The organism is Petrocella sp. (assembly GCF_059865615.1).
This window is the reverse complement of record NZ_JCBCDA010000028.1, coordinates 57,672-102,322: the sequence shown is the minus strand read 5'-3', so window position 1 is coordinate 102,322 and position 44,651 is coordinate 57,672. Positions and strand designations below refer to the sequence as shown.

Genomic DNA, 44,651 nt, shown 5'->3' with positions numbered 1-44,651 from the left:
ATATCAAAATAATGCCCTCTGTCGGTTAAATAGGTTTGATGAGTTAAACACAAAAAAAGAATCTACTCAGTAGATTCTTTTTTTGTAATGCGGATGAAGGGAGTCGAACCCCCACGCCGTAAAGCGCTAGATCCTAAGTCTAGTGCGTCTGCCAATTCCGCCACATCCGCTTGTGTTATTGCAAGCAGCAACAAGTTACTGCAAGCATTAACGATGAGTCACCCGGGGTTCGAACCCGAGACAACTGGATTAAAAGTCCAGTGCTCTACCAGCTGAGCTAGTGACCCATATTACTATGTTCCTTATTTCTGCCATATGACCGCTGTTACATTGACCTTATGGAAACTGGGTAGGAAGGATTCGAACCTTCGCATACAGGAGTCAAAGTCCAGTGCCTTACCGCTTGGCGACTACCCAATATTTTTAAGGGTGGATAATGGGACTCGAACCCACAACAACCAGAACCACAATCTGGCGCTCTACCATTGAACTATACCCACCATATGATCATCTTAAGATATCTTAAGAATCATTAACGTGCCAGCAGGGATTCGAACCCCGGACACCCGCCTTAGAAGGGCGATGCTCTATCCAGCTGAGCTACTGGCACAAGTTATATCTTTGGTGTGCTCATTTAATGATGAAGCGGGTAGGGGGAATCGAACCCCCGTAACCAGCTTGGAAGGCTGGAGTTTTACCATTAAACTACACCCGCAAAATGATGGCTATCATATCACACTATGGTGTCGCATAAAAATCGGGGTGACAGGATTCGAACCTGCGGCCTCTTGAACCCAAATCAAGCGCTCTAGCCAAGCTGAGCCACACCCCGTTTTTCAAAGGCTTTTATTTCAAACGTGCAAGATGTATTATACAGAGTAAACAAAACTTTGTCAACACTTTTGAAGGGTTTTTTTTATAATTCCTTTTCTTTTTCTAAACCCCTCTAAAATCAAGGTTTTTAAGACATTTTTCAAGAAATTCTAGGGATATTAGTATGGACCTTCCCATCACCATCAATGGTTAAAACGCCAAAACTGGCCACACCGTCTCTGGGCGAACTGATGCTGCCCGGATTAAAAATTAAACATTTACCTTCGTATTCTTCATGTGCCATATGGGTATGTCCATATAAAATTATATCATACTTTTCTTTTTTTGCTAACGCTTTTAACATATTCGTACCATGTTTGACATAATGATGATGCCCATGGGTGAGTAAGATTTTTTTCCCTTGAATAAGCACAACTTTCTCAGTAGGCACATTGTTTTCTCCCCAATCACAGTTACCGGCCACATAGTCAATGGGTATGTTGAAAAGACGCTCTATGTCCCGAGCATCTCTTACTAAATCTCCCAAATGGAAGATTCTGTCAAAACGATGATCACCTTCCATGAGGTCTAATACATGCTTAATTCTTTTATGGGTGTCACTGATGACTAAAATCTTCATCTCTATACCTCGAAATAAGCCTTAAGCGTATCTTTTATACGTCTTAAAGCTTGCCCCCTATGGCTGATAGCATTTTTTTTATCTACTGTCATTTCGGCTGTTGTGCATCCTTCTTCAGGTACATAGAAAATAGGGTCATATCCAAATCCGCCTGCACCCTTAGCTTCATTGGCAATATAACCTTCAATGGTAGCTCTTACATGTCTTACCTCACCGTTTGGAAAAGCAGCTGCTATTACACATACAAAGCGTGCTGAACGCTCTTTTTCTTTAGCATTTTTTAATCTATCCAAGACCATTTGATTCTTAACATCATAGGTGGTTGTTTCACCACCAAACCGTGCGGAGTAAATGCCCGGTTCACCATGCATATAATCCACTTCAAGCCCTGAATCATCCGCCAAAACAATATCACCGGTTTTTGCCGCTATTTCTTTCGCTTTTTTTATGGCATTTTCTTCAAAGGTATGCCCATCCTCTATCACATCAATATCAATACCGACATCTTCCATAGAAACTATCTTGTATGGTAAATCTGACAATATTTCTTTAATCTCTATCATCTTATGCTGGTTCTTTGTCGCAAAAATAATCTGTTTTTCCATGATGCTCTCCTTAAATTCAATCCATTTAATATGGAAATTAAAAACCCCTCACCTTATGTATAACTACAATTGGGTGACGGGGTTATATCTGTTGTTTACTCAACTGTGGTAAGATAGTTTTCCAATTTTTCAATGGATTCTTCCTCGTCAGGTCCTTCAGCTGTTAGAAGAATGCTTTCACCCTCAAGAATGCCAAGCGACATCATACCCATAATACTTTTGGCATTCACTTTTTTATTTTGCATGGAAACGTAAATGCTGCTTTGAAATTGGCTAGCCACTTGAACAAATAAAGCAACTGGTCTTGCCTCAAGTCCTGATGCTATTTTAACCATTACTTTTTTCTCAGTCATGAAATTCCTCCCTTGTGCTCTTTAATTTTTCAGCAATTTGACTTATTTTTCTTAATCGGTGATTCACACCTGATTTGCCTACTACTGGATCTAGCAGTTGACCAAGTTCTATAAGACTGGCATCTGAATGCTCAATCCTTAAGCTTGCGATGGATTTTAAGTTTTCCGGCAATGTTCCAAGGCCAATTGTTTGATCAATATAATCTATATCCTGCAACTGTTTAACAGCGGCAGATACAGTCTTATTAATATTTGCTGTTTCACAATTAACAATGCGGTTTACATTGTTGCGCATTTCTTTTAGAATTCTAAGGTTTTCTAACTCCATCAATGCAACATGCGCTTCCATGATATTCAGTAAATCCACAATCTGATTGCCTTCTTTTAAGTATAACACATAATACTTCTTTCTTAAGACAATCTTTGCGTCCATTTCAAAAGTGTTTACCAAACGCATGAGTTCTATCGTATGCTTTTCTTCTTGATTTACAAACTCAAGGTGATAGGTCTTTTCCGGATCACTAATGGAACCACTCGCCAAAAAAGCACCTCTAATATAAGCACGTTTGCAACATGTCGTTTGCACGATTAATGGACTGATGTGTCGATCCACCTTACCCTCAATAAGCATCTTTGTAACTTTCAAAATAGTTAAAGCCTCTTCACTGTCCATAACATAAATATGATAGATTCTATGCTTCTTCAGATAAATATTTTTCTTGATGGATATCTCAACTTTTATATTAAATGTTTTCTTTAATAAAGTAAAGCATTTTCTTGCTACTGCCGCATTTTCCGTCTGTATTTTTAGGCTTATGACTTCACCTTTTTCATTCTCTTTTATTTTTCCGCATACATTGATGATGGCTGCAACTTCTGCAATCCTACAATGTCTGGCCTCACCGATATGTCTAGCCAGTTCGTCCTTCACCTTTGATGAAAATGACATACCTTCACCTCATTTTTTCTAATACGCTAATCAATAGACATGATGATTTCTGCCAATAGTTCTGAGTCATGTCGGACATAGCCTGTTTTTTCATTGAGTGCGATCATAGGTACAGCTAAAACCCGATCATCGTTGATTAGAGGTAAGACCAACTCTGCCCCATCTTGATTATAATGTTCGATAACCATAGCTTCTGGCCAACCGTCATTGGCTATGATTTTATCAATCGATCCAACACCAATATACTGCTCGATAACATTAACATGCTCAAGCAAGGTAAAACCTTCCGTCTCACCGGGTTGGGTCATAATATTACCTACGTAGACAATCTTGCCTTTTGCATTCTTCAATGCTTCACAAACCCCTTTCACCAATAGGTTGGGGATAATAGATGTATAAAGACTTCCCGGCCCAAGTATGATACTATCTGCTGCCTCAATCTTTTCCAAAACATTCTTATATACCTTAGGGTTACTTGGCTTAAGCTTCATCTTTTTGATATGCTTCTTATGACTCTTATTAGCTGTTACAATCTCGCATTCGCCGATAATCTCGCTACCATCGTCATAAATAGCTTTAAGCTGGACATCTTCTGTTGTCACAGGCAATACTTGTCCTCTAACTCGAAGTACTTCATGAGCTTTTTCAACGGCCGCTCCAAAGTTACCATACAAGTCCCTAAGACCTACAATCAATAGGTTTCCCAGGTTATACCCCTTAAGAGAACCTTCTGAAAATCGATGGGCAAACAAAGCCTCTAGCATTGGTTCTGCTTCCGCGAGTGCCAATAAACAGTTTCGTATATCCCCTGGTGGCAATATTTTCATTTCTTTTCTTAGATTCCCTGAGTGACCACCATTGTCAGATACTGTGACAATGGCTGTCAACTCTTTTGTATGATTCTTTAAGCCTCTAAGCATGGTGGATAATCCTGTACCACCACCGATGCAGACGATTTTTTTATTTTTCATGGTTTACCTGCTACTTCCCTCTAAGGGCATCCTTCTCAATATCTCTATGGTGACAGTGTACGCTGTAGTTATAGCTCTCTAATTTCCTAGCTAAGGCGTCGGTTAATGTAACAGATCTGTGTTTGCCTCCGGTACATCCAATGCTGATGACCAATTGATTTTTTCCTTCTTTAATATAATTAGGTATGAGAAAGGCCAACATATCATCCAGTTTTCCTATAAAAACGGTCGAAACATCCCATTTCATTACATAATCCTGAACCACTTTATCTTTTCCTGTAAAACCTCTGAGTTCAGATTTATAATAGGGGTTGGGTATGAAACGAACGTCAAAAACCAAATCTGAATCCGATGGAATACCATATTTAAACCCAAATGAAAGAACTGTGATGATTAGATTCTTATAGCTCTTCTCATCATTAAGTGCTTTATGAAGCTCTAGCCTAAGCTCTCTTGTCAGGAGGTTGGTCGTGTCAATTATAATCTTTGCTTGACTTTTTACCGGTTCAAGAAGGGTTCTTTCTTCTAAAATGGCGTCTTCAATTCTTCCGTCTTCCACTAATGGATGCTTTCTTCTGGTTTCTTTAAATCTTTTAATCAAAATGTCGTTGCTAGACTCAAGAAAAATGATATCCACGGTTACCCCTTGGCTCTTTAACTGAGCCAGTTCACCAAAGAGAATCTCAAAGTGCATGCCACTTCGAACATCCACACCCAGCGCAATCTTTTTTAGTCCTGAATCTGGACTAAAACAAACATCTGCAAATTTACCAATTAAGGCAGGTAGCAGATTGTCGACACAAAAATACCCTGCGTCTTCTAAAAATTTTAAAGTGGTACTTTTTCCGGCGCCTGACATACCTGTCACTATTACAAACTCCATCTTATGCCTCCTTTCATTTATGACTAAAATTCACCTATAATTCTTACTTCCGTTTCTAGGTCTACATCAAACTTATATTTGACTTCATGTTGAATATAGTCAATAAGCTCTAGCACTTCCTTACAAGTTGCTTGTCCTTCATTAACAACAAAGCCACAGTGTTTTATCGAAACCCTAGCATCACCTATACGATAACCTGATAAGCCTGCATCCATAATCAACTTCCCTGCATAATGGCCTTCCGGCCGTTTGAATGTACTGCCTGCACTTGGTAATTCAATGGGCTGCTTATCTTTTCTTCTTTGTCCCAGATCCTGCATAAGCGTCTTAATTGTTTTTTTGTCCCCTTGTTCAAGTACTAAAGTTGCAGACAATACAATATCTTCATGAATCTGAAGGCTGCTATGTCGATAACCCAGTTCCAGTGCTTCTTTCGTCAGTCTTCTGGCTTCCCCTTTTCTTGTTAATATTTCTGCCTCTATAATAACATCTTTGATTTCCCCGCCATAGGCCCCTGCATTCATATATACGGCACCACCAAGGGTTCCTGGAATACCGGATGCAAATTCAAAGCCTCTAAGTCCGGCTCCATAAATATGCTTAGAAAGACTTGATAGCAGAATGCCTCCTTGAGCATAGACACGATTGCCATCTATTCTGTATTCACTCATATTCTTGCAAATCTGTATAATCACCCCGCGGTAGCCTCGGTCACTCACTAAGAGATTGCTTCCGTTACCCATTATATAATATGGTATATCTAGTTCTATACATAATCCGATGATATCCTCAATATGTTTTATAGTTTTTGGCACAAAAAACAAATCTGCCGGACCACCAATCTTAAAAGATGTATGAAGACACATAGGCTCATTATAGAAAAACCCTGCACCTTCAAACTTTTTTTTATCCATACGTTCCTGTAACTTAATCATCAAACACCTCACTCGTTTCTATGTTACTGCTTTAGTCAAAATTAATTATATCATGACCCTTCAAGTTAAGAAAGAAGAACAAACCACCTTTCCAATAGCTTCTGCTAAAGAAAAGGCGGTTCAAAAATTCATCTATAAAAGTTTCACACTTTTTGCTTATTTTAAGCCTTCCTCGTTGATTTCTACCGGATAGATTTCTTTTAAGGATTCAATCTCAGATCTGTATATTTCAGTTTGTTTTCTACCAATGAGTTCTTGTCTAACTTGATTTTCAACTTCTTCAAACGCTTTAACAGAGGCTTCAGTTCGCTCTTCAACCAATAGCAAATGGTAACCGAACTGTGTTTTTACCGGATCTCCAACAAGACCAATTTTTTGTGTAAAGGCTGCTTCTTCAAATTCAGGAACCATACGTCCTCTTTCAAAAGTACCAAGATCGCCTCCACGTTCTTTTGAGGGACAAGTCGAGTATTTTTTTGCCGCTTCTTCAAAATCCATACCACTGTCAATTTCGTTCTTGACTTCCATAACGTCAGCTTCGTCTGTCATCAGAATATGCTTGGCTTTGGCTTTAGGCCCTTCTGCAAAATTATTCTTATGTGCTTCATAATATGCTTTAACCTCAGATGGCTCTATTGTGATAGCATCCAAGCTTTTTTGTACTGCGTATCTTTGAAGCATCGCACGTTTGGTCTCTTCCATAATCTCAAGAAACTTATCCTCTTGATCAAAACCCTTTTCAACCGCTCTTTTATAGAATAATTCTCCTGCTACCATTTCATCCAACAATACTTTTCGGCCTTCAAAGCTAGAAAAATTCTGAGCATCCTGTTGTGGCAGATTTCTCATGATTGCAATCATATCGTCTTTAGTCAATTCTTTGTCGCCGACTTTAGCTAATACTATTTTTTCCATTCTATAATCTCCAATTCTATCGTCTTAGTAGTGACATCTAATGGTCAAAGCCTCCATACTTATATTTGACAGCTTAACCACTCATCATTTATCATACAGGATTAAGCTTCTTATTTCAAGGACTAATCTCTATGATTGAGCTATAAGAATCCTTGATGTATAATAGTCTTAGACTCAACTTCAACTAGGAGGAATTACAATGCAATGTCAATCTAGCCCCTTCGGCCTCACAAAAAACGGCCAAAAAATTATCCTATATACCCTATCCAATGAAAAAGGTCATAATGTCAAAATTCTAAACTATGGAGGCATCATCAAGGAAATCAATGTACCGGATGCTAGTGGTCAGATTAACAATGTGGTATTGGGATTTGATTCAATAGACGCTTATGAAGATTATTCACCCCATTTTGGTTGTATCACAGGTAGAGTTGCAGGGCGCATCAGTCAAGCGTCTTTTGATCTCAATGATATCAACTATACACTGGAAAAAAACAACGGTACGCATTGTCTTCATGGTGGTAATCTTGGACTGGACAAACAAATATGGTCTGTCACTGAAATCGTATCAGCTACACAAATCGAATTAGTATTAAGCCATCTTAGTTATGATATGACTCAGGGTTTTCCTGGAAATTTGGATGTGGTGGTGACTTATATTTTCGATGAAGAAAGCAATCTAACTATAAAATATAAAGCAACAACCGATAAAGATACCATCCTAACCTTAACCAATCACAGCTACTTCAATCTATCTGGCAATCCTTCTACCACTATATTAGACCATCTACTTACCCTGCCGTCAAAAGAATATGTAGCTGTTAATTCTGAAATCATACCCATCGGTGTCTTACCCACAGACTCTGGCCCTTTTGACTTCACACAGCCAAAAGCAATTGGTTTAAACATCTCTGAGAATGATATTCAACTAAAAAACGCCGGCGGTTATGACCATGCCTTTATCCTGGATCCGGATGACCATCAACCTATTGTCTTAAAAGATCCAAAGACCGGACGTATACTTGAGATAAGCACCACGGAAGCGTGTGTCGTCTGCTACACCGGCAACTTCCTGACTTCTGACCTACCACTACAAGGTAGCCAATCAACGCTTAAATATGGTGCTGTATGCCTTGAAACCCAATACTACCCTGACGCAATCAACCAAGACTTCTTCCCCACCAAAATCCTAAGAGCCGATGAAGTCTATCGTCAAAAAACCACCTACAGTTTCAAAGCCTAAGTTATATCTGATATTAAAAGCAGCAAGCATCATTTTCCGGTATTTCCTTCTAACAATCCGGTTCATAATAGCTTGCTGCTTTTTTATGATATCATTAATTTTTTAACTCAATTTTACATAACTGTGAAAGTAACTTCACGCCTCATGTCAGTCTTCAAGACATGAGGCTAAAATGAAAACTTTCTTATGAAATTTGCAAGACAGCAGGAAGCTATCCGCCGACTTTTGATGCAGAGACGCACCAACCGTAAACCCTAGTCATACAAACTGTGGAAGGGTTTTCATGGGACCTCTTTAATTTATAATCTAATATCATCAAAACTCAATGGACCCTTCATAATCTTTTTACGTATAGCCAAACGACCTTGATCATCCGGTAAGATACTCCAGTGAATTAAGTAGAATTTTCGTCCAATCAACTCTATACCGGTAATGCCCCTTGGATGAACACAACACCCTGTATTCAAGTATGTAGCTTCTGACCGGTCCGGCAACTTGGGACGATGGGTGTGACCACAAAGAATGCCGATATGATTATGCCTAATCCATTTAGAAAAAGACTTTTCTATTTTATGCCTTTTTACTCTGTTTTTAGAAGGACTTGATGGGTTTCTAAGACCAACCATGTGCATATAACGCCAAAAAATTCTCATCAAGAACAACGAAATAACCCAACCTTGATCGTTCATAAAATCACCTTGATGACCATGAACCACTAAAACTTCCTTATCTGAATGCTGATCTTTAAGCAGCAGGCTTTCTTTGATTTTTATACCTGGAAATAAAGGTGTCTTAACATCTAAATATTCGTCATAAAAATACGTCAGCTCATGCTTAGACCTATATACATTTCTAAAAGCCATATTATGGTTTCCAAAAAGATAAAACAGGCGTTTTTCGTCATAGTACTTTTTCAACAAACAAAAAACGTCACTATGAGCCCTTCTAATATGAGAGAATTTGCTATACTCCCACAACTCATCTCCATCGCCAACCTCAATATAAGTATATTCATTCTTAAAGTAATACTCAAGGGCATGGTAATAGACATTTTGATTATGGGCAAATTCATCTGACATACTGTTATCACCACGGTGTACGTCACTGAAAAATATAATTCTAGTATCATCATCCACTTCAATCGTATCTTGGTTGCGAATGGCCTTAAAATAACATTCTGTTAACCTTTTATGTCCAAACAAGTCATCACCTTCCTCACCTTCCTATTATAGCATATAAGCATTCTCAAGTAATAGAAAAAAGTGAAAAGGTCTTATACCTTATTGATATAAAACCTTCGACTCGTTCATCTTTAATTCTTGTTCTTAATAATAAAAACGCCAATTGTGATAATAGCAATTGCAATAATCATACCAGAATCAAACCAGATGAATAACTTACTCATCAAAATCAGAGCACCAATACCAATCAATAGGATGCCAAGGACTCTTCTTGTATCCTTACTATCTAGATCAATGGCAGTATGGATATCTACCTCTACATCTTCACCATCATCCACCTCAACATAATCCAAGGGTCGCTCCGGTATGATGATCGCACCGATAATATAACCAAAAAAAGTAATCCCAAAACTTGGAAAAGCGAACAAAAGAAAAATCAAACGTACAATGGTCACATCAATCTTAAAATATTCGGCAATGCCTCCACAGACACCTGCCAAAACCTTATTCTTATTCGAACGGTATAATCTCTTATTCATAGCGCACCTCAACTTTCATTTCATCACTTAAACATCTAATGAATTCATTATAGTACGCCAAGTCTAAAATCTCATGGTAAAAACATTAAAAGTCGATTAAAAAGAAACAACTACTCCACCGTAACACTCTTCGCCAAGTTCCTTGGCTTGTCAATATCATGACCCAAATCTCTTGCAATATAATAGGCAAATAATTGCTGAGGTATGTTTTCAAGCAATGGTACTAAAGACCAGTGGGTTCTGGGTATATAGATAACATCTTCTGCCACTTGCTTAATCTCAAGGTTACCTTCCATTGCAATAGCCATGATACTAGCGCCTCTTGCTTTGACTTCCTTGATGTTACTAACCGTCTTGTCAAAGAGACTTTCTTGACCAACCAGCCCCATAAGTAAGGATCCTTTTTCAATCAGGGCTATTGGACCATGCTTAAGCTCGCCTGCAGGATAGGGTTCTGCGTGTAAGTAAGCAATTTCCTTAATCTTAAGAGCACCCTCCATGGCAACCGCATAATCCAATCCTCTACCAATGTAAAATACATTCTTCATATTCAAATGTTTCTTTGCCATATCTTCAATTAAAACGGCATTTTCTAAAATGTGTTCAACTTGAGATGGCAATTGATACAATGCCGTTCTAAGTTCTCTAAAGTCCTCTATGTTTAATTTACCAAGCGCTAAAGATATCTTCATACTAATTAAGTACATGGCACATAACTGCGCTGAATAGGCCTTAGTAGATGCCACTGCAATCTCGGGTCCTGCCCAAGTATATAATACATCGTCGGCTTCTCTTGAAATACTGGAACCTACGGCATTAACAACACCCAAAACATGAGCACCAGCCTTTTTAGCCATTCTAAGTGCAGCTAATGTATCCGCTGTTTCTCCTGATTGGGATACTACAATCATCAAGGTATTCTCGTCTAAAATTGGGTCCTTATATCTAAACTCCGATGCCACTTCCGCTACAACAGGAATACGGGCATACTTTTCAATCAATTCTTTTCCTATTAAGCCAGAATAATATGCAGTTCCACAAGCAATTACATAGATTCTTGTGACTTTCTCCAGAACCTCTTTTTCAAGATTAATGCCATCTAAATAAACATCCTCCTGATCCATAGGGAGTCTTGGTGTTAATGTGTCACGAATCACTTTTGGTTGCTCAAATATTTCTTTCAGCATAAAGTGTTCATAACCTGCTTTTTCAGCTGCTTCAATATCCCAAGTAACATTAAATATATCTCTCTTGATATGTCTTTGGTCCATATCCATGATAACGATATCTTCTTTGGTAACCACTGCTATTTCATAATCCTCAATAAAATATACTTTTCTTGTATGTCGTAAAATGGCCGGTACATCAGAAGCAATGAAGTTCTCACCATCACCAATACCAAGAACCAATGGACTATCTTTTCTCGTTGCAATGATCTTATCCGGCTCTGCTTCTGCCACAACTGCAAGGGCAAAAGAGCCTTCGATTCGATGAAGTGCCGCTATTACTGCTTCTAAAATATTGTTACTTTTTTTGTAGTATGAATCAATGAGTTGTACCGCAATCTCCGTATCTGTTTCAGAAATAAAACGGTAGCCTTTGTCAATAAGTTCCTCTTTAAGAGAAATATAGTTTTCAATAATGCCGTTATGAACCAAAGCAATAGTACCACTTTCATTCATGTGAGGATGGGCATTATGATCTGAAGGCTCACCATGGGTTGCCCATCTAGTATGACCAATTCCAACAACACCTTCTAAATCTTTGATTTTTAATTTGTCTTCTAGATTACTAAGTCTGCCCTTTGACTTGACCATATTCAATTTGTGGTCAAAAATAGCAACCCCCGATGAATCGTAACCTCTATATTCAAGCGTTCTTAACCCCTCTATTAAAATAGGGGATGCTTCCTGATTACCAATATATCCTACTATACCACACATATTATACCTCCTATTTTAAGCGTAACTCAATTAAGTCCGCCAATTGTCGAGCCTCTTTTTCAAGTATCATTTTATCTTTACCTTCAATCATAACTCTAACCAATGGTTCTGTCCCTGATGGGCGTATCAACACACGGCCATCGCCTTTAAACTTATCTTCAACCAATGCTATGGCCGCTTGAATTTCTTCATTTTCTTTGTATGCATATTTATTAACATTTTTGACTTTTGCATTCACGAGGACCTGAGGTAACACCTCCATACATGAAGCCAATTCTGATAAAGTCTTACCCGTTTCCTTGACAACTTCCAACAGATGAAGGGCTGTTAATAAGCCATCTCCTGTCGTATTTTCATCTAGAAATATAATATGTCCTGATTGTTCTCCACCTAGATTGTAATCATTATTAATCATTTCTTCAAGAACGTAACGGTCACCAACGGCCGTTTGTTTAATAGCTAGGCCATGGTTCTTACCCATGATAAAAAAACCCAGATTACTCATGACTGTAGCAACCACTGTCGACTTTCTCAGGGTGCCTTTTTCTTTCATGTATAGGCCACATATGGCCATAATTTGGTCCCCATCAACAACATTACCTTTTTCATCTACAGCCAAGCATCGGTCTGCATCTCCATCAAAGGCTAGCCCAACGTCTGCTTGTACTTGTTTAACATAAGACTGTAAATCATTCATATGTGTAGAACCACACTGTTTATTAATGTTTGTTCCATCTGGTTCGTTATGTATGATGATGACTTCTGCTCCCATCTGTCTTAGGGCTTCCGGGGCCGATACATAAGATGCACCGTTGGCACAATCAATAACTATACGCAATCCCTCAAGACTTGTTTTGATTTGCCTTTTAGTAAATCTTATATAGTCATATATACATTCATTTCGCTGGATATGGCGACCAATGTCTACACCAATGGGTAACTCAATATCTCTATTCCCGTTTCTAACCAAGGCTTCTATTTCCTCTTCTATGCAATCAGAAAGCTTATAACCGTCTCTATTAAAGAATTTGATACCATTATATTCTACCGGGTTATGAGATGCGGATATGACAACACCTGCATCTGCACCATATTCTCTAGTTAAATAGGAAACAGCCGGTGTCGGCATGACCCCCATAGACATAGCATCCGCGCCTACAGAACATATACCTGCAATCATAGCAGAAGAAAGCATCTCTCCTGATAATCTCGTATCCCTTCCAATAAGAATTGTTGGTTTATGTTTATTTTCCTTTGTAAGTACGTAAGCACCGGCTTGACCGAGTAAATACGCAAGTTCGACTGTCAATTCTTTATTTGCAATACCTCTGACACCATCTGTTCCAAATAAATTCCCCATATTATAATCTCCTTCTTTTTAAAATCTTTATCATTATACCATTCACCAATTGGCATCTCAATTAATTCCTAGGATTAAAAGTTAAAATATGGCAGGTGGTATAGACCACTTGCCATATTGGTATACTCATTATATCTAATTATCTGTCGACACTTCTTCTTGATCGATAGAGCTGATTTCTATTCTTACCGTCGGTGTGCCAGAGATCCATTCAAAGTTACTAGGCACTACAAACTCAACCTCTACATTATGAATACCCAGTCCAAGATCTTTTAGAAAAACTTTTGGCTGTAATGTTTTTACCTCAAGAACAGACAATTCCTTTTCTATACCTCTAAGTCTTAAATTCAGTGGTGTTGTATCCAAATACCTATAAGTAAGATCTTCATCTAATTGACGTATTGTCACTTCTTCAAGGTCAATGGTGTAGTCTTGATTCACCAAAGGTTCGACCTCTATGATGAGTTCTGTTAAAGCATCCGAATTATAAACATTAATACCTGCCGGTAAGTACTGGTTTAGATTAATACTGTATGATTCCGTTTGCTGATTAAATGTACTTAAATCGATATTAGGAACCACAAGTTCTGTAAAGTTTTCGAGTACATCCGGTTCACCACGAACGATGATTTCCTTCATTTCCAACTCCATGGTAACCAGCCTATACGCTTCGTTCAGACTACCTACAGTCTGAAATACAACTGGCACTGTCTTAATCTTTTGAATTGGTACTTTGACTTGTATCTGATTATTACTCATTTGCAAACCAAGTATTTCTTTTCCTGTGGAATCCAGTATTTGAGGTGCAACATAAACTGTAACATCATCGTAAGCGTTGTCGATTCGAATCGGTACTCTAACCTCTGATACTCTGGCAAGTTGAGACTGAGGACCGGTTATCTCAATCTGATTTGGAATAATCACCGGATTAAGTCTAATATAATCACTATCAAGTTCGCCTATATACGAAACTTGTATATCTTTTAATGACTTGATAATCGGCTCTAAACTAATCTGCATATTATTTGGTTTTTTTTCCAGAATATCTATCTGATCATTAACCTCAATAATAATATCAACGGTATTAGTAATAGATACCTTACCAAGATCTGCATAGGCTTTTATGTCTGAATAAGTCAAACGATCAATGAGTGATCTCTTTCCTCCTAGGGTTACGCTGATATTTTCGCCTTCCTTATATTCAATGGCCTGATCTTGTGCTGTAATGGCTAACTCGTTTCTCTTCTCCACAACAACATTATTGAAAGTCTTTTTGATATATGGGTCATCATAATTGACAACCACCAACCATAATACGAAGGCTATTAATAAGGCTGCAACTTTCCACAACCAATTATTCTTGATTTTTTCGATCATTTTGACGCCTTCCTTTCCACAGCTTTAGTGGCCAAAACCCAACTTTCTTGGAGTTGTCTCCACCAAGCTTATTCATCAAATATTCCTTATTCACATTACGTATAATGTTACCGCCTGTAGCAAGGGAAATAAAACCTGTTTCCTCTGATACAACAACCACCATGCAATCAGCCACTTCACTGATACCGACAGCTGCTCTATGTCTCGTTCCAAGTTCCTTACTTAAACTCATATTGTCTGACAGGGGCAAATAACACGTAGCTGCTACGATTCGATCATCTCGTACAATCATAGCACCATCATGAAGTGGCGTATTATGCTCAAATATATTAATAATTAATTGTGAACTAACTACTGCATCTATGATAATGCCAGTTGGCTCATAGTCATATAATTTCACTTCTTTTTCAACAACAATTAAGGCACCTGTTTTTGTCTTACTCATCTCTTCAACAGCGACAACAATCTCTTCAACACTCTCATGGTTCATATGTAAACTTCTGTCATGATCTTCTGATAAGATTAAGTCTGTGATGAAATTCCTACGCCCTAAAGATTCTAAAGCACGACGAAGTTCCGGTTGAAATATTATTAGAAATGCAATAATACCAACATTTATAGTATTCGAAAGAATCCAAATAATGGTATTTAACTCAAAAATGATAGCAATGGTCGCAATAACCAGTATTACGAAAACACCTTTGAATAATACCCATGCTCTTGTGCCTCTAACCCATTTGATCAATTGGTAGTTTACAAAAGCAATCATTATGATTTCAATGATATCTTTAATTTGTATGGTCGGTATTTGATTTGTAATGTTGCCAAACCAACTGAAAAAGTTGTTAAATGCGTTCACACGAGCACCTCGTTTGCTATTTATTCTATGGTTTTGATTTCTCTTTTACTTTTTGATAATTTGATTTTGGGAATGGCTTTTACATAATAGAAATAATCTTCATCTTCAAATTGCTGATGTTCTGTTTTTTGATAATCTAAAGTGAATCTGAAAAACTGCATAATACATACTATGAGGACTGCAAAAAATGAACCAATCAATACACCTAAGATTTGAACGCCTGCATTCAAAAGCAGATTACCCATAATAAAACCAAAAATATTAACAAGCCCACCGACGCCAACGGCTATATACTGAGCAAAGTCCAACTCAAGTCGACCCACATAGTAAGTTGTTACAACTACGGCAAGAAATACTACAATCGTTAGTAACATAGCTCTATTACCCATCAATATATTCATTGTGTATTTATACATTTCTATAATTGTAGTGGGCATATCATACAGATCAGCAGATGTCATTTGAAGGATACCGGGCAAGTGCATACCAAGGTAATAAACAACAACACCTATGCCAATGGGTACAATGGCAACAGGACCAAGAAAAAGACCAGCAAACAATGGTAAAACATAAGCTAATTTCATATGAATTAAGAGAGGTAATAATATAACCAAATACGCTTGCTTTGGAAACAAGCGTATAAACATTAAGTAGATAATTACTGTTACGCCAAAAACTATAAATGTTGCTTCAATAGATATGAAAAATATTCTTGCCCATAATGTCACCATAATCAATATAACAAACCATGTTCCGGGAACAAAGGCAACAATTGCCGCCATGGCCACTTTAATGTAAAACTTATCCAGAAGGACGAATTTATTCTCCAAGTCAAATCCGGATAAGTACCTCCCAAGAAGAGATAGAACCACCAAAGCCATAATAAACTTGCTAAGTGGTACGATAATACGTTCAAACTTTCTATAATTCTGCATGATTATTTCTTTAATCTCAAGCAACATAGTCATAACGTTTCCTCCTCCAATGCTTACATCTTTCTCAATTCTTTGAGCATTCTCTGATAATCGTCAATTCTTTCTTTACTCTCACGGTAGCGCTTTTTGTATATAATTGTTGCAATCATTCCATAAATTACCATAAAAACAGCCCAGATGGTTAGATAGCGCATACCGAGTGCAACAAAATCATATTCAATAAATCGTTGCATATCCTCAAAGAATTTCATTCCAATATCTGCTAAAAAAAATAAAAATAAGGAACATGAAACACCTAGTAATATCAAAAAAGTCTTGTAAGCTATATAATCACCTTTGAAGTATTCCATAATATTTAAGTCTTCTTTGCCTTCTTTTTTTTCAAATGTGGCCAATTTCATCATAAGTTTGACTTTTTCTTGATCTACCATATGTCACCTCTTTATTCTATTCATTTTCCTCTATTGGTAGTAATCCTGCCGGATTATATTTGACGCCTGCATGCCATAAAATCCATTCTTCTAAGCTAGCATCATAAGTGGCTTGGATTTGCTCCCTTATAGCTTCTGCATCATAGGTTTTGTAATTACCTCTTCCAAGGTAGCTGGCTGTAAAAGCTTGTAACCATGGTCTAACTATGGCTTTATGTTCCTCTTCCGGTATCGTAGATAGTTTGTCTGCCGAATCCATCATAGATCCATAAATAATACGATATGGATATAAGTCTGAATGCTCACCTTTAGGTGTATTGTAAAAACCAAAACCATAATGGGATGGGTAAATCATTGGACATATTACATCCACAATTTTTGACATTTCAACATAATCTTGACCAATGGTAGCTGCATCTTTTGAACTTGTTATAACCGTTCCAAAAACATCTGCTGAAACTTTAACACCATATGGCTTAAGCTCTTCCATTGCATACTCTAAAAATTCCAATATTACTTCTTCCCTAGTTTGTAGTTCATCTCTCCCTTGAAAATCAGCTTCTGCCAATGTGCTTGTTGCCTCAAATCGTATGTAGTCAAACTGAATTTCTTTGAAACCTATTTTGGCTGCTTCCTTAGATACATCAACGATGTATTTCCATGTATCTTTATTATACGGATCTAACCAAGGTATATCCTTATATTTCCATAAAGATCCGTCTTTTCTTTTTATTGCATATTCAGGTTTTCTTTCTGCCACAAAAGGATCTTTAAAAGCAACAATCCTAGCAATTGGATATATATCATGGCTATATAAACGTTCCATCAAAGCTTCTATATCTCTAATCGCTTTGATATCTGCTCCTACTTCTTTAACTGATTCTAAATCCATGTCATACGTAATGTGTCCTGAATCATTTTTAACATCAATCACAAAGGCATTGATTTCTGTAGTGTCTGCCAAATGAATCAAATCATCCATCCATGTCGAAATACCTGCAGCATGGCCGCTAACATAAACACCCTTGACCGCCCTTGTTTCATGGTTTTTGGTGGTATCTGTTGACATAACTGACTCATAACTGTCAAAATCATAAACAACATCTGATGGAATCGGCAGGGATTCGTATTTTTTAAGATTTTCACTGGATGTTAGCGGTATGTTATTATTTGTAACCTCAACTTCATTAGCAGATTTGCCGCAACCCTGTAACAGAAACATGAACAGCGTAAAAAACAGAATCATTAGGATTCCATTTTTCAGCAGTAATTTATGATTATTATCTTTTTTTCTTAGAGCATCCATAGTATTCTCCCATCTCATGACTTACGTACAACATTATAACATATTAAAAATGGCATTTCGACCATTTTTTATTAACAATAGATTAAATATGGTCTCACTATAATGATCTCAAGCATTCGCTATGTCTACTATGAATTGAGGACTTCCCTTGGTCAGAGAAATCCTCACATATTATAACTATTTGTTTTTCATGGTTGGAAATAATAAGACATCTCTTATTGAATAAGAATCCGTAAGCAACATTATTAAACGGTCAATGCCAATGCCTAGCCCACCTGTTGGTGGCATACCATATTCAAGAGCTGTTAGAAAATCCTCGTCAATTTTGTTGGCTTCCTCATCACCAGCTTCTCTAAGAGATTCCTGGTATTCAAATCGACCTCTTTGATCAATTGGGTCATTCAATTCTGAAAATGCATTAGCAAATTCTCTTTTTGTTATAAAAAGTTCAAATCTTTCTGTATAAGCAGGATTTGACGGTTTACGTTTTGCCAAAGGTGAAATCTCTACAGGATGATCCATAATAAAAGTCGGTTGAATCAAGTTTTCTTCTACGAACGCTTCAAAGAAGGCGTTTAGTATCTCACCCTTTTTAAAATGCTTTTCAATGTGAACATTTTTTTCTTTTGCTAATTTTTTTGCCGCTTCATCGTTTGCAACCTCTTCAAAATCAATACCTGTATATTTTTTGACAGCATCTAACATGGTCAATTTCTCAAATGGTTTTTCAAGGTCAATTTCGATTCCGTCATAGACCACTTTTGCTGTGCCAAGTACTTTTTGAGTTACTGTACGAATCAGATTCTCGGTAAGTTCCATCATACCATAGTAGTCTGTATATGCTTGATAAAGCTCTAGCAATGTAAATTCCGGATTATGTCGAACCGACAAACCTTCATTTCTAAATACACGTCCCATTTCATAAACGCGTTCAAAACCACCTACAATCAAACGCTTTAGATGTAATTCCAATGATATACGGATATGGATGTCCATATCTAAAGCATTATGATGGGTATTGAAGGGTCTAGCCGCTGCACCTCCCGGAATGGTATGAAGCACAGGTGTTTCTACTTCAAGAAAGTTCATATCATCTAAAAAATAGCGAATTTCCTTAATAATACTTGATCGTTTGAAGAAAGTTTCTTTGACTTCCGGGTTGACAATCAAATCAATATATCTTTGACGATATCTGGTATCTGTATCCTTTAGGCCATGGAATTTTTCAGGTAAAACTTGCAAGCTTTTTGAAAGCAAAAGTACTTCACTGGCTTTAATGGATATTTCTCCTTTTTGAGTCTTAAAAACCACGCCCTTAATACCGACGATGTCCCCGATATCATAGGTTTTGAAAGCTTCATAAGCCGCATCACCGATACCATCTTTACGCACATATACTTGTACTTGACCTTCTCGGTCTTGAATGTGACAAAAAGAGGCCTTGCCCATGAGACGTTTGGTCATAATTCTTCCTGCCACACTAATTGATTGACCTTCCAGAACTTCAAAATCATTAGTAACATTTATACTATGATGGGTTACGTCATATTTGGTGATTTGAAAAGGATCATTACCGGCCGCTTGCAAATCACTCAGTTTCCCTCTTCTAATTTTTAATAATTCATTTAAATCTTCTACTGGCGCGATTAGGTTATTTTCCATGATCGACACTCCTTTTCAACAATCAACACGCTCTATCTATGAATCCCAAGAACTTTGAACTTCAACAAACCGGCTGGTGTTTCCACCTCAGCTATTTCTCCGACCTTTAGGCCCATCAATGCTTCTCCGACCGGAGATTCATTGGATATTTTCCCATGCAAAGGATCTGCTTCTGTAGAACCGACTAAAGCATAATCAATTTCTTCATCATATTCCATGTCAAACAGTCTAACTTTACAACCGACCCCAATAAAGCCTAGATCGACTTCATCCTCGTCTATAACTTCAACATTTTTTAGTAATTTCTCTATTTGTACAATACGTGTTTCGACTTCTGCTTGTTCTTCTTTGGCAGCATCGTACTCCGCGTTCTCTGATAAATCCCCTTGAGCTCTTGCTTCCTTAATCTTTTGTGCTATTTCTTTACGTCTGTTAACTTTTAGCTCCTGTACTTCTGCTTCAAGTTCTTGTAAACCATGATAAGTCAATATAATTTTCTTTTCAGGCATTTTATGACACCCCCTTCTATTTAATTATTCTAAGTTAGTAATCGGCCAAAAAAATGTTCTACATAAGCCTTAATGTAAAGGTTTATCTAGATCACACGTGAGTTTTTTATAAAGCCATCATACAATATATTCAAAAATTATAACTTAATATATCCTAGTTGTCAATTAACATCTTGACACTTTAACCATCATTGCAACAGAATCTCATGAATCATTTTGTCAAATTCGTGAATATCCACAATTTGATTCATAACTTGTCGAAGTCTAGCACCATGCATAAGGCCTTTTGTGTACCATGCCACATGTTTACGCATCTCTCTGAGGGCAATATATGAACCTTTATCTTCCACCATAGCCTCTTTATGACGCAAAATCATTTCTACGATCATTTCAGTATCCGGGCGATTCGGTATAAGACCCGTTTTAAGATAATGATTGATTTCATAGAAAATCCATGGATTACCTTGAGCACCTCTTGCTACCATTACACCATCACATCCGGTTTCTTCCAACATGCGTTTCGCATCTTTTGCATTAAATACATCTCCGTTTCCAATTACCGGTATGTCTACCGCTTCTTTTACGGCTCTGATAATATCCCAGTCTGCATGACCGCTATAATATTGTTCTCTTGTTCTTCCATGAACCGTAATGGCAGCCGCACCACTTGCTTCTGCGGTTTTTGCCACTAAGATAGCGTTCACATGATTAGCGTCAAAACCTTTCCTTATTTTCACCGTTACCGGCTTGGACAAGCGTTTTACCATCGTTTCTACAATCTCACCAATTCGCTTTGGGTTTTTCATCAAAGCAGATCCTTCTCCATTGTTAACCACTTTCGGTACCGGACAACCTAAGTTAATATCAAAAAGAGCAATTCCCGAATGGTCTATTTTTTGAGCGCTCTCTGCCATGATTCCCGGCTCTTTACCAAAGATCTGAATACCTAATGTCTCTGTACTTTCACTTGTCACCAACATATCTTTAGTTTTTTGGTTATCATAGGCGATGGCTTTAGCACTAATCATCTCTGTATAAACAAGACCTGCACCTTGTTCATAGCATAGGACTCTAAAAGGTCGATCAGAAACACCTGCTAAAGGTGCCAAAAATATATTGTTCTTCAAATTAAGTTGATCTATTTTCATTTTATTTGCCTCTATTACGGTCATATATGTATTTTAGACCTTTGAAGGTCAAAATACTGTCATAAATGTCTATGACATCCGTCTCGCCTTGCATGACCCTAGCTAGACCGCCTGTAGCAACCACCTTCATGTCTGGTTGCTTTAATTCTTCTTTCATTTTTTTGACGATGTATTCCACTTGACCGATATAGCCATAAACCAAACCTGCTTGCATACTGTCAATTGTGTTCCTAGCTAATATGGAACTTGGCTTTTTGATTTCAATTTCCGGTAATTTTGCTGCCTTTTGCCATAAAGCATTGGCCGTAATCTTAATCCCCGGAGAAGTGACGGCCACTTCAAATACACCTTTTTCAGAAATAAAATCATAAGTGGTGGCCGTTCCAAAGTCAATAACAAGTAGTGGCCCACCGTATTCATAAAAGCCACCTGCGACATCTACAATACGATCTGCTCCCACTTCTCTTGGATCATCGGTATGGATAGATATGCCTGTCTTTATACCAGGCCCAACAATCATAGGTTCTAAGCGTATATATTTCCTTACACCATTGTTCAGTGAATACATAATATTAGGCACTACTGAGGATATGATGACGCCGTCAATATCCGTGACTTCAATCTTCTTTGAATTCAAAAGTGCAAGAAGAAAAAGACCATACTCATCTGAGGTTCTTGGCGTTTTCGTTGTCATTCTAAAAGTACCAATCCATTCAGTACCACTATGGACTCCTATTGTTATATTTGTATTACCTACATCCATGGCTAATAACATATGAAACCCTCCTTATTTATCCTTTTATTCACTGCTCTCATAATGTCAATATGTCATTTCTCTATAATCACAATCAAGAGCTTATCCTATGAGTAAGCTCTTGATTTATATATGCATCTTTTTATTAGCATTGCATGGTTAAAGCTCAAAGCTATATAGCTGAACTTTCCTATAAGATTTATGATTTATACTGCTTAAAATATACGGAACATATAGCTGTTACGATGACAACTGAAACAATAGCTTCCATCAAACCATTGGTCCCTGCAACACCAAGGGCCCACAGATAAGCTTTGGTCGATAACCCCGCTTCAAGAAGCATCGCTTCAATCCTACTTCCGTAAATCAAGCTAAGGGCACCAAGCACCAATACTGTATTGGTTAAGCTCCCTAGAAATGCACCTATACCAATGGCTATGGGTGCTAGTTTTGACTTAAAAAGCTTTATCGCTAATGCATAAGCATAATATGCTGTTACACCAATCAGCATTCTTGGTAACACAGAAATAATTGGGTTAATAAATAACAATGAGAAAGGTGATGCCGGTCGAATCAAAGCATGAAAAAAAGATACTAATCCGAAAGCCAGTCCCATAATCAAACCTGCAACCGGTCCTAAGATGATCCCTGTAATGATTGTTGGAATATGTGTAATGGTTGCTTCAACCGTTCCCATTGGAATCGCACCTAAAGGGGTAAAATCCAGTATCATCGTGATGGCAAGCATTAAGCCCAAAATTACCAGTTTTCTCGTGTCTTTTAGTGTTTTATTCAAAAAATCGCCTCCTGTTCTCGTTCCCATAGGGATACAAGACATCATCCATAGATGATTAACATTAATTGTTTCATGTTTATTATAGCAGTATAATTCTCAAATGCAATCATGAATTTTATACTTATTCAAGAGATTCTCCCAAATAGAAGACTTTATAAAACAATTGAAGGCCTTCAAGAAGGTCTTGATGGACTACCATCATCTTCTTAATCTTCAAATGTGCGCCTATTTCATCATATAGAATATCTTCTTCATCACATTCTGTTCTAAAATATAGCAGACCATCCTCATCATATACCAAAGACAGCAAACCGCCAATCTCCATTGTAAATGATACCAACATGATTTGAATGCTTGTCTTGATATCATCCGGTATTGTATCAAACTCCTTGTTAAAATAGTACTTTCTGTCATAACTACTTGCAGCCGCTAATACAATCTCTTCCATATTCTTAACCTTTACACATAACCATTTATACCCCTAATAGAAACGTCACCGGCATATATGATTTCTGTGTCACCTTCCTTATTTCTAACCATCAAACCACCTTGACTAGTGACTTTGATGCCCCTTGCTTCTTTGGTTTTTCCATGTTCAATGATTTTAAGTTCTTGGTCCACATTAATACACATATTGTTGTATCTATCTATCATAAAACTCAAATCCATAATTTTCAAGAATTTTTCATATAATGACTCAAAATGGTTTAAAAAACCACATAGAATTTCAACCCTGTTAACGTTTCTTCCAAGTTCAATCTTCAAAGAGGTAGCTATATGGTTTAAAGATGTATCAAATATTGTTTGATTCACATTAACACCAACACCTACAACAACATGATGAATGTAATCCGCTTCAGTACTCATCTCCGTTAAAATTCCACAAACTTTTTTCCCTGAAATCACTAGATCATTCGGCCACTTAATACCTACTCTAAGTCCGGTTTTATCTTCTATGGCCATAGCAACTGAGAGTCCGGCGATCAAAGTTAACATAGACGCTCTCATGGGTGGTATATCCGGCACCAAAACCAAAGATGCCCAAATACCCTCATCTTTAACAGATGCCCAGTACTTACCTCGTCTGCCTTTTCCTGCCGTCTGTTCTTTGGCTATGATTAAGCCTTCTTCCATCTTTTGGTTTACTTTCATGCGTTTAGCTTCGGAATTTGTCGAATCAACAGACTCATAAACCTTAATTGTGACAAACCTTGATCCTTGATTCAAATGAAATCGAATGGCCGATTCAACCAAATCAGCCGTTTCCATTGTGAGACGATAACCTCGATTCGGTACAGCTTCAATCTCATAACCTTCGTCTTTCAATTTGTGGATAGCTTTCCAAATAGCGGTTCGAGAAACACCCAATGTTTCACTTAAGCATTCACCCGATACATATTCTTTTGTGGTCATCAATGTTTGTAATATTTTATCTCTCATTTTCTACCTCAAATATCATTACTTTTATAATACTTCCTATCAGTTAAAGTTGCAATAAAAAGAAGAGGCTGATTCAGCCTCCTGTTTTTATCGCTTCGTTGGGTAAGTCTCAAAAGTTTCAAGCATCGATTGATATAGCGCCGCTCCTGATGTTTTTAGGAAATTCTCATCCTTAAGTTTGGCAGCATCTCCTACATTGGTTAAAAATCCGACCTCAACAAGAATTGCCGGCATGCTGGTATTCTTAAGAAGGTATAAATTCTCTCTTTGTTTGAGTCCTCTATCCATCATGCCTGTATAAGCAACTATATTCTTTTGGAATATCTGAGCTAATTTTGGTGACGTTAGCTTATTCTGCACACTTGATGGGAAATACAAGGTCTCTGTACCGTTATGACTGGCATTAAAAGCATTGTTATGGATACTTACAAAGAAATCCGCTCCCACTTCATTAGCAAGATCACATCTTTCCTGTAAAGATGGAAATGTATCCGTTAATCTTGTATAGTAGACTTTAATATTGGTATCTGTATCTAAATGATTTTTGAGATACAAAAGCATCTTCAAATTAACATCTTTTTCAAATAAGCCATTAGCTACTGCGCCTGGATCACGTCCGCCATGACCTGCATCAATGACAACAATTTTGTCAAAAAGCTCTCTAGGTCTATAGGCTTTAATCTCAATCCGATCACCGACTTCTTCAATCCTGTATTCATATATTGTATTCGATTTGATGATGATTTGTGTCTGATCTTTACTGTTTTGGGAAATATCTATGGTTTCTATTAGGCCATCATGGACTTTAACTGAGCCTTTTCCAAAAACATTCCCATAATTACCTGCTAATGTAATATAGAAAGTTTTATTTCTGTAATCATTTTCATAGATAATGCCATCCATATCTATGGCGACATCCACATGTTCTAAGGCAATTACCGGTTTGGTCTCATTTTTATACTCAATATTTTCATAAGTAGGTTCTCTAAACTGAATCATTGTTTCGTCACCGGTTAATTTTACCACTTCATAATCCGCTTGACCATCGGTTTCAACAACGATACGTGTTTTGGTTGCCTCAAACTGAGCGGTTCGTATTTTCTCTACATACTGACCGGAGGCTTCACTTTCCTTGGTCCCAAGCAAAGATGTTGTATTGGCAAAATCAATGACCACACGATCCGGATTTGAAAGACGGAAAATATTCACATCCGGTGCCGCTGCACCTTTAACACTAATAAAATCACCTTGATTATTCTGTCCTAGTAGAATATCGTGAATATTATTCTCCGAAGTTGTCACAAGAATTTCTGTACGATTCTTATTAAATGCTACATCCAGTTTGATGGATTCATTTTTTAAATCGAACACGATTCTTGTTGCATTGGGATTCGTACTGTATTGGCTGGATCTAATACTTGTTAATATAGGATTTGAGTCATATTTTTTCTCACTTGGTAAACCGGATACGGAACTTGATATATCAATAACAAGCTTTTTATCCCATAAGGTATATTTCACCTCTGATATAGTGGAGGTTGCCTTAATCACAAATCGATTCATAGCACCGGATGTATCATAAGATATGTCTGAAATCCTAGTCTCAGGATGATTTTCTGCTGTAAGGGCCATAGCGTCTTTATTTGATGAAATAGCTTCCATTTGTTCTTTGGTTGCTGACCAATGAACCGGTGAATTTTTTAATTCTGTCGGTAAGATTTTGTTTGCACCTTCACCTGTGATGCCTTCCAACTTTTCACCGTCTATGCTATTGGTTTCAGGTTCCGTTACTTTAGGCACTTCAGATTCTTTTGGCATGTCTACAACCAAATCCGCATTGGTCAACATAGCTGTATAACTGCTGTTATCCCAATCTACTTCAAAACCCAAGACTTCTGAAACAAATCTAAGGGGAATCATGGTCTTTGGATGGTCTTTGTTAAGATCTCGCACTAGCTTAGCCGGTACATCCAACTCATGGGGTTTCCCATTAACATATGCCGTCTTATCATCAATAGCTAAGACAATAAATTGATCTCGATAAGTGATGTATACTTCTTCCGTCTTGCCATTCCATTCCACCTTAGCGCCAATAGCATCTGATTCAAAAATCTCTCTTACGGGCACCAAAGTTCTATTTCCTATGATTACTGCCGGCATATCACCGGTCTTGATTTCTTTTTTATTAATGACAACAGTGACCAGCTTGCTATCATATTTATATACATTTTGGTCGTATTCAAGGTATAGTTCATTGGTTTGATTGCCTGCAAAAACGGTGATTTGAAATAGATTTATAATAAGTGCAGTAAGCACCAAAAGACTTAAGAATCGCTTCATCATATACTCTCCTTTGAGGTGGCATCCAGATTAAACGGTTTAGTGCCGACGTATGTTCAGCAAACTAAATTATAACAAAGTTAATAGGATTAATAAAGTCTTCTGCCGTCATTTTAATCTAACCGTAATACTTGTTCAAAAAATATACACATCAAAAATCTAATTTATATGATCTAATACAACCCTTGCCAGATAGGGTTTTGTTGCCTTTGCCACATAGCCGATGAAGATACCGGCCACGACTGCCGACACTATAAGTATCGGAAAGTAGGTCATAGCAACATAGGCACTACCCGTTATAATGGATACAATTATAATTTGACCAATATTATGACAAATCGCACCAACCACACTGACGCCTACAATACTTACCTTGTCTTTTGGAAAACTGGACATCAACAACATACCGGTTGCACTTAATAAGCCACCTGCCATACTATACCAAAGACTCATCATACTACCAATAAATATGGATGCCAATATCACCCTTAAAACAACTAGAAAATACACATCTTTGGGTCGGTATAAGTTAATAGCCAATAAGGTAACGACATTGGCCAAGCCTAATTTTATGCCAGGAACCGCAAAGCTTATAGGAATAAATCTTTCAAAATAACTAAGAACCAATGCTATGGCAATTAATAATCCCAGAATAATCATACGTCGCAGAGATAACTTATTGTGAAATTGCATCAAATTCTACCTCCCCTTCACCTTGCACTAGAACATGAAAACGAAAAGGTAAACACACAATATTCTGATTCGGCCTAAAAATATCACTACTGCTTACACAGATTTGATCTGGGCAGGTTGCTTCAATAATACTTGCTTTATGATCATAGATTTCAAGTACATTTTTTCCTTTCTCTGTTTCATAAATAAATACGCCTTCTTCATCTAGGGGTAACACCTCTATCAATTCCCCATCTACATAGACTTCGACATTCAAATGATCTGTTGCTAAATTTCTCTGACCTATTACCATAATCAGATAAACCAATAATGCAATTAACAGGCCAGTGCCTATAATAATTAAGTCGTTTTTTTTCATTATTTTCTTCCTCTACCTATTTGAATTCCTCCAAGTGGGGAAAGTTGAGTTTATAACATGACACCCATATAATGCACATGGGTGTCATGTTATTGATGCCAAGACTTGATTCAGCCAGTTGATAATCTTTTCATATGTTTCATTTCTATTTACTTCATTTAATATTTCATGTCGCATACCCGGCATCAATATAAGTTCATGGTCAATACCTAAGTTTCTATAGGTTTCACTGAGTTTTTTTACACCCTCACCCATCTTACCTGCCGAATCAGCTTCTCCCGAAATAAACAACGTTTTGATTTTGGGAAAGCCACGCATAAGCATGGTGTTATTGGCTTCTAGCGTGCCTCTTGACAAGGTCTCATAAAAACTGGGGGTGTAATTATAGCCACATAAAGGATCTTCGCTATATGACGTAACAGTTTCGGGATTAGAGCAGATCCAATCAAAAGATGTCTTAGGATTGTTGACTGTCTTATTATGCACACCAACAGATAAATAATTGAGGAAATGATTGGGTTGATTCGGTTTTATATATTCAGAAAAACGGCTAAGTATAATACCTAGTTTTGCTAATAACTTGGAAGTTATGGGTGATCCCATAACTATGGCCCCAGAAAGCTGTGTTTGGTGAGATTGAAGATAGCTTCTAAGAATAAGAGACCCCATACTGTGTCCTAACATGAACATAGGTTGGTTAACATATAACTTGTTATATGCTCTTTGAACAATACCAACATCCTCAACTATGGCATCCCAAGAATCCGTTCTATCAAAAAAACCGACTTCATGATGACCGATACTGTATCCATGTTGACGATGATCGTGAGCCCAAACAACAAATCCTTGTTTACAAAGATATTTTGCAAAATCGTCATACCTTAAACAATGTTCAGCCATACCGTGTAAAACATGCAAACAGCCCTTCACGTTGCCTTTAGGTGTCCATTTTCTTATTAATATCGGGCTCTTATTATACCCTTCCATAACAACTGTTTCATAATCCAATGCAACACCTCCTTATAAACTATTTTCCCTCTCAAGATAAGAGAGGACTCTATACCTAACATAAGTATTGAGTTCTTTATTCTCCAAAAAATGCATTTCGGTCTTCCTGATGAACCCTCCTGCCATTTCTTCATGTCCACCACCAACACCTTGATTATTCAAAATATACCGTACCAAGTCATTGGCTCTAACCTCTTTAAGACCACTACGAATTGAAAACTTGATGCCGTCTTCTCTTTTAGCATAGGAGACTACGATTGCAACACCCTCAATGGTATAAACCATGTCACTGATGGTTCCAAGCAAAGAGTCATTGCAATCTTCAATATGTATAAATCCAATATTACCATAGATTTCAATGTTTTGTAAGGCTTTGGCATAGGCATATATATCCTCTTTGCCAATTTCATTCATACGTAAATTTTTGATCATAGTAAAATCGGCATACTTATAAAGCCAATAAAACATTTCTGCATCAGCATTATTATTATATCTGGTGAGATTATCTGTATCTGTCATAATACCATAAACCAGTGCAGTTGCAGCCTCAAGAGAAGGTTCCACCCCCATCTCCTGGTAATACCCTGCAACCATAGAAGAACATGCGCCCATTTCAGTGCGAATGTCTTCAAACTCATACTTAGCCTTACTCATGTTACTATGATGATCGATGACCCCAACCCGCTTAACTTGCAAATCCGTCAGATTAGAATTGCCTCTTTGAGCATCTATGAATATAATGAAATCTTCCTTATTTATGAAAAAGCCTTCCTCAATACTTTCAAGCTTAATATTAAACATATCAACCATACGTTTGGAATTGGCTTTTTCAATCCGATCACCATATATGATCTTACTTGGTATCCCAAACCGTTCAAGAAGCATGCCTAAGGCAAAGCTACTAGCAATGGCATCCGGATCCGGAATATTGTGTGGCTGTATAAATACTTTTTTCTGTTCTCTTAGTATGTTTAATAACATCTGAAATCTATTGACCATAGGAAGTCCCTCATTGTTCTAATCGTATACTATGTTTCCATCATGCTTTTTAATTTTTTGTAAATGCTTTTAAGCACACATTACTCTCTAGTACCTTTTCAGTACTTTCCCAAGATAGGCCGTCAAAACTCATATAACCTCTTCCGTCTGAGAGATCTACATCTTTTAACCAAGCTACATCTTTATCATATTCTGCTGCTACCGGGTACAAACTATCCGGTGTCGTCACCTTAACTATAACAGCAAATGTACCATCCACAGGAATAGCTGTATCAAACTCAACTGTATAATAGCCTGCATAATCGAATGCCCCTCGCGTTATAAGCTTTTTCTTTGAAAAATCCACTTCGGATTCGAATTGATCTACAACATAAACCTCATAACTGGTATCCATGTCTGTTGCATAAAAACTAACAGCTTTCAGTGTTTCTTTTTTATTAGTAGTGTACACATTTGAAAAGAAAGCTGTGTCTTTACCAAATCCTATTCTTCCAACCCAGCCCAACCAATCACTTTGATAAATGTTGTCATAATTTTTATTAGATTCTATTTTTGTATAAACAATATTCTCCTTACCTATAAGAACGTCGTCGTAGGAAACGTAAAAATAACCTTGGTCACCAAATGTAGATCCATAGCTATTGCGACAAATAAACGCTCCATTTCTCTTAGGTGGTGTTGTGAAATTGCTAGCACTGTATGTGTCATCCCATCCTATAATTACCACATCATGATTAGGTAAGGATTGACCTTTATAGTAAAATGCAAAGCTCTTAGGATTGTAGGCATCACCAAGTTCCTGTTGGGCTATATCTCTAATATGAATGGATGTCTGTACACCACCATATTTCATAATTGCTCTTTTTATAGCTGAGTAGTCTTTGTTCGGTAATATAATTGCTTCTTGAACATGAACCGCAGCTTTTAGATTCGGATTGGTTTTTCCGTCCCCATAAGGATCTTCTGATTCTAGCACAGGTCCAGACCACCTTGCAAGATAAGCAAGAGAAATCTGAAAATCGCCACCTTCATTTTGTGTTAAGTTGTAACCATGATTAAGGCTAATATGATCTTCTGAGAAATCAAAAACCTGACCCGGCAAAAGAGATGATTCAATCGCACCCAAAGTAGCAAAGGCCCAACAGGCACCGATATCTAATTGGTCTTTAACCGGCGTAACCTTACCTATATTTCTAAGGTCATATACTTCCGGCAACCGACTGATAATCGGTGCCGCTGTATAAGTTACATTAACCCTTTTTTGGCTTTCAACCCATTCTACATTGGAACCGAAGGCCTCCATAACAGCTCGAATGGGTATATAGGTACGGTTATTGATTATGACCGCTTTTGTATCTATTTCAATGAGTTTCGTATTTCTTATAATATGATTTTTTTCAATCGGCACGCGAACTTCTACACTGCCTTTTGTAGCCACCGCAACTTTGCTGTTATCTATCCACTGAACATTGGCACCAAAAGCTTCTAGTACAGCTCTAAAGGGTATCAAGGTTCTGTTTGCTTGATCTATAAAAGGGATGCCGTAATCTGCGTTAAATTCCACCTTCTGATTATTCAAATAAACATCTAAAGTGGATGCCATGACAGATCCTGTCGGTACCCACCTGATTACCGGACTCATATTCATCATGACCAATAGTAAAATAAAGCATAAAATTCTTTTCATTAGCTATCAGCTCTTTCTATCTTGGGTGGGCGTTTACCTAAATACTGATATAAATTGGTTTTCAACATCCCGTTATATAGCTTTCTCTTTTTTTGTGCCTTTTGTCCAAAATGCTTTTCAAACCCTTCAAATGAGGTCAAAATATAATAAGACCAGTCTTCCAAACTTGTAAAACTTTGACCCATCGTTTTATATAAGTCTTCTACTTCACTTGTATTTGATAGACGCTCACCATAAGGTGGATTCGTCACGATAACGCCATATCTTCGTTTATGGGTAAGTTTTTTAACATCTCTTTCTTGAAAATGTATAAAGCCCTCTACACCTGCATTTACTGCATTTTCCCTGGCTACTTTTAGAATATCACCATCTATATCAAATCCTTGAATATTTAATGACACATTTGGATCATACTTTTTATTGGCTTCATCCACTGCTTCCATCCAAAGCTTTTTGGGTATTAGATTTTTCCATCCTTCAGCGGCAAAACTACGGTTTAGGCCAGGGGCAAGATTGGCACCAATCATAGCGGCTTCTATGACCAAAGTACCCGAGCCACAAAAGGGATCTACAAATGCTCTGTCCTTATTCCAAACGGATAATAGAATCAAAGAAGCCGCCAGTGTTTCTGATATGGGTGCTTTTGATGTCATGATTCTATAACCTCTTTTATGTAGGGCTTCAAGAGAAGTGTCCAAACACACACTGACCATGTTTTTCTTGATAAATATACGTACTGGATAGGATGCACCTGATTCCTCAAACCATGATTCTTTGTAAAACTGACCTAGACGCTTTACCATTGCTTTTTTTACAATGCTTTGTATGTCTTTTGAACTAAACAATTCCGACTTGATGGATGATGCTTTTGAAACCCAGAACTTCCCGTCTATAGGTATATATTGCTCCCAGGCTATAGCTTGAGTTTTCTCAAAAAGTTCCTCAAAGCTTCTTGCCTCAAAGCGATCCACCTCAATCATTATACGTTCTGCTGTCCTAAGCCATATGTTGCTTCTACAAATAGCCAGAGCATCTCCCTTAAAGATGACCCTTCCATCTTCAACCTCTACCACTTCATAACCCAAGTCTTTTATTTCTTGTTTCAAGACCGATTCCAGTCCAAAAAGGCAAGGTGCTAATAATCTATACGCCGACATTTTGTTCTCCAATCTATTAGACAACCAGTATATAAACGTCCATTCTGTATATATAAGGCTTAAGTCATCACTATCTATGGTTAAAGGGTCAAAACTAAGTTTCACTAAATTTACATACAATATATAGATTACGTTGATGCATTCATAACTATATATTGTATGCAAAAGTTCAACTATATAGTTTTAACACCTTAACCATCTATCTTATTATAAGGGAATCAAAATCCACTTACAACCGCATAAGGTTACAATTCTATTACCATTTCCTTAATTATAAATTCACATTTTATTATACCCTATTATCATGCTTCACTGAAAAAAGACTTGTTCTTTAATAACCCTTTGCCTATAATGGTAATAACATCTGATTAGAAAGAGGTTTTTATGAAAAAGTATACTTGGATTGGCAAAATTGGCAAAAGCCTCGTCCCATCTGAATTTTATGTTCAAATACTACAGGAGCCGTTAAGAAAGGCTTTTGGCTATATCATCCTGTTTATTCTGTTGCTTTCTGTTGTCGTCGGCGGCTACAATAGCTACAATCTTAAAGTCAGTTTTGATAAGACCATAGAAGCTTATGACGCTGGAATTATACCAAATTTCAGCCTTGTTGAAGGTCGATTAGAAGTAGAAGGCACAGAGATTTATCGCATTTTCTATTTTGATTTTCCCATCATAATAGACGGACAGGGTGTATTAAATATTAATGATATGCTGGCCTATAAGAATGCACTTATATTAACACCGAATCGATTCATTATTATTCGAGACGGTATCTCACCTCTGGTTAACGGTTATGATAATTTCTATAATCCTTATGGGACCAATACTTCCTCTGCGCTCATACGGGAGGCTATGGTCATGAGTGCTCTACTTGCTATACCTGTTGGTATGATTTTTCAGTTTTTCATATCATTGGTGGATTTCTTTTTTAACAGCTTATTCATACTTATGATTGCCAACTTACTTAGAACCCTATTGGGACTTGGTCTAAAACTCAAACAGCTTTATCACATGACCCTCTATGCCATGACTTTTTCTGTCTTTTGGTCTCACTTCAAGATTATGCTTCCTACAACCATGCCAAGATTTTTAGACACTTTTGTTTATTATGTCATACCATCTTTAATATTGGTTAATGTTTTTATCCATATTAGGAGAAAAGCCTTAGATGAAATGGACAAAAATAAGAAGGATGACTAATTCCATCTCACTAACACACCAAACTATATGTCTTCAATCACATAAATTGAAATCAAAATCATAAGACTTCCTAAAATACCGGTAAACCTGAGCTGATTACTATAGCTTCCAAAGTCAGTTCCTAAAAATAAGGACAATAGACTATTTAATAGATTACAGATTATGACGATAACCATTTGTGACCCATTCGTTTTGACTTAAAAGACAAGGAGGTCTTACATGCAACCCGAACTCACTTTAACCCTTACCATAATATTATTATTTGTCGGTATTAATTTGTCTGCCAACAACACCCTGCATAGTGCTATATTAAATGCCTTGTTCTACAATGATACGATTTCACGAAGTATTATTCGCATACTTGGCATAGGTATTATCGCAAGCGCCCTTCTGCTTGTACTCGGTTTGTCTTCTTACACTTTTATTACGGTCAGCTTCATTACCCTCATATTTATCTATCTTCTCATAAAAGGTAGATCCAAATTCGCGCTCGTCAAAGAACAAAAAAGAGCAGAAGCTCTACGTGCCTACAATCAAGATATCATAAATAAAAAAAGACAAATCAAGGACATGCGTCGTGCTAAAGAAAAAGCCCTACTCATGGCTGAGAAGAAAAAAAAACAAAAAAACGTCCAAGAAATCAAAGAAAAACTTTGGGATGATGATAGCATGACCAATAAAGAGTTAGTTGACCAATTCCAAAAATAAGGACTCAAATACTGTAAAAGTTCAAGTATATAGTTTTGATATCTTAACCATTTAATTAAAGGGACGTCTAAGACGTCCCTTTAATTAATATCACTTCAGACACTTGGTGAATATTGACTTACTTTTACTTATACCTCGTTAATCTTATAAAGCATGGCTGCTCCAATAATGCCTGCATCATTGCCAAGTTGTGCTATCTCAATTTTGGTTTTAAATGCCGCTTCTCCACCATAAATCTCATCTACGATTTTTTTCTTAAGAGGTATAATAAGATTTTCTCCTTGTGCGGAAACACCGCCACCTAAAACAATGATTTCTGGTTGGAATATATTGATGACATTTACAAGACCGACGGCCAAATGGCCAATATAAATATCTATGACCTCTTGGGCTACTTTGTCACCTTTTTGTGCAGCATCAAAGGGTATTTTAGCATTCATTTTTTCAAGATTACCTTCTAGCAGTGTATTCATTGCTGATTTTGGATTTTCTTTGGCCGCTTTTTTGGCATGTCTAATGAGACCTGTAGCCGAAGAGTAGGCTTCCCAACAGCCCTTGCGTCCACAAGTACAGGGTTCGCCACCATACTGAATAACCATATGTCCCACTTCTGCACCACCATACCAACTTCCGCTGATTATTTTTCTATCTATTATGATGCCTGAACCTACACCGGTCCCTAAAGTAATGGCGACAAAATCCTTATATAGTTTTCCTGTACCGGACTCATATTCACCTAGAGCAGCGACGTTGGCATCATTTTCCACATATACCGGCAAATTCAAATATTTCTGAAATTCCTGACGTATAGGTGCGTTGTTAAAATGCAAATTATTCGCATAAACGATAATACCATGAACCGGATCCGGTGTGCCTGGACTACCAATACCTACTGAGTGAATATCTTCTGTCTTAAGCCCTTCTTCTGCCATTAACTTCATGCAAAGCATTGCCATATCTTTAACAATAGCATCGTATTTTCTATCGTTTAAAGTTGGTGTTGAGCCTTTTCTTACAATCTCACCTGTCTCGGTTACAATAGCTGCCGCTATATTTGTACCTCCCAAATCTATTCCAATATTATACATGTTGCCTCCTTATATACTATCAATGGTTGGTTAAGGCGTCAAAACTATATAGTTGAACTTTCACCTACCATATGTAGTTATGAATGTATCAACGTAATCTACATATGGTAGGCGAATTTAGTGAAACTTAGTTTTGACCCTTTAACCAATGGTTTTAATTTATTCTAAGATTTATCATTTTCTTCGTCTCTCTCTTGAGAACGACGTAATAGATTACCGGTCACGCGGTTGTTTAGTTCCACCGCTGCATTATAACCCATTTTCTTCTGTCTATGGTTAATAGCTGCACTTTCAACAATAATCGCCAAGTTCCGTCCTGGTCGAATGGGAATGGTATGACTTACAACTTTGTTACCCAGTATTTCATCATATTCCTCTTCCAACCCTAGACGATCGTATTCTTTTTGTCTATCCCATTCTGTCAAATTAATAATCAAGTCAATGGTCTGGCTCTCCTTAACGGATTCAACACCAAATAATGTTTTGCAGTCTACAATACCTATACCTCGAACTTCAATAAAGTGTCTAATAATCTCTGGCGAAGTTCCAAGTAAAGTATCATCCGATACTTTTTTGATTTCAACCACATCATCTGCCACCAGCCGATGACCTCTCTTAATAAGCTCAAGCGCTGCTTCACTTTTGCCAATACCACTCTCACCTTTAATCAATATTCCTTCACCATATACGTCCACCAATACACCATGAATGGATATACTCGGCGCAAGTTCCACTTTTAGATATCTGGTGAGTTCTGATAAAAAATAAGATGTTGATAATTTAGTCTGTAAAAGGGGGACACCATGGCGTTCTGCAATCGCAATCATATCCTCATCCGGCTCAAGTGATCTCGCCAATATTAGACAAGGAATTTTTGAACCGAATAATCTTTCAAACGTTTCCAGTTTTAGATAAGGTGCCATATTTTCAATGAAAGTGTATTCCACTTTACCGATAATCTGTGCTCGGTCTGCATCAAAATAATCGTAAAAACCAGCCAGTTGTAGGGCAGGTCTATTCACATCCGATTGGGATATTTCATGACTGGAAATATCAACTTCCGGCGTTAAATTGGTTAGTTTCATTTTAATGATAATATCAGATAGCTTTACAGAATACATGATTATCCTCCATGTTATGGTTAAGTTTTGACCCTTTAACCATCTTATGATTCTAAGCTCAGGCCTTTAGCCAAAGTTTTACTTATATAGAGTATCATAAATAAACATTTTATGCACTAGACATTTTTAATGCTTCTCATCTTAATTATTTTCTATCTCTTTTTCTTGCTTATGAAAGAATTCATACACTCTAAGTGCTATCATTTTGTTCATTGTAGGGGCTTGGCTTAGTTCTTCTATACTCGCTACCTGTATATGAGCTACTGATTTAAAGTGAAGAATCAGCGCTTTTCTTCTCGAAGGTCCAATACCTTTGATACCATCTAATATAGATGCCACCTGGGCTTTACTTCTTAATTTTTTGTGATAATCAATGGCAAACCTATGGGCTTCATCTTGAATTCTGGTGATGAGCTTAAAAGCCTCGGAACGCTTCTTCATAGCTATTTCACGGTTCTCATACAACAAGGCTCTTGTTCGGTGTTGATCATCTTTAATCATACCACAAACGATAATATCTAGTTCGAGATCCTTAAGAACACTTAGAGCAATATTCACTTGTCCTTTTCCGCCATCCATTAGGATTAGATTGGGCAACCTTGCAAATTTACCCACATCGGGATTTAGTTTTTTAACTAGGATCTCTTTCTGTTCATTTAAGGCATGAGTAAATCTTCTTCTTAGCACTTCTTCCATACTGGCATAGTCGTTTGGACCTGTCACATGCTTAATCTTGAATTTACGATAATCTGTTTTTTTAGGTTTGCCCTCTTCAAAAACAACCATTGAGCCAACAGATTCAAATCCCTGGGTATTGGATATATCAAAAGCTTCTATTCTGTCAATCGAGGTTTTTATACCTAATAATGTCATAATCTCATCCACGGCCCCTTTGGTTCTAGCTGCCTCTTTCTTTATCTGTTCCCCAAATTGGTTTAGAGTTAAAGCTGCATTTTCAGCGGCCAATCCTACCAATCTAGATTTTTCGCCTTTCCTAGGTACTTTGATATATACCTTTTGCCCACGTTTACTGGATAGCCAAGATTGAATGATATCGGCTTCATCAAGCTCCTCTTGAAGCATTAGTTCTTTTGGAATATAAGGTGTTCCTGAGTAAAATTGTTTAACAAAGGTCCCCATAATATCACTGTTACTTAATTCTTCTATACCTTCCAGTCGAAAATGTTCTCTTCCAATCATTTTCCCATTTCGTATGAAAAAAACCTGAACAATCGCCTCTACTTCAGATTTTGCAAATGCTATTACATCCTTGTCTTCCATGGCACCATCTATTATTTTTTGTTTTTGAGCAATGGTCTGAACGCTTTGAAGTTGATCCCGATAATCTGCTGCCCTCTCAAAATCCATTTCCTCTGAGGCTTTATACATGGCCTTTTCTAGCATTTCAATAACCTCTTTATAGTGACCGTTTAGAAAGTCAATGGCCTGATGCACTTGTTCTCTATATCTTTCCTTAGATATATAATCTTGACAAGGCGCATCACATTGATGAATATGATAGTATAGGCATGCTCGCTCTTTACCAATGTCCCTTGGTAAGATTCTATTACAGTTTCTTATTTTATAGATTTTTCTAAGTAACTCAATGGTCTCATTTGCTGCTAAGCTACTTGTGTAGGGTCCATAATATTTCGACTTATCTTTTTGCATTTCCCTTGCAATCATAATTCTTGGATACGGTTCACCAAGGGTAATCCTGATATAAGGGTAATGCTTATCATCTTTTAACATTGTATTGTATTTGGGTCGATATTTCTTGATAAGATTACATTCTAGTATCAATGCCTCCAGTTCAGAATCTGTTACGATGTATTCAAAAGAAGCCACATTTGCTACCATATGTTTGATTTTGTTCGTGTGGTGCGTTGACTTTCTAAAATATTGTCTAACTCTGTGGCGTAATTTTATAGCCTTACCAATATATAAGATTTCATCTTGATTATCTTTCATAATATAAACGCCAGGCTTTAAGGGCAGTTTGTTTAATTCTGCCTGTATGTCAAACATAAGCTCACCTTCTTTAATTTATATTTTATTCATCGTATTTTAGGTCAAAAACCAATTTCATTATAGCAAATTGGTTGTTACGGAACAAGCTTCTTAAAATCATATACTAGACACACTTTTTTTTAACCCTATAGTGATAAAATAAGATTAAGCAGTATGCATTTTTATAAAAAATATATTTACACTAGGAGGTAACTAATTATGAAGTATGAAATCAAAGGTCAAACACTGCCTGTTGTTGTATGTACTTTGAACGCTAATGAAACCTTAGTTTCTGAAGCGGGTGCTATGGGTTGGATGAGTGACTACATCACCATGGATACCAACATGAAGGGAGGTATAATGGGTGGACTTGGAAGAGCTTTTTCCGGTGAATCCGTTTTCCTTAATACCTTTACATCAAAAGCAGACAATACCATCATCGCATTCCCTTCTTCTTTTCCCGGTAAAATAGTTGCAAAAGAGCTCAAAGAAGGAGAAACCATCATTTGCCAAAAGGGAGCCTTTCTAGCTGGAACTTCTAATATTAAGCTTGAAGTCGCCTTTAGAAAAAAACTTGGCGCAGGTTTTTTTGGTGGTGAAGGTTTCATTTTACAAAAAATCACCGGTCCAGGACATGTTTTCTTAGAATTTGATGGCCACATTGAAGAATATATTCTACAGCCAGGGCAAAAATTCAAAGTGGATACCGGTAATGTAGCCATGTTTGATGCATCTGTAGATTATAACGTAGAAATGGTTAAAGGTCTTAAGAATATCTTTTTAGGTGGGGAAGGTCTTTTTCTAACCACCCTTACCGGTCCCGGCCATATTTCTTTACAAAGTATGCCGATTCAGAATCTAGCGGCACAAATGACCCGTTACTTTAATACAAGTTCTAAGTAGATTAATTATTGGGTAAGGCCCTAAAAATTCTCTAAGCCATTTAAGCTTAGAGAATTTTTTTGGATGTTTCTAGGAACCTCATCGTTGATATTGACTTATTTTTTTCTTGAAACTATTGGTTCTTATCCGTTTTATAAGCAATCTTCAATGCAATTTTGGCACCTACTACCGTTGCTATAAGTGCACCAATTATTGCTCCAACATAAACGGCTAACTCATAGCCTTGCATACCAGTGTGTTCATAGATTTCGAGTCCACCTAAAAAAGTGCCACCTACCACTAAACCGAAGTAACCACCAACAAAAATACCAACTAAAAAACCAATAAAACCACCGATGATACCCGGTAAGAGTTTTGTTTTCATTGTTTACCATCTCCTTTGAATACAATTATATTTTAACACATAATATGGCTTTTCAACAGCAGCTCGAAAAAATGGCATAGCCACTATTAGCGACTATGCCATTTAAATGATTTATACATATTTATTTAAGTCTTCCTAATCGATTGATTTTCTTACTTAACTTCAATCCGAATGGAGTTATCCACTTCTTCTTTCTTTGGTGCTACAATGGTTAATACGCCATTTTCTAACTTAGCACTAATTTTGTCACCTTGAATGTCTTTTAATCCAAACATTCTTTGCATAGAGCATATTTTTCTTTCTCTATGGATATAGTTGGATTTTTCTTCATCGACTTCATCCTTACATTCTACTTGAATTAATAATTGGTCATCCTTATAGTCAATGGTCAGGTCTTCTTTTTTTACACCCGGAAGATCCGCTTCAAGAATGTATTCTTGGTCGTTATCTTTGATGTCAATCTTAAATGAGCCATAATTTAATGCTCGAGATTGAAACAAAGAATCGTTGAATACATCATCAAACATACTGAAAATATCTGAGTAATCATTACTTCTCCTTGAAACTTGTCCACGTGCATAAGGTGTTAATCTAAACATATAAATGCCTCCTTTAAGTATTTTGTTAGCACTCATCTTGGTTGAGTGCTGATTATATTTATAATATACACCCAACTTAGTCTTATGTCAACCCCTTTTTAATGATTTTCTTGTTTTTTCTTCTTAAAAAATGCTTTATAAGCTATAATAGAATCAGTATTCCATTCTAAATACATGAGGTGAAGGTTATGGAAAATTACTCTATTTTTGACATTATCGGACCGGCTATGATTGGTCCGTCAAGCTCACATACTGCAGGGGCCGCAAAGGTTGCTTATATTGCACGTTCAATTTTTGGAAAGCCTATTAAAAAAGTTACTTTTTATCTTCATGGCTCTTTTTCAACCACTTATAAAGGACATGGTACAGATAAAGCCCTTATTGCAGGTGTTTGTGGTATGCGTCCTGATGATCCAAGCATTCCTTTCTCTTATGAGAAAGCCAAGGACATGAATATTGAAATTACTTTTAAGAAAATCAGCTTAGACGACGTTCATCCAAATACGGTCAAAATGATTTTTGAAGGCTTGGATGGGACAACACAGTCAATTATTGGCTCTTCCATTGGGGGAGGCAAAGTAAAGATTATTTCTATTGATGATATCGATGTAGCCATCACCGGTAATTATGCAACGCTCATTACCCAACATCTAGATTTACCCGGCTTTGTAGCTGATATCAGTCAAATTCTTGCCAAACACCACATTAATATAGCTTTTATGAAAGTCTTTCGTGAAAGCAAAGGTGAGAACGCCGTTATGGTTATTGAATCCGATGATGTCATACATAAAGATGCTTTGGAAAAAATCAGTGCTTTGGAAGCCTTGAATAAACTGACTTTTTTTGAAGCGATACAATAGGAGGCCACCATGAAGATAGCAACCGCCAAAGATATCCTACAATTAAGAGAAACCCACAATCTTAATTTTTTTGAGATTGCTCTAAAGTATGAAGTCTCTACTAGTGATCTAAATCAAGGTGTTATTCTAAGCACCATGGAACGTCAATGGGCGATTATGAAGCAAGCTATTGCTCAAGGACTAGACCTTGATAAACATCAACTTCATGGTAAGATTTTGGGCCGTGAAGCCATTAAACTTATGAGTTCTTACGAATCTGGCAAATCCATTTGCGGCATAACGACAAGCAAAGCCATTATGTACGCCCTAAGTACTATGGAAGTGAATATGGCCATGGGACAGATTGTGGCAGCGCCAACCGCAGGCGCAAGTGGGGTCTTGCCAGGTACTTTAAAAGCACTTCAAGAAACCTATAACCTAGAAGACAACAAAATCATTGAGGCGCTTTTTGTCGCTGGACTCGTTGGTATGGTTATCGCCAAACAAGCCAGCATATCCGGTGCTAAAGGTGGCTGTCAAGCCGAGATTGGCTCAGCTGCAGCGATGGCTGCTGCAGCGACTGTCTATGTGCTCGGTGGAACCATGGAACAATCTTTTGACGGGGCAGCCATAGCCATTAATAATATGATGGGACTCATCTGTGACCCTGTAGCTGGACTGGTGGAGGTACCCTGTCACAAAAGAAATGCCCTAGGTGCCGCCAATGCACTTATGTGCGCCGAAATGGTTCTGGCTGGTCTTCCTTCTGTGATTCCTTTTGATGAAGTGGTGCAAGCCATGAAACAAGTGGGTGATCTATTGCCTGCCTGCCACCGCGAAACCGCAACCGGCGGTATTGCCATCAGTAAGACCGCAAAATCCATCGAAGCTAGAATAATGAATGATGAATGATGAATGATGAATGATCTATAAAGATAAAATCAAAACCGCCCTACTACATATTCGTTGTAGGGCGGTTTTATGATTACGTCGAGTTCTCTAATATGCCACTTCCATAAGGCAAAGTCCTTGTGCCGGTGCGGTGTATCCTGCTTCACTTCTGATTTTGGAGGCAAAGACCTGGTTAATGGTGTCATCATGTCGAAGGCCAAGACCAATCTCAATGAGTGTCCCAACCATGATTCTGGCCATATTGTATAAGAAACCACTGGCATTCATGATGATTTCGATACGGTCTTCATCTTCAATAATATCAATGCTATTGACTTTTCTTGTCGTTGTTTTCTTGGTTTTATCACTACAGAATCCTTTGAAATCATGTTCACCTAAAAATTTGCTTGCTGCAACCAGCATGAGATCTGTATCGACTTGCTCTTCCAATCTATAAACATATTTACGTTCAAAGAGTGGCATCGTCTGTGCATTGGCCTTCCATAATGTATATCGATAGGTTTTACTTGTCGCGGCAAAGCGGCAGTTAAAATGCTCATCCACTTTATATACTTCCTTTACGATAATATCTTCCGGTAAGACCTTGTTCAAATTGTACTTTAGATTCCCCGGTTTTTGCTTGGACTTTGTGATGAAGTTCACCACTTGTCCAAGGGCATGAACACCTTTATCCGTTCTGCCTGAACCAATTACCACAATTTCTTCGCCTAAGTATTCACTTAAGGTACTTTCTAACTTACTTTGAATAGTATTCTTTGCATTCTTGTTTTTTTGCCAGCCTTGGTATTTGGCACCGTCATAACCGATAACCATTTTATAATTGTACGCCATGTGACCTCTTTTCTTAGGAAGATTTTTCTTCCAATTCCTGATATTGTAACTGATACAAGTTATAGTATAGACCTTTTTTGCTCAGTAGCGTTTGATGGTTACCTATTTCCTTAATTCGACCTTTATGTAAAACAACAATTTTGTCTGCGTGTTGAATGGTGGACAATCGGTGCGCTACCACAAGAGTTGTACGGTTTTCCATTAACTTTAAGAGGGCATCTTGTATCAATACCTCTGTCTCCGTATCAATGTTGGCGGTTGCTTCATCAAGTAGCAGAATCGATGGCTTATAGGCCAACGTTCTCGCAAAAGACAACAACTGCCTTTGACCTGCCGAAAGCGTAGCCCCCCTTTCAAATACATGTTCATCATACTTGCCTGGCATTTTTTCAATAAAAATATGAGCGTTAACGAATTTCGCTGCTGCCATCACGTCTGTGTCACTTATACTTGTTTCACCAAGACGTATGTTTTCTTTAATATCTCCGGTAAAGAGAAATACGTCCTGTAGCATTTGTCCCACATGTTTTCTTATATTATGTTTATCCAAAGTCTTAATGTTGTGTCCATCCAGTCGTATTTCACCTTGTTGTATGTCGTAGTATCGGGTAAGCAGATTGAGTATAGAGGTTTTCCCTGCACCGGTCGCTCCAACAAATGCTACTGTTTCTCCCGGATTCACTGTGAAGGATATATCCTTTAACACATATTCATCCTCTTTATAGGCAAACCAAACATTCTTAAACTCAATATGGCCTTTTACCGATTCCATGACTTTGGGATTATCAATATTATCAATACTTTGATTATCATCCAGCAGTGAGAATATTTTCTCTGCCGCTGCAAAGGCCGATTGAAGAATACCAAATTGTTCTGCCAGTTGTTGAATCGGATCAAAAAAGTTGGATATGTACTGAAGATAGATGACTAAAACCCCAATGGTTAAGACACCTTCCAAGACCTGATATCCTCCATAACCCAACACCATGGCTAAGGACAATACATAAATCAAATACATGCTTGGTCTATAAACGCCAAATACCATTAATTCTTTCATATTGGCTTTTAGCAACCCGTCATTTATTTCATCAAAGGCTTTTAGCTTGGCTTTTTCTTTACCAAAAATCTGAACGATTTTCATGCCGGATATATGTTCCGATAAGAAAGTATTCACCATGGATACCTGCCGCCTGACATCTCGATATGCTTTTCTTGAGTATTTTCTAAAAATAAGTGTCGATACGAGCACTAAGGGTAAAACAAGAAAAACTGCAAGGGCAAGTC

Annotated in this window: 44 protein-coding genes, 7 tRNA genes and 1 pseudogene (1 of these 52 only partly in view); 6 read left to right on the top strand and 46 right to left on the bottom strand. The window is 37.4% G+C overall.

What is annotated here, in order from left to right; genetic code table 11:
• Positions 1-88: 88 nt before the first annotated feature.
• The 15 genes from AC6F8J_RS03365 to AC6F8J_RS03295 all read right to left on the bottom strand — a co-directional run bounded on the left by AC6F8J_RS03365 (position 89) and on the right by AC6F8J_RS03295 (position 7,064).
• Positions 89-170 (bottom strand) — tRNA-Leu (locus AC6F8J_RS03365).
• A 44-nt stretch (positions 171-214) separates the two neighbouring features.
• Positions 215-287, bottom strand: a tRNA-Lys gene (locus AC6F8J_RS03360).
• Positions 288-345: 58 nt separating this feature from the next.
• Positions 346-417: transfer RNA gene (locus AC6F8J_RS03355), tRNA-Gln, on the bottom strand.
• A gap of 11 nt (positions 418-428) precedes the next feature.
• Positions 429-500 (bottom strand) — tRNA-His (locus tag AC6F8J_RS03350).
• A gap of 36 nt (positions 501-536) precedes the next feature.
• Positions 537-610: transfer RNA gene (locus AC6F8J_RS03345), tRNA-Arg, on the bottom strand.
• 34 nt (positions 611-644) lie between these two features.
• Positions 645-715: transfer RNA gene (locus AC6F8J_RS03340), tRNA-Gly, on the bottom strand.
• 42 nt (positions 716-757) lie between these two features.
• Positions 758-832: transfer RNA gene (locus tag AC6F8J_RS03335), tRNA-Pro, on the bottom strand.
• A gap of 141 nt (positions 833-973) precedes the next feature.
• The gene (locus AC6F8J_RS03330; RefSeq protein WP_500720985.1) at positions 974-1,453 is read right to left on the bottom strand and encodes a YfcE family phosphodiesterase; all 480 of its coding nucleotides are present in this window, start codon (positions 1,451-1,453) and stop codon (positions 974-976) included.
• A gap of 2 nt (positions 1,454-1,455) precedes the next feature.
• Positions 1,456-2,058 (bottom strand): XTP/dITP diphosphatase, encoded by a 603-nt coding sequence (locus tag AC6F8J_RS03325; protein ID WP_500720983.1) that lies wholly within the window; start codon positions 2,056-2,058, stop codon positions 1,456-1,458.
• A 95-nt stretch (positions 2,059-2,153) separates the two neighbouring features.
• The gene (locus AC6F8J_RS03320; RefSeq protein ID WP_275842247.1) at positions 2,154-2,411 is read right to left on the bottom strand and encodes an HPr family phosphocarrier protein; all 258 of its coding nucleotides are present in this window, start codon (positions 2,409-2,411) and stop codon (positions 2,154-2,156) included.
• Positions 2,404-3,360 (bottom strand): DNA-binding protein WhiA, encoded by a 957-nt coding sequence (gene whiA / locus AC6F8J_RS03315; RefSeq protein WP_500720981.1) that lies wholly within the window; start codon positions 3,358-3,360, stop codon positions 2,404-2,406. The genes AC6F8J_RS03320 and whiA overlap by 8 nt, the downstream gene beginning before the upstream one ends.
• A gap of 26 nt (positions 3,361-3,386) precedes the next feature.
• Positions 3,387-4,331 carry a uridine diphosphate-N-acetylglucosamine-binding protein YvcK gene (locus AC6F8J_RS03310; protein WP_500720979.1) on the bottom strand — a complete coding sequence of 315 codons (945 nt, stop codon included), beginning with the start codon at positions 4,329-4,331 and terminating at the stop codon, positions 3,387-3,389.
• Positions 4,332-4,341: 10 nt separating this feature from the next.
• Positions 4,342-5,214 (bottom strand): RNase adapter RapZ, encoded by an 873-nt coding sequence (gene rapZ, locus AC6F8J_RS03305; RefSeq protein WP_500720977.1) that lies wholly within the window; start codon positions 5,212-5,214, stop codon positions 4,342-4,344.
• A 23-nt stretch (positions 5,215-5,237) separates the two neighbouring features.
• Positions 5,238-6,149 carry a UDP-N-acetylmuramate dehydrogenase gene (murB, locus tag AC6F8J_RS03300; protein ID WP_500720975.1) on the bottom strand — a complete coding sequence of 304 codons (912 nt, stop codon included), beginning with the start codon at positions 6,147-6,149 and terminating at the stop codon, positions 5,238-5,240.
• Positions 6,150-6,305: 156 nt separating this feature from the next.
• Positions 6,306-7,064, bottom strand: coding sequence for a peptidylprolyl isomerase (locus AC6F8J_RS03295; protein ID WP_500720973.1), 759 nt, complete (start codon positions 7,062-7,064; stop codon positions 6,306-6,308).
• 199 nt (positions 7,065-7,263) lie between these two features.
• Here AC6F8J_RS03295 and AC6F8J_RS03290 point away from each other — a divergent pair, with 199 nt between their 5' ends.
• Positions 7,264-8,307, top strand: coding sequence for an aldose epimerase family protein (locus tag AC6F8J_RS03290; protein WP_500720971.1), 1,044 nt, complete (start codon positions 7,264-7,266; stop codon positions 8,305-8,307).
• Positions 8,308-8,606: 299 nt separating this feature from the next.
• On the opposite strand, the gene AC6F8J_RS03285 is transcribed toward AC6F8J_RS03290, so the two are convergent.
• The 24 genes and pseudogenes from AC6F8J_RS03285 to AC6F8J_RS03170 form a co-directional block, all read right to left on the bottom strand.
• A complete protein-coding gene (locus AC6F8J_RS03285; protein ID WP_500720969.1) occupies positions 8,607-9,509 on the bottom strand; it encodes a metallophosphoesterase in 903 nt (300 codons plus the stop codon).
• Between the two features lie 110 nt (positions 9,510-9,619).
• A complete protein-coding gene (locus AC6F8J_RS03280) occupies positions 9,620-9,826 on the bottom strand; it encodes a LiaF transmembrane domain-containing protein (RefSeq protein ID WP_500720994.1) in 207 nt (68 codons plus the stop codon).
• A 15-nt stretch (positions 9,827-9,841) separates the two neighbouring features.
• Positions 9,842-10,027, bottom strand: a pseudogene (locus AC6F8J_RS03275) (PspC domain-containing protein); the annotation flags it as partial.
• Between the two features lie 110 nt (positions 10,028-10,137).
• A complete protein-coding gene (glmS, locus tag AC6F8J_RS03270) occupies positions 10,138-11,970 on the bottom strand; it encodes a glutamine--fructose-6-phosphate transaminase (isomerizing) (protein WP_500720967.1) in 1,833 nt (610 codons plus the stop codon).
• A gap of 10 nt (positions 11,971-11,980) precedes the next feature.
• Positions 11,981-13,330, bottom strand: coding sequence for a phosphoglucosamine mutase (gene glmM, locus AC6F8J_RS03265; protein ID WP_500720966.1), 1,350 nt, complete (start codon positions 13,328-13,330; stop codon positions 11,981-11,983).
• Between the two features lie 135 nt (positions 13,331-13,465).
• The gene (locus AC6F8J_RS03260; RefSeq protein WP_500720964.1) at positions 13,466-14,707 is read right to left on the bottom strand and encodes a CdaR family protein; all 1,242 of its coding nucleotides are present in this window, start codon (positions 14,705-14,707) and stop codon (positions 13,466-13,468) included.
• Positions 14,685-15,566 (bottom strand): diadenylate cyclase CdaA, encoded by an 882-nt coding sequence (gene cdaA / locus AC6F8J_RS03255; RefSeq protein WP_500720963.1) that lies wholly within the window; start codon positions 15,564-15,566, stop codon positions 14,685-14,687. Before cdaA ends, AC6F8J_RS03260 begins: the two co-directional genes overlap by 23 nt.
• Positions 15,567-15,586: 20 nt before the next feature.
• A complete protein-coding gene (locus AC6F8J_RS03250) occupies positions 15,587-16,534 on the bottom strand; it encodes a hypothetical protein (RefSeq protein WP_500720962.1) in 948 nt (315 codons plus the stop codon).
• A 20-nt stretch (positions 16,535-16,554) separates the two neighbouring features.
• Positions 16,555-16,932, bottom strand: a complete 378-nt coding sequence (locus tag AC6F8J_RS03245; RefSeq protein ID WP_500720960.1) for a hypothetical protein — start codon at positions 16,930-16,932, stop codon at positions 16,555-16,557.
• Between the two features lie 16 nt (positions 16,933-16,948).
• Entirely contained in the window at positions 16,949-18,238 is a 1,290-nt protein-coding gene (locus AC6F8J_RS03240; protein ID WP_500720958.1) for a putative glycoside hydrolase, read from the bottom strand.
• A 177-nt stretch (positions 18,239-18,415) separates the two neighbouring features.
• Positions 18,416-19,900 (bottom strand): lysine--tRNA ligase, encoded by a 1,485-nt coding sequence (gene lysS / locus AC6F8J_RS03235; RefSeq protein WP_500720956.1) that lies wholly within the window; start codon positions 19,898-19,900, stop codon positions 18,416-18,418.
• A gap of 32 nt (positions 19,901-19,932) precedes the next feature.
• The gene (greA, locus tag AC6F8J_RS03230; protein WP_500720954.1) at positions 19,933-20,409 is read right to left on the bottom strand and encodes a transcription elongation factor GreA; all 477 of its coding nucleotides are present in this window, start codon (positions 20,407-20,409) and stop codon (positions 19,933-19,935) included.
• 188 nt (positions 20,410-20,597) lie between these two features.
• Positions 20,598-21,557 carry a tRNA dihydrouridine synthase DusB gene (gene dusB / locus AC6F8J_RS03225; RefSeq protein ID WP_500720953.1) on the bottom strand — a complete coding sequence of 320 codons (960 nt, stop codon included), beginning with the start codon at positions 21,555-21,557 and terminating at the stop codon, positions 20,598-20,600.
• 1 nt (position 21,558) lies between these two features.
• On the bottom strand, positions 21,559-22,332 hold the full coding sequence (locus AC6F8J_RS03220; protein WP_500720951.1) for a type III pantothenate kinase: 774 nt from the start codon (positions 22,330-22,332) through the stop codon (positions 21,559-21,561).
• 178 nt (positions 22,333-22,510) lie between these two features.
• The gene (locus AC6F8J_RS03215; protein WP_500720949.1) at positions 22,511-23,107 is read right to left on the bottom strand and encodes an ECF transporter S component; all 597 of its coding nucleotides are present in this window, start codon (positions 23,105-23,107) and stop codon (positions 22,511-22,513) included.
• A gap of 121 nt (positions 23,108-23,228) precedes the next feature.
• Positions 23,229-23,555, bottom strand: a complete 327-nt coding sequence (locus AC6F8J_RS03210; RefSeq protein ID WP_275842268.1) for a DUF6145 family protein — start codon at positions 23,553-23,555, stop codon at positions 23,229-23,231.
• An 11-nt stretch (positions 23,556-23,566) separates the two neighbouring features.
• Complete coding sequence (locus tag AC6F8J_RS03205; RefSeq protein ID WP_500720947.1) at positions 23,567-24,547, bottom strand: biotin--[acetyl-CoA-carboxylase] ligase; 981 nt, start codon at positions 24,545-24,547, stop codon at positions 23,567-23,569.
• Positions 24,548-24,634: 87 nt separating this feature from the next.
• Entirely contained in the window at positions 24,635-26,887 is a 2,253-nt protein-coding gene (locus AC6F8J_RS03200) for an N-acetylmuramoyl-L-alanine amidase (protein WP_500720946.1), read from the bottom strand.
• Positions 26,888-27,046: 159 nt separating this feature from the next.
• On the bottom strand, positions 27,047-27,580 hold the full coding sequence (locus AC6F8J_RS03195) for a Gx transporter family protein (RefSeq protein WP_500720992.1): 534 nt from the start codon (positions 27,578-27,580) through the stop codon (positions 27,047-27,049).
• The gene (locus tag AC6F8J_RS03190; protein ID WP_500720944.1) at positions 27,564-27,938 is read right to left on the bottom strand and encodes a NusG domain II-containing protein; all 375 of its coding nucleotides are present in this window, start codon (positions 27,936-27,938) and stop codon (positions 27,564-27,566) included. Before AC6F8J_RS03190 ends, AC6F8J_RS03195 begins: the two co-directional genes overlap by 17 nt.
• Positions 27,939-28,022: 84 nt before the next feature.
• A complete protein-coding gene (locus AC6F8J_RS03185) occupies positions 28,023-28,946 on the bottom strand; it encodes an alpha/beta fold hydrolase (RefSeq protein ID WP_500720942.1) in 924 nt (307 codons plus the stop codon).
• A gap of 12 nt (positions 28,947-28,958) precedes the next feature.
• A complete protein-coding gene (locus AC6F8J_RS03180; protein WP_500720940.1) occupies positions 28,959-29,945 on the bottom strand; it encodes a DHHA1 domain-containing protein in 987 nt (328 codons plus the stop codon).
• A 49-nt stretch (positions 29,946-29,994) separates the two neighbouring features.
• On the bottom strand, positions 29,995-31,632 hold the full coding sequence (locus AC6F8J_RS03175; protein ID WP_500720939.1) for a lectin like domain-containing protein: 1,638 nt from the start codon (positions 31,630-31,632) through the stop codon (positions 29,995-29,997).
• Positions 31,632-32,789, bottom strand: a complete 1,158-nt coding sequence (locus tag AC6F8J_RS03170; protein WP_500720937.1) for a THUMP domain-containing protein — start codon at positions 32,787-32,789, stop codon at positions 31,632-31,634. The genes AC6F8J_RS03175 and AC6F8J_RS03170 overlap by 1 nt, the downstream gene beginning before the upstream one ends.
• A 384-nt stretch (positions 32,790-33,173) precedes the next feature.
• Here AC6F8J_RS03170 and AC6F8J_RS03165 point away from each other — a divergent pair, with 384 nt between their 5' ends.
• Positions 33,174-33,992: a DUF1189 family protein gene (locus AC6F8J_RS03165; protein ID WP_500720936.1), complete on the top strand. Its 819-nt coding sequence runs from the start codon at positions 33,174-33,176 to the stop codon at positions 33,990-33,992.
• 219 nt (positions 33,993-34,211) lie between these two features.
• Positions 34,212-34,700, top strand: coding sequence for a hypothetical protein (locus AC6F8J_RS03160; RefSeq protein WP_500720934.1), 489 nt, complete (start codon positions 34,212-34,214; stop codon positions 34,698-34,700).
• 128 nt (positions 34,701-34,828) lie between these two features.
• Here AC6F8J_RS03160 and AC6F8J_RS03155 read toward each other — a convergent pair whose 3' ends face one another.
• The 3 genes from AC6F8J_RS03155 to uvrC all read right to left on the bottom strand — a co-directional run bounded on the left by AC6F8J_RS03155 (position 34,829) and on the right by uvrC (position 38,937).
• Positions 34,829-35,788 carry an ROK family glucokinase gene (locus tag AC6F8J_RS03155; RefSeq protein ID WP_500720933.1) on the bottom strand — a complete coding sequence of 320 codons (960 nt, stop codon included), beginning with the start codon at positions 35,786-35,788 and terminating at the stop codon, positions 34,829-34,831.
• A 164-nt stretch (positions 35,789-35,952) separates the two neighbouring features.
• On the bottom strand, positions 35,953-36,909 hold the full coding sequence (gene hprK / locus AC6F8J_RS03150) for an HPr(Ser) kinase/phosphatase (protein WP_500720931.1): 957 nt from the start codon (positions 36,907-36,909) through the stop codon (positions 35,953-35,955).
• A 141-nt stretch (positions 36,910-37,050) separates the two neighbouring features.
• Positions 37,051-38,937: an excinuclease ABC subunit UvrC gene (gene uvrC / locus AC6F8J_RS03145; RefSeq protein ID WP_500720929.1), complete on the bottom strand. Its 1,887-nt coding sequence runs from the start codon at positions 38,935-38,937 to the stop codon at positions 37,051-37,053.
• A 201-nt stretch (positions 38,938-39,138) separates the two neighbouring features.
• Here uvrC and AC6F8J_RS03140 point away from each other — a divergent pair, with 201 nt between their 5' ends.
• Positions 39,139-39,822: a TIGR00266 family protein gene (locus tag AC6F8J_RS03140; RefSeq protein ID WP_500720927.1), complete on the top strand. Its 684-nt coding sequence runs from the start codon at positions 39,139-39,141 to the stop codon at positions 39,820-39,822.
• A 112-nt stretch (positions 39,823-39,934) separates the two neighbouring features.
• Here AC6F8J_RS03140 and AC6F8J_RS03135 read toward each other — a convergent pair whose 3' ends face one another.
• Both AC6F8J_RS03135 and AC6F8J_RS03130 read right to left on the bottom strand, forming a co-directional pair.
• On the bottom strand, positions 39,935-40,186 hold the full coding sequence (locus tag AC6F8J_RS03135) for a hypothetical protein (RefSeq protein ID WP_500720925.1): 252 nt from the start codon (positions 40,184-40,186) through the stop codon (positions 39,935-39,937).
• A 152-nt stretch (positions 40,187-40,338) separates the two neighbouring features.
• Entirely contained in the window at positions 40,339-40,785 is a 447-nt protein-coding gene (locus tag AC6F8J_RS03130; protein ID WP_500720923.1) for an Hsp20 family protein, read from the bottom strand.
• Between the two features lie 188 nt (positions 40,786-40,973).
• On the opposite strand from AC6F8J_RS03130, the gene sdaAB reads away from it, so the two are divergent.
• Together sdaAB and sdaAA are read left to right on the top strand one after the other, a co-directional pair.
• Positions 40,974-41,645, top strand: a complete 672-nt coding sequence (gene sdaAB / locus AC6F8J_RS03125) for an L-serine ammonia-lyase, iron-sulfur-dependent subunit beta (RefSeq protein ID WP_500720921.1) — start codon at positions 40,974-40,976, stop codon at positions 41,643-41,645.
• Positions 41,646-41,654: 9 nt separating this feature from the next.
• Complete coding sequence (sdaAA, locus tag AC6F8J_RS03120) at positions 41,655-42,536, top strand: L-serine ammonia-lyase, iron-sulfur-dependent, subunit alpha (protein WP_500720920.1); 882 nt, start codon at positions 41,655-41,657, stop codon at positions 42,534-42,536.
• Positions 42,537-42,623: 87 nt separating this feature from the next.
• Here the strand turns inward: sdaAA and truA are convergent, their stop codons facing one another.
• A complete protein-coding gene (gene truA / locus AC6F8J_RS03115; protein WP_500720918.1) occupies positions 42,624-43,367 on the bottom strand; it encodes a tRNA pseudouridine(38-40) synthase TruA in 744 nt (247 codons plus the stop codon).
• Between the two features lie 13 nt (positions 43,368-43,380).
• Positions 43,381-44,651, bottom strand: the 3' portion of a protein-coding gene (locus AC6F8J_RS03110) for an ABC transporter transmembrane domain-containing protein (RefSeq protein WP_500720916.1). 790 nt of this gene lie beyond the right edge of the window; only the last 1,271 of its 2,061 coding nucleotides appear in the window; the start codon falls outside the window, past its right edge; the stop codon is at positions 43,381-43,383.

Excerpts from the sequence above, each read along its gene's own strand:
- AC6F8J_RS03330 (WP_500720985.1), bottom strand. The coding sequence starts at position 1,453 with ATGAAGATTTTAGTCATCAGTGACACCCATAAAAGAATTAAGCATGTA.
- AC6F8J_RS03325 (WP_500720983.1), bottom strand. The coding sequence starts at position 2,058 with ATGGAAAAACAGATTATTTTTGCGACAAAGAACCAGCATAAGATGATA.
- AC6F8J_RS03320 (WP_275842247.1), bottom strand. The coding sequence starts at position 2,411 with ATGACTGAGAAAAAAGTAATGGTTAAAATAGCATCAGGACTTGAGGCA.
- whiA (WP_500720981.1), bottom strand. The coding sequence starts at position 3,360 with ATGTCATTTTCATCAAAGGTGAAGGACGAACTGGCTAGACATATCGGT.
- AC6F8J_RS03310 (WP_500720979.1), bottom strand. The coding sequence starts at position 4,331 with ATGAAAAATAAAAAAATCGTCTGCATCGGTGGTGGTACAGGATTATCC.
- rapZ (WP_500720977.1), bottom strand. The coding sequence starts at position 5,214 with ATGGAGTTTGTAATAGTGACAGGTATGTCAGGCGCCGGAAAAAGTACC.
- murB (WP_500720975.1), bottom strand. The coding sequence starts at position 6,149 with ATGATTAAGTTACAGGAACGTATGGATAAAAAAAAGTTTGAAGGTGCA.
- AC6F8J_RS03295 (WP_500720973.1), bottom strand. The coding sequence starts at position 7,064 with ATGGAAAAAATAGTATTAGCTAAAGTCGGCGACAAAGAATTGACTAAA.
- AC6F8J_RS03290 (WP_500720971.1), top strand. The coding sequence starts at position 7,264 with ATGCAATGTCAATCTAGCCCCTTCGGCCTCACAAAAAACGGCCAAAAA.
- glmS (WP_500720967.1), bottom strand. The coding sequence starts at position 11,970 with ATGTGTGGTATAGTAGGATATATTGGTAATCAGGAAGCATCCCCTATT.
- glmM (WP_500720966.1), bottom strand. The coding sequence starts at position 13,330 with ATGGGGAATTTATTTGGAACAGATGGTGTCAGAGGTATTGCAAATAAA.
- AC6F8J_RS03260 (WP_500720964.1), bottom strand. The coding sequence starts at position 14,707 with ATGATCGAAAAAATCAAGAATAATTGGTTGTGGAAAGTTGCAGCCTTA.
- AC6F8J_RS03250 (WP_500720962.1), bottom strand. The coding sequence starts at position 16,534 with ATGACTATGTTGCTTGAGATTAAAGAAATAATCATGCAGAATTATAGA.
- AC6F8J_RS03245 (WP_500720960.1), bottom strand. The coding sequence starts at position 16,932 with ATGGTAGATCAAGAAAAAGTCAAACTTATGATGAAATTGGCCACATTT.
- AC6F8J_RS03240 (WP_500720958.1), bottom strand. The coding sequence starts at position 18,238 with ATGGATGCTCTAAGAAAAAAAGATAATAATCATAAATTACTGCTGAAA.
- lysS (WP_500720956.1), bottom strand. The coding sequence starts at position 19,900 with ATGGAAAATAACCTAATCGCGCCAGTAGAAGATTTAAATGAATTATTA.
- greA (WP_500720954.1), bottom strand. The coding sequence starts at position 20,409 with ATGCCTGAAAAGAAAATTATATTGACTTATCATGGTTTACAAGAACTT.
- dusB (WP_500720953.1), bottom strand. The coding sequence starts at position 21,557 with ATGAAAATAGATCAACTTAATTTGAAGAACAATATATTTTTGGCACCT.
- AC6F8J_RS03220 (WP_500720951.1), bottom strand. The coding sequence starts at position 22,332 with ATGTTATTAGCCATGGATGTAGGTAATACAAATATAACAATAGGAGTC.
- AC6F8J_RS03210 (WP_275842268.1), bottom strand. The coding sequence starts at position 23,555 with ATGGAAGAGATTGTATTAGCGGCTGCAAGTAGTTATGACAGAAAGTAC.
- AC6F8J_RS03205 (WP_500720947.1), bottom strand. The coding sequence starts at position 24,547 with ATGAGAGATAAAATATTACAAACATTGATGACCACAAAAGAATATGTA.
- AC6F8J_RS03200 (WP_500720946.1), bottom strand. The coding sequence starts at position 26,887 with ATGAAGCGATTCTTAAGTCTTTTGGTGCTTACTGCACTTATTATAAAT.
- AC6F8J_RS03195 (WP_500720992.1), bottom strand. The coding sequence starts at position 27,580 with ATGCAATTTCACAATAAGTTATCTCTGCGACGTATGATTATTCTGGGA.
- AC6F8J_RS03190 (WP_500720944.1), bottom strand. The coding sequence starts at position 27,938 with ATGAAAAAAAACGACTTAATTATTATAGGCACTGGCCTGTTAATTGCA.
- AC6F8J_RS03180 (WP_500720940.1), bottom strand. The coding sequence starts at position 29,945 with ATGGTCAATAGATTTCAGATGTTATTAAACATACTAAGAGAACAGAAA.
- AC6F8J_RS03175 (WP_500720939.1), bottom strand. The coding sequence starts at position 31,632 with ATGAAAAGAATTTTATGCTTTATTTTACTATTGGTCATGATGAATATG.
- AC6F8J_RS03170 (WP_500720937.1), bottom strand. The coding sequence starts at position 32,789 with ATGTCGGCGTATAGATTATTAGCACCTTGCCTTTTTGGACTGGAATCG.
- AC6F8J_RS03165 (WP_500720936.1), top strand. The coding sequence starts at position 33,174 with ATGAAAAAGTATACTTGGATTGGCAAAATTGGCAAAAGCCTCGTCCCA.
- AC6F8J_RS03160 (WP_500720934.1), top strand. The coding sequence starts at position 34,212 with ATGCAACCCGAACTCACTTTAACCCTTACCATAATATTATTATTTGTC.
- AC6F8J_RS03155 (WP_500720933.1), bottom strand. The coding sequence starts at position 35,788 with ATGTATAATATTGGAATAGATTTGGGAGGTACAAATATAGCGGCAGCT.
- hprK (WP_500720931.1), bottom strand. The coding sequence starts at position 36,909 with ATGTATTCTGTAAAGCTATCTGATATTATCATTAAAATGAAACTAACC.
- uvrC (WP_500720929.1), bottom strand. The coding sequence starts at position 38,937 with ATGTTTGACATACAGGCAGAATTAAACAAACTGCCCTTAAAGCCTGGC.
- AC6F8J_RS03140 (WP_500720927.1), top strand. The coding sequence starts at position 39,139 with ATGAAGTATGAAATCAAAGGTCAAACACTGCCTGTTGTTGTATGTACT.
- AC6F8J_RS03135 (WP_500720925.1), bottom strand. The coding sequence starts at position 40,186 with ATGAAAACAAAACTCTTACCGGGTATCATCGGTGGTTTTATTGGTTTT.
- AC6F8J_RS03130 (WP_500720923.1), bottom strand. The coding sequence starts at position 40,785 with ATGTTTAGATTAACACCTTATGCACGTGGACAAGTTTCAAGGAGAAGT.
- sdaAB (WP_500720921.1), top strand. The coding sequence starts at position 40,974 with ATGGAAAATTACTCTATTTTTGACATTATCGGACCGGCTATGATTGGT.
- sdaAA (WP_500720920.1), top strand. The coding sequence starts at position 41,655 with ATGAAGATAGCAACCGCCAAAGATATCCTACAATTAAGAGAAACCCAC.
- truA (WP_500720918.1), bottom strand. The coding sequence starts at position 43,367 with ATGGCGTACAATTATAAAATGGTTATCGGTTATGACGGTGCCAAATAC.